The sequence below is a fragment of the Asticcacaulis sp. P2_B1 genome (genome assembly GCF_056404915.1).
The window spans coordinates 142,245-199,387 of the sequence record NZ_JBFUDD010000007.1 but is presented as its reverse complement, the minus strand read 5'-3'; the positions used below and the strand labels follow the sequence as shown (position 1 = coordinate 199,387).

The following is a 57,143-nucleotide window of genomic DNA, read 5'->3' as shown; positions in this document are numbered from 1 at the left end:
TTACATCGTCACCGTCACCTCCATCCGCCACAGCGAAGGTATTGGAGTTGGTATAGAGGGTGTCGTTGCCCGCACCGCCATCCACGCGTTGCAGATACTGGGAGTTGCGTCCATCGACGACGTCGTTGCCATCACCGCCGTATAGATTGCCTGTGTAGTAGCCGGCCACCAGATGGTCGTTGCCGCCCATGCCGAATATCGGGCTGCCGCCGCCATCGATCAGGGTGTCGTCGAATTCACTGCCTTCGATCCAGCCTGCGACTTCGACATTCTTGATCGTCACCCCGCCAACGGTCTGGCTGGATAGCCGCAGGTCGAAGGTCACGCCGGTCGGCGCGCCCTGGAAGCTGATGAACAAGGTGTCCGTGCCGCTGCCGCCGTCTACGCTGTCACCGTAGCCAGCTGAAATCACATCGTCGCCGTCGCCGCCGGCCAGCACGTCGGCCTCGCCGCCACGGTCGAGCTGCGGCGTAATATATGTGTTGTTATAATAGGGTACGCTGTAGCTGCCCAGCGGGCCGTCGGAATAGAGGATATCGCTGCCAGTGCCGCCGCTCAGCGTATCTGCGCCGGCATCCCCTTCCAGAGTGTCGTTGCCGGCATTACCGCTCAGCCTGTCATTACCAACTCCACCCACGGCTGAATTGTTGCCTGAATCGCCCGTATAGGTATCGTCACCAGCCGTGCCAACAAAATCGGTCATTTCATTCCCCTCTTGCAGACCCCACCCGCCAGCACCCCGCCGGCGTGAGATCGATCCTGCGGAGGGAGGAAGTCGCCACAATTTGGGCGGCTGCGGCACTGGCCGCCAAACATTTCCCCGGATACGGTAACCCCCGCCCTCGCCAGAACTTACTTAACAGGATTTGTGGCCCGTGCAAGGCAGGATTTCAACCGTGAAATAAGCATGTGCCGCGAATTCCGGAGATTCGAACACGAATTACGGTGACAGGTTAAGAAATGCAAAAATTCGCCACCCCTAAACAGCGCCCTTAAACGCAAAAGGGAGACGATGTCCTCACGACACCGCCCGCCTCTCCCCTAACAAATCAGATCGTCCAGATTAGCCGGACGGACGAAGGGTCGCCCCTTTCGCTTCGCCTCCACCACGACCACCTTGCCGTATTTCCGCGGCGCCAGCCGGCCCGCCATCTTGAACCGCGTATCGATCTCCAGCTTGGCGCGGGCGACATTGGTCGGGTTGCTGATAAACGCCCAGGCGCCATCCTTGGCCGCCCGCGGCACCATATCCTTGTCGCGGTCATCGGCAATCTCGACGCAGTCATCCAGCAACATCTCGGCCTGRCGCTCGCGCGCCGCGTCATAGGCGTCGCTAAAGTCGGGATAGAGCYTGCGCCACTGATGGATGGTGCCTTCGCGCGGCAGCGTGCCGTCGGCCTCGGTCATCTTTTTCAGCCCAAGCCGGCTTGTGGCGATGGCCTCGCACACGCGGTCCGAGGCCGCCTGGGAATAGCCGGTCGGGCGCCGGCGTGTCATAACGATATTGGACATGGGAACCTCCATAGAAAAAGCCCCGCCGGCTGGAACCTTGGTGCTGTCATTGATGTCGTCCGTTCGCATCTCGCGATGCTGTCGCAACCATGCCCGGCTTGCCCGGCATTGTCAACAAAATTTACGATAAATAATAATTAAATTGATATTTCGTAATTACTAAACGGTATCATGATGCCCAACCCACCCACGCATTCGTTCGGGATAAAACTCAATCTTTTCAACGAAACACCGGTGCGAATATGTGCCCGGTCTACGCATTCGCTGCACTGCGACATCACCCTGACGCCCACGCCATGGACGGCCTCGGCAAGTATTGCGGAAACCTGCCATCCTCCACACGCGGCTTATCGTCTTCCGGCGTTTCGCCAGTTCGGCGCGAGGGCGATCATCGCCTGAGCGATCGTATGGCCACCGGCGTCGAGGGGCGCATTGACGGTGAGCTCCCGGACCCTTTGGGCGGCCTCGGGGGTTCAGTCATGCTCCAGAAGCAGACTTTTCGCCAACGCGCCTGCGAAACAGCGCCGGTCGAGACGCAAGGCGGTATCGGTTCGGCGGCGAGCGCTTTCGATATTACCGTCGAGAATATCGAGGACGGCAAGCGCGCCGTGCGTTTCGGAAAAGGTGTCGTCCAGAGCTAGCGCATGTTCGAAAATGGTCCGGGCTCTCGGACGATCGTCCGTCGCAAAATGCGCCCAGCCCGCAGCAATCCACGTGCCCAGGTGGCTTTTGAAAAGCGTGGCGCTTTGGTCGATGAAGTTCGCAGCGCCATGCACATCTCCGGCGGCCATAAGAGCCAGCCCCTTACCCAGCAGGTTTCGCGCGCTGTCCGGACGGATGAGGAGACCACGCTCGAAATAGGCCAAGGCGTCATCGATGTGGTAGTCTTGTAAGGTCAATACGCCCAAGGTCGACAGACCCTCAGACGTGTTCTGCGACTTGGAAGCCCATGCGAGGGCCAATTCGGGCATTTGTGAGTCGATAGCGACGAGGGACAGGCCCCCCATCAGTTCCGTGTCATTGGGGCGGCTTTCTGCCAGGGTCACACCGTATTGCAACGCGGCTTCGAGATCGCCGAGACGGTGCAGGGCCTGAACCTTGAGAGTCGCCGCGCCCGGGATCGCCGCGACGGTCGGTTCGTCCAGCAGCTGCGCAACCCGGGCATCATCGCCGGTCATGGTTACCGCCCAAGCGAGATTAAACCTGAGGCTGACGTCGTCCGGCTTTTCCGCCAATAGAGGCTCGAAAATGCCCACCGCGTCGTCAAATCTGTCCTGCTGCAAGGCTACCAGCCCCTTGACGTTCAGCAAGGCCGGCGGTAACGGCGCGATCGCCTCGAAGCGGTCCAGCCATTCCAGAGCTTTATCTGGGCGCCCCGCGTCTACCGCTACCGCACAGGCGTCGCCGATAAGATTGAGATTATCCGGATCATGGTCAAGATAGCCAAGCAGCCGGGTCAATCTATGCCGAGCATCGTTGAGACTTGGTAATTCGCCCATTGTGCATCCGTCACATTAAACGCCCCGGCTTGGGCGAGCGGTGAGTGTTGCTTGACAGCCTAACGAGCCGGGACACCGGCGGCAAGCGGGCAAAATCGTACGATTGAAAATCTGCTTTGCGTTTGTTTTCCCGGCGCAAGGCCAAGGCCGCAACCGAATAGGTCGAGGTGTCGGACAGCGACTCGGCCGCCACCGAACCGCTCTCGGGCGTCGAAACCCGCGACCCGGCATTCGGCCTCCCGGCGACCTGGATAGAGTCCGAATTGCGCGATCAGGCGGAGCGTACGGGCTATATGCTGGTGGATCCCATTACGGTTCTGATGACCCATCTGGGCGAGGTGTTGCGCAACGAGGCCGCACAGCTTTTGTCGCGTGCCGACGTCATGAAGATGCTGGAAGAGGTGCGCGGCCGTCAGCCCGGCATGATCGAAGAGCTGATCCCCTCAATTATGAGCGTCACGGACGTGCAGCGCATCCTGCAAAACCTCCTGGCGGAAGACGTTTCCATCCGCAATATCGACCTCATTGTCGACGCCCTCGTCGATGTCGGCCGTCAAACCAAAGACCATGCCGATTTGACCGAACTTGTGCGTCAGAAACTCAGCCATGGTATCTGCCATAACCTGCGCGCCGGAAGTGACCAATTGGCTGTCCTTAGCCTCAACCCGCGTTTGGAAGCCCAGATCGCCGACAATATCCGTCGCAGCGATGGCAAAAATGGTTTCGTCATCGAGCCCAGGCTTGCCGAACAGCTGATCCGGAACCTCATGCCCATGGTGGACAAGATGATGCAACAAGGCCTGTCCCCTGTTCTCCTGTGCGGTTCGGAAATCCGCCGGCATCTCAAGACCTTTACGCGCAGAACCATTCCGCGTCTGGCTGTCGTATCGGTCAACGAGATTCCGTCGTCGATAGACCTGAGATCCTTCGACATAGTCACGGTCGAATAGTCGCTCCCGTGTCCCCGCTACCGACGACCTTGGCCGACAAGCCCGAGACGCTGTTCAGGGACTGTACGAATTGCATTTCCATAACCGCCAGTTCTTGACACGCGGGCATCGCGACACCCTGACCAGCCACAGATCGAAAACCCGCGGTTCGCGCAGACAGGCCAGGTAGCCGATCACATGGACCACCACGGCTACGACCAACGCCCAGAAGCTGCGCGTCACCAGGAAAGTCTCGGTCGTCACCAGGGCATTGATGATGAAATAGCTATAGGTGACCCCAGCCAGCATCTGGGGTTGGGTCAGTGCCTTGTGGATCGTCGATTTGACAAGTTCCGCCATGACTATCGCACCACTATCGTCGTTCTGCGCCAGCGACTCACAGACGCACGAACTTGACGCTGCTGGCGCGCTGACAGCCATTGACCACAGTATTGCTGACCGAGCCGCTGGAGCCCGTTCCGAAGTTATAGGCGCCGAGATCGACCCAGCCGGAGGTACCGGTGGCGAAATTGACGGTCTTGGTGGTCGTCGACCCGCCGGCCGTGATATCGACCTTGGCCGCAATATCGGCATTGGCGTTGACCGTCTTCCATATCCACACCTCATAGGTGCCCGCCTGGTTGAAGCCCGGCGCATAGGTCGACTTGGCCCCCGCCGTGCAGCTATAGCGCGCCGGGATCAGACCAAACCCGGCCAGGGTGCTGTCGGCCCAGCCGGTGCCGCTTTCGGAATAGCCGTAATAACCGTTGATGACGTACTGGTCGCGCTTGTAGAAGCGGACATTGTCGAACAGCTGCGGCGTACCGCCCACCGTAATCGGCGTCTGATAGGCGATCGCGGTCAGCAGGATGTTGATCGGATCCTGGCGGTTGGTCGCCGGTGAATAGGCGATATGGCAGTATTTGACGTTGTCGACATAGAAGTCGATGCCGGCCTCGGACCAATCGGCGCCATAGGAGTGGAAATCGGTCGAGGTGTTGAACGACGGATTGGGATTGGGGCAGCGCGGCCCACCCAGGTGCGTCGTGCCGTTCCACGTGTTTATCCCGGAGCTGATGGAGAACGGGGACGTGGTATTGATCTCGAAACTGTCGATTTCGAGGTAGCGGTGATCGCCGGAGGTCAGACTGCCTTCGGCCCGCATCATCCAGAAGGAATTGTGCCAGCCATTATTGCTGCTCGTCTTGGCTTGGACTTCGAAATAGCCGTAGCCGAACACCTGCTTGGTCAGGATACCGCCGCCGGTATAGTTTTTGCCGTTGACGGTTTCCTGTTTCATCAGGATGCTGAATTGCCCATTGTCGATGACATCATTGGCCGGCACCTGAGTACTGTATAGCTTGGAGTCGGTGCGGTAATCCCACCTGCTGGTATCGACCGCGGTGCCGCTGAACGTGTCCTCGAAAGCCAGGCCGTATTGCGCGGTGGGTGGCGATGCGTTCACCGCCGTCGTGCAGGCGAGCGAGATCACAGTGGCGGCGGCTAATCGCGGAAGCCTTACTGGAACACGAGTTACTGACATGAATTCCTCCTGTCGTATGTTTTGAAAATACCCCCAAGGTTTGGCTTGCCGAAAAGTGGCCGCCGGTCTCGGATAAGACCAGCGGCCGAGGTTCCGGGAAGGAAGGCTTAGAATTTGCCGCGCAGGGCGATGCTGAAGGTCCGGCCGTTCAGGGCGTAAGAGGATGTCGCCACCTCTTCCGTGCCGTACTTGCGGATCGGGCTGTCGAGCACATTGGAGATCTGGGCATCGAGGCTGTAGTGCGGCGTGATCTGGACGCGGCCGGAGATAGCGAGGTCGTCGCCGGCATCGAAATAGATCGGCTCGCCGCCGGCGCCCAATTGGTCGAGGAACTTGTCGCGGCGGTTATAGGCGACGCGGACGCCGTAACCGGCTTTCTCGTAATAGAGAACGAGGTTGAAATTGTTCTTCGACAGACCAGGAACCGGGATTTTTTCGCCGGTGCGCACCGACTTGGTGCCCGTGTCGCTGTTGATGATGCTGATATTGGCGACCATACCCAGGCCATCGAACGGCGCCGGCAGGAAATCGAAATTGTCCTGATAAACGAATTCCGCCCCATCGATCGTGGCGTCGGCGCCGTTATAGGGACGCGTCACCAGGTAATCGATGCCGTTATAGGTTTCAGTCGTCGCCTTCTTGATGATGAAGCTTTGCAGGTCCTTCTTGAACAGACCCAGCGACACGATCGACGATGGTTTGAAGTAATATTCCGCCGACAGGTCGTACTGCGTCGCCTCAAACGGATTGAGTTCAGCATTGCCGGCCGAGGCGGTAAACGGCGCGGCGGTGGACAGGTTCAGGCCGGGGTTTTGATCGGCCGAGTTGGGACGGGCAATGACCTTGGCGGCCCCGAAACGGATCAGCAGATTGTCGGTCACGGAGGCTTTCAGGGCCAGGCTGGGCAAGGTCTTGGAATAGTCCTTATGCACGGTCAGCGGCTGGACCGGGTTCGAACCGACCTTGTAGCTGCCGATGGCGGTGAACTTGGTTTCGACCTGGCGGACACCGACATTGCCGCTGAGCGGAATGCCGAAGAGCGTGGTGTCGATATCGGTCTGGACGTAATAGGCCGTGTTCTTTTCGCTGGTATCGAAGGAGGCCAAGGGCACGTAGATGTAAGGTGTGAAGGTGCCCGGGGCATAGCCGTGGACATCGTAAGCGTATTTTTTGCCCCCGCCGAAAATGACCGGATAGAGCGCGCTTTGCGGTGAATAGCCGCTGGCCCCGTCCAAGATATCGAGGGTGCGGATTTCATAGGAATCCGACACGGTGTCGGCCGAAATCGGGCCGGTCAACTGGCTTTGATACTTGACGATCGTAACATCCAGTTGCGAGGTGCGCGCGCCGAACTTCAGGTGCGAGAACGGTCCGTCCAAACGATAGTCGGCATCCACGCGGACGGCCGACAGTTTCGAATCCGCCGTGTCGCGGTTGTCGAAATAGTTGGTGAAGTTGAACTGGCTCGGGTCGGTCAGGTTGACRCTGCCCGGCACGGTGAATTGCGGCACGTCGACACCGCGGAAGTCGAACGCGATCACGCTCGGCGTCTTGGTCGTCATACGCAGGAATTGTTGATAGCCGTCCTGCTGGGAACGCGAATAGCTGGCGTCGCCGGTGATCTTGAGGCGCTCGCCCTTCCAGGTGCCGGTCAGTCCGGTCGCCAGGGTATCACCGGAATTGACGTAGGTTTCGGTATTGGTCTGCAAGGACGCCGACAGGCTGCCGGCCAGCAAGGTATTGGCCGGAGAAAAGACCGGATTGGTGTAGGCGGCATAGTTCGATGACAGCGGCAGGGCGAACCACCAACGCTTGCGGTCGATATCCTGCTTCGAATAGAGCAGATCATAGAGGACTTCGATATTGTCCGTCGGCCTCCACTGCAAGGTGGCGTTCAGGCCGGTGCGCTTGCGGTTGTCGTTGATCTGGGTGTCGCGGATGTCGGCCAGGTAATAGGCGCCCGTCGGGGCGCCGGCGCCGGTGAGCGGGACGTAGCCGGAGAAGGAGAAGATCGATTCATCGCGGATATTGCGGTCGGACTGCGACAGGTTGATCAGGCCGGCCAGCTTGTCCGAGAAGTGGTGGGTGAACAGGATCGACGTCCGGTCGCCCCCCTTGCCGGCGCGGTTGTTGTAAAGGCCTTCCGCCGAGAAGGCGATCGTATCGCTCTTCGAGTCGAGCGGCTTGGCGGTGACGATATTGACCGTGCCCGACAGCGCGCCTTCGATATCCGATGCCGCCGCCAGTTTGGTGACATCGAGGCGCTGGATGATTTCCGACGGCAGTTGCGCCAGCAGACCGTAGGAGCCGGTGCCCAAGCTGTCGACACCCGACCCGCCGCGGCCGGCTGAGTCGACGACGTCGCGGCCGTTGACCAGGGTGATATTCTGCGTCAGGCCGCGGATCGACACCTGGGTGCCCTCCCCCAACGAACGCTTGATCTGGACGCCCGACACGCGTTGCAGCGATTCCGCAACATTGACGTCAGGCAGCTTGCCGATGTCCTCGGCGATGACCGAGTCGACGAACTGATCGGAATTGCGCTTGACGGCGACCGCCTTGCGCAAGCCGGCACGCGTGCCGACGATGACCACCTCGGTCGTGTCGGCCGTTGCTGCAGCGGGCGCATCCTGAGCCGCCGGTGCGTCCTGGGCGGTCACGCCGGTGGCCTGAGCGAGACCGACGACACCCAGTGTCAGGGCCAGGAGGCTGGTGTGGAGGCGCAGGCTGGCAGTTGGGAATTTTTTGGTCATTGGTTCGTCCCTGTTGTTTGTTTTTTGGCATCTATCCCGACAGGCGGCAAGCCGACCGTCGTTTTCATAATGTCGCTTTATTAGCAATACATCACGCAGGCGTCGGGCTTTGTCAAGCGGCATAATCACGGTCTGCAAGGACGCGGTTCAGCTGTTGAATAATTGCCACAAGCGCAGGCCTCAGCCGGGAAACAACGCGGCGGACATGGCGAAGCGGGTGCACGAAAGTCCACCGCATAACGTAAAATTATAAAATATTTTCAATTGATTATGAAATCTTCAGCACGGCGCGCATCGCGCTTGAAAGTCTGGCAAGCGCCACGGCAAAACCAGAATCGACCGCTGCTTCCAAAGTCGCCCGAAGACGGCAATGGCGATACGATCGCCTGCTGCGACGCGGCTCGACTGTGGTAAAACTGCTATATGAATAGCAACAATTTGCTGTGATCCAGCCTAATCTTTGAGCTGTTCTGCCGCCGATTTGAGCGCTTCGTACACCGACTGCGCATTGGTTTCGGGAATCCAGCCCGACAAACCGATGGCGGCATAGACCGGCACGCCGACCGTAACCGCCAGGGTATGCTGCTCGATATCGGGCTTGACGCGCAAACGGGCATAACCCTTTTCACGCACTTCCTCGATCGCCTTCAGCAGGCCATCGATGCCGTCCGGGAAACCCTGAACCGGCTTGTCGTGATAGATCTCGCGGATGTAGTCGTTGTCGTGCTCGGCCAGCAAGGCCAGGCCCAGGCCCGAGGTCGAGGCCGGATAGAGGCCTATACGCCCAAGGCTTTCCGTCGCCGACATACCCGGGGGCGAATGGTAGAGAAAGCTGACATTGTCCTTCCACAGGACCCCCATGGCGACAGTCATCCCGAAACGCGCCAGGCCTTCGAGGACCGGCAAGGCGCGGCGGATGAAGCCGGACGCATACAGACTTTGCGCCGTCAGGACGTGCATGCCCGGTCCGCCGATATATTTGCGGTTGGTGGTTTGCCGAACGATACCGAGATAGGCCAGGGTCTTCAAAAGGCGATTGACGCGCGACGGCTCGAAGCCCAATTGACGCGCCAGTTCGCGGCATCCCACCGGCTCCGATGAAATCGCCACAGCCTGCAGCGTAGCGATGCCGTCGATCAGGCTTTGATTGGGTTGGGCATTCAGTTTGGCGCGCATACGGCTCTGGAATTCTTTTTAAGACTCAACTACATATTGCCAGAGAGCGTCATCCGGCTCAACCCCTAATCCATGGCCTTCCGGCACGGTGAATTGTCCCGCCCGGCAAGTCATGTTACCGCGCAGCAACTGGCTGTTCCTGTCGAAGATCGACGGCTGGTATTCGTGATAGGGCAGGTTCAGCAAGGTCGCGGCGGCGTGCAGGGATGCCGCCATGAAGATACCCGTGCCGATCGTGGCGTGCGGCATGATCTTGCCGTGATAGGCCTCGCCCAGCCGCGCCATGCGCATGAATTGCGTCACGCCGGTATGGCCCATTTCGGGCTGCAGGATCGACACCGCGCCCAGTTCGAGACGGGCGCGCGCATCGAAGACCGTGCGCCACTCTTCACCGGCCGCGATGGGGATTTTCGCGGCGCGCGCGATCTGCGCCAGGCCCTGAATGTCCTCGGGCTTGCACGGCGCCTCGACGAGGGTCAGGCGGTACGGCTCCAGGCGCTGGATAAGGGCAATGGCCTCGGCCGGCGTGAACATCCAGTGCAGGTCGACCATGAGTTCGACCCCGGACCCGAGTTCGGCGCGCAAGGCGGCAAAGTCCTCGACGATCGAGTCGTGCGACATGACGGCGTGGATCTTGAAGGCGTTGAAGCCCTTGGCCATCCACTCGCGCGCCAGGGCGATGCGTTCGGCCAGGGTCGGTTTCGGCAGGCCGGAGACATAGGCGGGAATGGTATCCCGTCGGGAGCCGCCCAGCAATTTGTGCAAGGGTTGGCCAGCCAGTTTGCCGCACAGATCCCACAGGGCGATATCGATACCGGCGATGGCGTCGAGATAGAAGCCGGAGTGATAGCCCCTCACCCGCATCAGGTCGTAAAGGTCTTCCCAGATCACCTGGACGTCGAACGGATCGCGCCCTTCGACCACCGGCGCCAACAATTCCTCGATCAACACGCAAACGACGCGCGGTGCGCAGATGCCGTAGGTTTCGCCCCAGCCGATCCGGCCTTCGTGCGTCGTCACCTTGACGATCACCGACTTGTCGGAGGTCGGATAAAGCGTGCGGTTCTCCTTGCGCACCAAGTAGCCACGCGCATTGGGCGCCTCGCCCGGTTTGGCCGCGCCGAGATAGGGCGTGTCGCGCGGGATATCGATGATAAAGGTCTCGATCGATTTGACGCTATCGCGCACATGAACCTCCAAAACGGGAACCTATCCGCTCTTATTGCACAGAAAGCGGGCCGACGAGATCTTTCAGCCGCGCCAACATCAGGCCAAGTTCGACCTGATCCTGGGCATCGAGTTCGGCGCCCGGCGCGCGGGTAAAAGCCGACTTGATCAAGCCGCGGCGACGCATGACTTCCTTGGTCAACCGCCAGCGGAAGACCGCTTGCATGGCCAGGATCGGCAACATGCGCTCATAGAGCTCCCAGACCAGCTGACGGTCACCCGCGGCATGGGCCTTCATCAACTTGACATGGCCCTCAACCAGTTCGATGGCCGGCATGGTGCCGATGGCGCCACGATTGAGCTCGTCGACAATATAGCGGCCGCCAGCGCCGCCAAAGACTCCGGCCAGGTTCGCCGGCGCTCCCTTGCACAGCGTGGTGATGCGCTGACCGCACGGCATGTTTTCTTCCTTGACGTAGTGGATGGCCGGCACGCGGCGGACGACCTCGAGCACCTCGGCGGGCGACAAGGCGATGCCCATCGGCTTCGGGGCATTTTGCAGCATCAGGGGGAGATCGGCGCCCTCGCCCGCATCGCGGTAAAAGGCCGCCAAGCCGTCGATATCGCCGGCATAGACCGACGGCGTGACGATCATCGCCGCTGCCGCCCCCGCCTTTGCGCCGGCCTCTATCAGCACCGGCGTCTCGCCCGGCGTGTGGCCGCTGGCGCCGACGACGAAATCGACCTCGCCCTTGGTGAGTGACCCCAAAAGCGCGATCAGGTGCAGGCGCTCGTCGAGGGAGAGTTGGTCATATTCGCTGGCCAGGCCGGGAAAGACCAGGCAATCGACGCCCTGCTGTATGGCGAAATTGACGATATCGCGAAAGCCGTCCTCGTCAATCTGGCCCGTATCGTCGAAAGGCGTCGGCAACACGGGAGCCGTACCGGCTATGCCCTTGGTCATAAATGAAACTCCGAAATCCTGAACCTTGATAACGCAAGATATATTTATAATAGCAACATGGTCAAGCGCTGAAATGGTTTATCTTCGTGTTATGCCGGCGCCGCCGTCGAGCGCGTAGTGGGCCCCGGTAATCCAGCTCGCATCGTCGGATACAAGAAACAGGGCCAATTTGGCGGCATCTTCCGGCGTTCCCCAGCGACCGAGCGGGTGACGGGCGATATTGGCCGTTATGGCCGGCGCCGGATCGTCGAGCTTTGCGTAGCCGCTGCGCAGCAAGGGTGTGTCAATCGATGCCGGCTGGATGGTATTGACCCTGATACCGTCCGGCGCCAGTTCAAACGCCAGCGTCTTGCAAACGCTGTCGAGCGCCGCCTTGGACGCGGAATAGGCCCCGAGATTGGGCGTGGCGTATTTGGCATTGATGGAGGATACGAACAGGAAAACGCCGCCTCCGCGCGCTTGCATCGCCGGCGTGAAAGCTCTGGCCAGACGGACGGCGCCGAAGACATTGACGTTCATGATGCGGGCATAGTCGGCCGTCGCCGTGTCGATGATGGCGCCGTTGACCGAGATGGCGGCGCAATGGATGACGATGTCCACAGCGCCCAGTTCGGTAGCAACCTGCGCAGCCGCAGCCGCCACCGCTTCGTCGTCGCCGAGATCGCACAGGATCGACAGGCCGGTTTGCGCCGGTTTGAGGTCGAGTGACGCTACGGTGGCGCCGGCGGCTTGCAGCCCTTGCGCAATAGCCTGGCCTATGCCGCTGGCGGCGCCGGTGACGACGGCAAACTTTCCCGAAAAATCCATGCCCTAGTCTCCTGTTGTCGCGGCGGCTTTAACCGGGCGGACAGCTGTCAACCACAGCACCAAACCGATGGCTATGGGATAAGCGAACGCCATAATCACGAACATCGGCTTGTACGACACCGTCGCCACCAGTTGCCCGATCAACCAGGTCGTGCCGATGCCGCCCAATCCGCTGCAGATACCGGCAAAAGCGAAGACCTTGCTGATGCTGCGTGCCGTGAACAGGTCCGTCGGCAAGGCCGTCATATTGGTCTGCCAGTACATATGGAAGAAGGCGACGGCCGCAGCCAGGCCGAGGCTGACCGCAATCGGTGGCGCGAAAGCGTTGAACAGACCGACCGGCGCCAGTACGCAGGTCACCCCCATGACCCACAGCTTGGCGGCCTTCGATGTCATGCCCCGCTTCGTCAGCCAACCGGAAAGACTGCCACCGATCAGGCACCCCAGGCCCGCCGCAGCATATACGATCCAGGCGACGCGGCCCATTTCGAGGGTCGAGAGGCCGCGTTCGTCGGTCAGGTATTTCGGAAACCAGTTGAGATAGAAGTACCAGACCGGCCAAGTCAGCATGAAACCGAGCACGATGCCCCAAACCTGAGGCGTCGTCACCGCGCGCCACCAAGTCGGAATATCGATATCGCCTTCGACGATCGGTGCGCTGACCTCGACGGCCTTGCCGGTCCCGCCGATCCGCCCCATGTACCACATCCAGGCAAAGGACCAGACGATACCGATGGCACCCATGATAACGAAGGACAGCCGCCAGCCGGAAACCTCATTGATCCAGGTAATCAGCGGTGGCGAAACCGCGGCGCCGAACATGGCCGTCGCCGTATAGATGCCGATGCCCAGCGCCCGTTGCCTGGGCGGGAAAAAGGCGTTGACCAGGGCCGGCGCCGCGATGAAGTTGCCGACCTCCGCCAGGCCCAGGGCAAAACGCGTCATCGCCATCTGATGCGGATCGTGGACCAGGCCCGACAATCCGCTGGCGATCGACCACCAGGCGACAAACAGGGGCATGGCCAGGCGCGCGCCGAGGCGATCGATGACCCAGCCGGATACGATATTGCCGCCCATATAGGCGAACATGAAGACGGTGACGATGAAGGCATAGCCCTTGTCGTCCATGTTCAGAGCCGCCTGGATAGGCCGGGACAGCAGGGCCAGGGTTTGGCGGTCGACATAGTTGAGGAAGGTCGACACCGATAACAGAGCGATAATAATCCACTTCACGGTGTCGATGCTGTTGCCGGGCGCGGCATTGGCCTTCATGATACGCAGTCCTGTCCTGTATTTTTTGTCGCCCGACGCAGCATAGCATGCGCCGGCATCACGCAGGATAGGCATAATACATTTATAATAGCAACATAACTTTCGTCAAAATGCTGATTGGCCGTTTACACCCATAAATTAGACTATTATAGCAACATATCGAATAAGAGGTCGGAGGGTGCGATGCCAGGTACATATGACGCCATTGTCAGGGTCGAGGCGATTTATCTGCGTATCCCACGCGCGCCGACGCCTCATATGGGCCGGATGCCGCCTGTCAACGATCGCGGCTATATTATCGACCCCGACAACGGAACCGTCTATCCGGCCGACGACCGCACGGTCATCGTCAAGATCACCCTCGAAAGCGGCAAGGTCGGCTGGGGCGAGACCTATGGCATCACCGCGGGCACAGTCATCGGCGAATTGGTCCGCGATCTCATCGAACCGCTTCTCCGCGGCCGGGATCCCCTTGATGTCCAGGTGATCTGGCAGGATCTGTATAATTTGATGCGCGTGCGCGGCTATATCGGCGGCTTCTGGCTGGATGCGCTGGCGGCGGTCGATATCGCCCTTTGGGATCTGTGCGGCAAAATATTGGGCCAGCCGGTCCACAAGCTGCTAGGTGGTCAGAGGCGCAAGATGATTCCGGCCTATATCACCAACATCGGCGGCACTACGAACGACGCCCGCCTTCATAACGTCCAGGCCTCTTACGACAAGGGCTTTCGCGCCTTCAAGGTCCACGCGGCCAGTTCTTACGACTACATCGCCTTGCTGCGCGATCTTCGCGGCGCCTTTCCCGATACCGCCTTGATGCTCGATCTGCACTGGGTCCACACCTCGGCCGAGGCCCTGGCGATCGTGCGCAAGGTCGAGGCGTTCGACCTGACCTTTGTCGAAGCGCCGTGCCGTTACGAAGACATCGACGGTTTGGCGCGGGTGGCCGCGGGTTCGTCCATTGCCGTCGCCGGAGGCGAGGAATGGCGAACGGTTTACGACGCCCATGCCCGGCTGAAGGTCGAAGCGCTCACGATTATTCAGCCCGAAATGGGCCGGTCGGGCATCACGCAGTTCATGCGCATGGCCAATCTGTCCGAAGTTTACCACGCGCGCGTCATGCCTCACGCCACGATCGGTTTCGGCATCTTCATGGCCGCCAGCCTGCAGGCCTCGGCGGCGATCGAGGACCTGCCCTGGCACGAATACCAGAACAATGTGTTGCCTCGTCACCTGCCCCTGTTCGAGACGCAGATGGCATGCGAGGCCGGCTTTTATACCGTGCCGGACGCGCCCGGTCTCGGCATCGAGCCCAGAGACGCCCTGTGGGAGCATGTCGTTGCCTGAGGCCATCGATGTCCTGTGCGATGTCGGCGAAGGACCGTATTGGGATGTCACCGCGCGCCAGTGGTCGTGGGTCGACAATGCCAGGAGTTTGATATTTCTGAAAAACGGCAAGGATATCCACACCATCGATCCTGACGTGAAGGTGGTCGCGGCGGTGCCGAAAGCTTCAGGCGGCTGGTTGTTGGCCGCCTATGACGGCCTTTACGATTTCGATGAAATCGCGCGACCGTGGGTGGGCTCAGGCTTAAGCGGCACACGTTATAACGACGGCAAGTGCGACGCCATGGGGCGGTTCTGGGTGGGCACGATGAGCCTGACCGGCGAAGCCGGACAAGGCGCGCTTTATCGTGTCGATGACGGCATAAGCCTGATAGCGTTTGGGTTCGACGTCTGCAACGGGCTGGGCTTCAGCCCCGACAGCAACTGGTTCTATCTGACCGACACCGGCCAGCGCGTGATCTATCGCTACCGCTTCGACCTGAAGGCCGGCACGATCAGCGACCGCGAAATATTCTCTCGCTTCCCGCCCGAGATGGGCAAGCCCGATGGTCTGGCGGTCGACGATCAAGGCGGCATTTGGTGCGCCATGTGGGACGGCGCGCAGCTGGTTCGGCTCACACCCAGCGGCATCGTGGCCGAGACCGTAGCGCTGCCGGTGCCTCGGCCGACCAGCCTGGCCTTCGGCGACGGCGAGCTCCTGGTGACCACGGCGCGCGCGGGCCTGACGACGGCGCAAATCGAGGCAGCGCCCCTGTCGGGACGGCCCTTGCTTTATTCGACCGACATCAAGGGGGCTCCCGCTCATCCCTTCGCGGGATAGATAGAAACACCGGCCTTGATCGTGGTCGAACGGGTCTCGCCAGGCGCCAGCTTCAAGGCCGTGCCGCGTCCGGCGGCGGCGCTCAGGGAGAGAAAATCGACGGCCGGTTCGACCGCGACAATGCGGCGCCCGCGGTAGTTGGGATAGCCGTCCCCGGCGTCCCACACCCGCCATAAACCCATGACCGGAAACAGCTCCTTCTCCCAATCCAGGTTGAATTCCAGGCCGAGCCTTGGATTGCGCACCCTGACCCGGCCTTCGGCAAAGCCTGTGATTTGCGTGAAATCGTCGACCGGCCCGGCCACGGTGATCTCGCCGCCGTCCGGCAGGACAATGACGCAGCCGTCTTCGAGAAAGGGCTCACCCAGGCACGGATGGTGCCCCCACAGCACATCGACAGCCTCGCCGCCGGTATTCCGAAGGGTTTCGTGGATAATCAGGGCATGGCCACCGGATTCGAGCGATACCCGCCGTTCGACCGTCACGGGCAATCGCCGCAACCGGACATCGAACGCGACCTCGATCCACTCGGGTCGGTCATCCGTCACCACCGCCCGCCAGGCCAGTTGCGACGCTTCGCCATGATGCCCGAAACTGGCGCCGTGGTGTTCGCAGGGCTCCGGTCCGTTCGGCAGCATCAAAAACCAGCCGCCGGCGAAGCGGTCGCGAAACGGTCCGCCCGTCGCCGCCATGTGCCGGTCATGGGGCGACCCCAATCCCCATGGCGATTGATACAGCAGTTCGATATCGCTCGGTTTGTGGATCAGTTCGACGATGTCGCATCCCTTGTCGGCACAGATCACGACACGCAGGAACTCATTTTCCAGCGACAGGCAGCGAAAGCCCTGCCAGACAAAGTCGCGTATCCGGCAACCGTGGTTGCGATGGGCGGCAGGGGGAAGGCTGGTGAGTTGCATATTCTTCCTTCGCGCTTGACGTTTCATTGCTAATATAGCTACGTATGCATTGCTTTTATAGATACAAAATGCGGAGCGTCATGACCACGGACATGTTTATTACCGGCGAATGGGGATCGGTCGCCATGCGCCTTCATCTGTGTGCCCGTACGGGTGACAGGATCGCCACCATCGATACGGTGCGGGGTGGCGGCGTGCGCGATTGTACGGATTTCGAAGCTGCCTTTTTCGCTGCTGCTGGACCGTGGTTTCAGACCCATGGCCCCTTGCCTGTCATTTTGGCCGGCATGATCGGATCGAATATCGGCTGGCGCGATTCCGGCTACGCCCCCTGCCCGGCCGGCACCGCCGAACTGACGGGCCAGCTCACCAGCTTTACCGTACGCGGCGTCACCATCAACCTGTCCCCCGGCCTGAAATGCAGGAATATGTTCGGTCTGCCCGATGTGGTGCGCGGCGAGGAGATGCAGGTGTTCGGCTGGTTGAATGCCTCGCCGTGCGAGGACGACGAAAGGCGCCTGGTTTGCCTGCCCGGCCGCCACGTCAAGTGGATGGTGACCCGAGGCCAGCAGATCGTCTCCTTCTTCACCGGCATGAACGGTGAGATGGAAGACATTCTGTTGGCGCACAGCCTGTTGGGACGTGGCGTCGTGCGCGAAGGCTTCAGTCAGCCGGACTTCGACGTCGGGCTGACGGCAGTGCGCGACGACACCACCTTGTCGCTCGGCCATGCCCTGTTCGCCACGCGCAGCCGGCTGGTGCTGGGTGATCACGATGCAGGCGGTGCGGCGTCCTTCCTGTCCGGACTACTGGTCGGCGCAGATATCCGCGACGCGCTGAACGCCTGCCGGTCGCGTGGTCTCCTGGAAAGCCCCGTCGTCGTCATGGGAGCGGGACAGGCAGCAACGCTTTATGCCGATGGCCTCGCCGCCTTTGGCCAGACGATGACCGCCATCAGCGACGATGCCCTGGCTATTCATGGCCTGGCAGCTCTGCTGGAACGCCAGACGGCTTTTCACGGCATGTAAAAGACCGACCTCAGGTCACCCGCGACGGGGGACTTGTCGGCGTTCGTCTCCATCAGAGGCGCCATATAGGCCCACCATCGCTGCACGACCGGATCAAATGGCAGGTCCTCCATACCGTGGTCATCTGTCCGCGTCAGAACGGCGAACAGGACCGACGTGTCCGGATCGAGAAAGATTGTGTAGTTGGATACGCCGGCGCGATGCAGCACGTCGACGAGTTCCGGCCAAATATCGTCGTGGCGCTGCTTATACGCCTCTTCCGCCCCCGGTTTCAGCTTCATTCGGAAGGCTATGGTTTCCATGGCGGCCGCCTAAGGAGATTGAGGGGCACAACGCCACCAAATGTCGCTTATAAAGCGATAATTTGCGAACAGGAGGTCGCAGGCTAAACCGCCCCCGCCTCCCATTCGCGACCCGGGCATCCTATTGCTGCGCGAACGACACCTTGTCGACTTCCAGCCACTGGCCCGCACTGGCCTGGGACGTAAAGGCGACCGTGGCGCTGCCGTTCGTGACATTGATATTGGCGATCGAAATTTGCATCCACGCCGATGTCGCGGGAATATTATAGATTCGTTCTGTGCCGCCATAGTTGAGGACACGCGCGGCCGCCTGGCTCTGGCCGCCCGAGCTTTTCACCCATGCGGTCAGCATATAAAGACCGTTCGGCAGGTAGGTCAGGTTCTGTTTTGTCGTGACAATATAGGCAACCGTGCCTGAGGGTTTCAAAGCATCCGTGCCGTCGTAAACATCGGTGGTTTCCAGGGCGCTTGAGCCCTTGTCATAGAACTCGATCCAGCCGCCCGGGACTGCCGCGGTCCGGTTGGGATTGTGGGCATCGAAGCTGGCATTGCCCAGCCTGTTCACGCCCGGGAGGGATTTGCGATAGTAGCGGAAATAGTCGAAGACGCTATAGCCGGGCAGAGACCCAGGTGACGCATTCGGCTTATAGGGCAGCGCCGAGAACCACAGGTTCATCGGGTTGAAGATATAGGCATTGGTGGTGTTGTTGATGGTGAACACCAGGGTACCGTTGATATAGTAGCGTGTCGCATCGGGTTCATAGTCATAGCCGTAAGTGTTGAAGGCCCCATAGTTGATGCCGCGCTGTGCGCCGCTCTTCGCGCCCTGCCGCACAGTGGTGGCGTTCGAGGATTGCGCCACCGTGCCCAAATCCATGCTGTCGGGCGAATCGTGTTCGAAGCCGTCGATTTCGTAGAGCTGGTTCACCTCCGGGAAAACACCGGCATTGATGTCCTGGGCGATCAGCGGGTCCGAACCGATCCCGGCATTGCCGGCGCGGATTCCCATGCTCCAAAAGGAGGTGTGCAAGCCAGGCGTGGCATTGAACAATTGCGCCGACGTCTCGTAATAGCCGTAACCGAAAAGGTGACGCGAGATCACGCCCCCGCCGGTGAAGTCCGACACACCGTCGCCCGTCACGTCTTCATATCCGTAGCGAATACGCAGGAAACCGCCGGATTGGGTGACGTTCTGCGAGCGGTTATAGCCCTGGGTATAGAGGCCGGTAATCCGGTAGTACCAATCATTCTGGTTGACCGCGGCCGCGGTAAATTCGTCGGAAAAGGCCAACTGATAACTGGCGTCGGGCGGCGCGGCACAGGCCGGCGCCGCGATGGCCAAGGCCAGGGCGGTAACAAGGTATTTCGCAATCCACTGAGACGTCATCATGGCAGATCCTCGCTGGGCTATGTGGGGAAATGCTGCCTGAAGGGACATGACAAGACGTCCGGGGACACGCACGGCGGTCGCCGTAGCCCCCTATCCTTCCAAACGGCATAGCGTTTCGGCTACCTGTATCGATTATTTGCAGACAATTTGTCGCTTTATTAGCAATAAATTGCCTCGACGATGTGACATTGTCAAGAGCCTTGTTATGTGTCGCTCCGACGCTTCGACAGACGGCGTCGCCTCAGGGCCGCACTTCAGGAAAAATTCCGGAACCGGATATTCAGCCCGGCCCTGCTACCGCGGCACCTGTCCGTAACCCAGCCTTTTCCACATCAACCTTACCCGTCGCATGGGCCTGTGGCCGACACAGGCATTTCGTCTTTGCTCAGAAACACTCTTGGGATAGGATAGCGCCCGTAAAGGGTGAAAAAATCGCCTCTTGAGGGCATTCACCGCCACCCCAAGCCGGGAGAGCCCAATGGCCAGCCATTTTATCTGGTACGAACTGATAACCTCCGATCTCGACGCGGCGATCGAATTTTACGGCGATGTCCTGGGCTGGACGGTCGAGCCCAGCCGCACGCCGGGGATGGACTACCGCAGGATCATCGCCGGTGCTCAGAACGTTGGTGGGATGATGGCCCTGCCGGATGGGGCCAAGGCCGGCGGCATGCCTCCCGCCTGGCTCGGCTATGTCGATGTTGCCGATGTCGATACCGAGATCAGCGCCTTCGAAGCGGCGGGCGGCCATGTGGCATGGCCGGCCAATGATATCGAAGGCGTCGGGCGCATGGCAATGGTCAGCGACCCGCAAGGCGCGCTTATCTATGTTATGACCCCCTCTGCAGGTGACGCCAGCACGGCGTTTCTGCCCGGCTCGCAAGGCCATTGCGGCTGGAACGAATATTACGCCAAGGACGCCGTGGCGGCCTTTGACTTCTATGCCGGTCGGCTAGGCTGGGAAAAATGCCGGTCGATGGATATGGGCCCCATGGGCGTCTATCAGACGTTCCAGGCGGACGGCGTTGAAACCGGCGGCATGATGGACAACCCGTTGCCGCAGCAGGCGTGGCTCTTCTACTTTATCACCGGCGACATCGATGCAGCGGTTGAGCGCCTCACCCAGGGCGGTGGCGCCGTTCAGATGGGGCCGATGGAGGTGCCGGGCGGGCAATGGGCCGTGGTCGCACGCGACCCTCAGGGCGCGATGTTTGGCCTGTTGGGAAACCGAGGCTAACCTGCGCGCAAGGCCCCCGTCACCCATTATGACCGGCAATTGTGTATACGACGGGCAAGGTACATCAGACTTAGCTGAATCGAGTCCGCATGACCTGAGAAACGATTTTAGGTATCGATACCAAAATATTTGCGTATTCAACGGCAATCATATTCGATCCATCATATTGATTTACAAGTATTTTAGAAAAATACGACAGATATTGCCTGGGAGAAAAACCGGCCATCTCGACAGGACCCGGCTTGCAGGAGGCGCGAATTTCATATATTCAGGGCGAAAATATATACTCAGACAATTAAAAGGGCCAGGAAACATGAAATCATTCTTGAAATATCGCAACCTCCTTGCGCTTCCATTGGCCTTTCCTTTAGCCTTTGCATGCGGCGGATCGGCCGTCGGCGCCAAGGCGCTGGATTCGGTCATTGTCTCGAGGCCGCAGGGCCCATGCGACATCTATGCCGCCGCCGGCGATCCGTGCGTTGCCGCCCACAGCACCACCCGCGCTCTCTATGCCGGATACAATGGCCCACTTTATCAGGTGCTGCGTCAGTCCGACGGCAAAACTCTGGATATCGGGGTCGTGACACCCAAGCAGGCTGGCGAGTCCGGCGGCTATGCCGATGCCGCGGCCCAGGACACGTTTTGCGCCGACACGGTCTGCTGGATTTCGACCGTTTACGACCAATCCGGCAAGGGCAACCATCTTATACAGGCGCCAAGGGGCAGCTTCAGCGGGGCGGCCATGGGCGGCTACAACAACCTGCCTCTCGCCGGTCAGGCGCCCATCTCGATCATGGGACACAAGGCCTATGGCGTGTTCATAACGCCCGGCAGCGGCCTGCGCCGCAACGATGCCAAGGGCACTGCCGTCGACGACCAGGCGGAAGGCCAATACTGGGTCATAGACGGCCAGCATTTCAATTCCGGCTGCTGTTTCGATTATGGCAATGCCGAGATCGACAGCCGCGACGACGGCAACGGCACCATGGAAACGACCTTCTTCGGCAATACGCCTTGGTGGTATCATGGCAATGCGCCCGGCCCGTGGATCATGACGGACCAGGAAAACAATCTTGTCGGCTGCGTCAATGCGGACAAGTCGAAGCTATGCGATACCCTGCCTATCATCACCTCGCGTTTTGTCACGGCCATGGCCAAGGGGGAACCTCACCATTGGACGACGCTGGGCGGCGACGCCCGGGCGGGAAAACTGTCCGTCATGTTCGATGGCCCACGCATCGACGCCACCTATGATCCCATGCGGAAGCAGGGCGCCATTCTCCTCGGCAATGGGGGCGACAACTCCAACGGCTCGCAAGGCACCTTTTACGAAGGCGTCATGACCACGGCGGGCACCTTCCCGTCCGACGCAACCGATCAGCTGGTCCAGGCCAATATCGTCGCGGCCAGATATGATGTGCCGCGGGTTGTCATCGCGCCGGCCTCGGCGACCGCCACCCCACCGGGCCTGCAGACCTTTACGCCGGGCACGACCCAAACCGTCGCCGTGGTCTTCACCAACACCTCGGCTAAGCCGGCGCGCTCGGTAACCCTCTCAGTGGCGGCGCCGAAAGGCTGGACCGCCATCGCCAGTGGATCGAAAACGGCCGCCAAAACTTTTGCCGCCCCCGTTCAGCCCGGTCAAAGCGTGACGGCTATGTTCGAGGTCACTGCAGCTATGACCGCCGACAATAGCGATATGATCGGCAAGGCCACCTGGCGTACAGGCGCACATGACCAACCTCGCTCCGAGACGGCAACACAAAAAATACGCAATGTCCCGCCGGTCAGGATCAATGAGTTCCGCGTCAGTGACGGCTACGGCGCGAACGCGACCAATACCTTCATCGAACTCTATAATGACAGCGCCACTCCTATGGACATATCGAACTGGACGCTGACTCTTCGCCCGACGCGGACAGCCGTATTTTCCGCGATACAGGTGCCGCCCAGGACAAGCCTGGCGCCGCACGCCTTCTATGTCTTCGGACTGTCGAACTCCGGCCTGGCCGTCTCCGCAAACCCCGGCGACGGTAAGGTCTATGTCCGCAGCGTCGACGGCATGAAGCCGGGCGACGATATCGTCGTCGGAACGGGACAGGACGCCGAAACGCGCAAAATCGCAGCCGTCGGCACCGCAGCCGGACCGGCGACGACCCTTTGGCAGCCCGTTATCGAACATCCTGTCATCACGGTTGCGGCCGGCGCCGACAATCTGCCGGTAACGAGCACGGATGGCATTTCAGCCGGCGACAAAATCGCTCTTGGCTTCGGCGCCACCTATCCTGTCGTCGGCCGCGGCACGGAAGACTACGAAATCGCCACCGTCAAATCGGTGGGTAAGGCCGCGACCGGAGCCTATCTGGCGACCGATGCCGTCGCCGGCGGTACCAATATCAAGGTCACATCCCTGTCCGGCACGGTCGGCGATACCTTCCGTCTCGATATCGACAGCGCCGGCCACGGCATCGAGACAGTAACCGTCAAAGCCATCGGTTCGGCGGCGAAAAAGACATGGGTGCGGGCAGACGTCAATCCCGGCGACAGCGCCGTCACAGTCAGCTCCCTTGTAGGTTGGCCGACGCAGGAACATCTTGCCTTTGCCGCCGGCGACACGCTCTACATCGGTACGCCCGCCAATCTTGAAACCGTGACCGTCACCGCCGTAGATAACAGCAGTGACAACACCGCGATTCTGCATGTCTCACCCGCCTTGAGCCGTGCTCATATTGCCGGTGAAGATCTTGTCGAACCCGGCACCGGTCTCGAACTTGAAGCGCCGCTCAAATTCAACCACGCGGCCAACCTCCCCTTCATCGTACGCGGAACCGGCATCACATTGGCGGCCGCCACAACCCACGCCCATTCCAGCAACGAACCCGTCATGCCGCTCGGCACGGGCATCACGCTCGATAAACCGCTCGGCCAAGCCCATGCGGTCAACTCCGTCGTCCAGGACCAAGCGGTGAAATCCGCCGGCTATGACGGCAGGCCGGACCAATGGTTCGGCGGCCCCGCCCTGCCCTTACTGGCCGCCAGCATGGTCCTGCGCGACGCCAAGGGGCTCATCGCCGACAGCCTCAACTTCGGCAGCCTTGTCGATCCCTGGGCGGCCGAAGGCTACCAGACCGTCTCCGGATTCGAAAAAGCCGGCTGCTTTACCCCGACGCCCGGTCTGCCCTTTAGCTGGGACCCGGCCAGCGCCGTGATGACCAATACCAGCACCGGCCGTTATCCCGACGGCCACGATACCGACAGCAATTGCCACGATTTCCTGACCCCGGCCGCTACACTTCTCGCCTCGAATGCCCCGGTGCAAGCCACCAACCTGAAAGTCGACAGCGTCGCCGGCTTCCGCGCCGGCCAAACCCTCTATGTCGATGCCGGCAACAAGCAGGAGACGGTCACCATCGCCCAGGTCGGCACCCCCGGCGCGACAGCCCTAACAACCCCATCTGAAAACGGCGCAACATCGCTCCAGGTCGCGAATGCAAAGCCTTTCTTACCGGGCGAGACCGTAACGATCCGCGACGCCAATGGAAGCGAGGAGATCACCATTACCTCCGTCGGCAACTGGAACAACCGCCTGACCCTGTCGGCGCCGCTCAAGCACGCCTATGCGACCGGCGCCGAGGTTTTTGGTTCCGGACTTACCCTGGCGACGCCGCTTGCGGCGTCGCATGCCACCGGGAGTCAAATTGCCACCGACCTGCCTACCCCAGGTGCGCCCAATGCTTATTCTGCATCCGGCGCAAACTAGCTACGTTCACGAAAAGCACCCCGGACAAGATTCGGGGGTCATCGCAAAAAAGTCACGCCGGGAGAACCGGCGTGACTGAGTTGGGGATCGGAACGCATGCGCGGAAGAGCGCTAACCGGGAAGAAGCTTAGAAGGCCGTGTTGAAACGAACGCCGTAGGTACGCGGTGCATCGAGGGTCGTATAACGGGCGTCGGCAGCATTGGTCGCCGGACAACGATCGTCTCACGGTCAATCTCCAAGCAAGATAAAAAAGCGGGGGCGGAGCCATAAAGCCCGCCCCCGCCTAAGACGTCGGCTAGACTGGTTACCAGTCGTAGCGCAGTTCGATGCCGTACATGCGTGGCGGTGCGGCCAGAGATGACGCGAAGCCGACACTGTACTGCAGGGCATAGTTGAACTGCAGGTACTTCTTATCGCCGAGATTATTGACGAAAATAGCCAGGTTGAGCGGCTTGCCGGCGATATCATTCAACTCGAACCGGGCATTCATGATGTCGTAGCCGGGGGTCAGGCCCAGGGTCAGCGCCGAGAACCATGGAGGCACAAAAACCGTCGGGGGTCAGGCCGGCATTATAGAGGCCGAGAAAGGTCGCATCGACGTCGTCGCCGGTCAGGCGTGCATCGGCCAGGGCGGCCCTGGCTGCTGCGTTGATGAGATCCTCCAACGACTGGCCTTCCAGCCGCCCAAACGGCGTGTGGCCCCAACCGACGATAACCGGCTTCACGAATGCACCTGTGTCGCCAGATAGGTCAGGGTGTTCAGCGGATTGGACATGTTCGCCTCCTTTAGCCAGGCTGAGATCGTCGCGTCATCTTGCCTGTGTTCGGGCCTAGTAACATGCAATAGCGCCGCGGCGTCACCCCCGCCGCCATGTCGCGATCATGTCATCGCATTTACGATATCGCAGATGCGAGATAGCTACCCTTCGCCCGCACGGATCGCGAAGCGCCTCTCATCCGCGCGAGGCACCGGCCTCCGTCTTCTGTTGTGTCCAGTCCGCGACGCCAAGCTGGGCGGGGATGGCGTAAAGCGCCTTGTTCAGAGCTTCGTTACGCGGCGATATACAGCCGAGGTCGTGACTGAGGACCGTCCGCGTACCGTCCGGCTTGGTCCAGATGATGCCGTAACTCGAATGATCGGTGCGCTGTTGCTCGCATTGGGTTTGCGCCGTTGTGCCGTCGGCCGGGCGATATTCCGCCAGAGCCGATGCCACGGCCCTATATGCCGCGGGCCCGGCTTCACGTTCCATCTTTCCCACGACTGCCGTGTGGCGTTCACCGACAAAGGTGACATGGCCCGACGGAGTCACTTCCAATGAATAGACCGGGCAAAAGCCGAAACACGGGCCGACGGAATAGGCGATGGTCTCCTTGGCCGGGGACGGTGCCGTACTATCGTCAAGGGTCGAGCAGCTCGCCAGGAGCATGGCGCCTGCCATAAGGGCCCCAACTCGGTTGAGGATATGCGTCATTTTCATCTTCGTCTCCATTCCAGTCGTCAATGATCATGACTTGGGTAGTATGAACCTGGCGTGAAGTTGAACGGTGACAAATCAATTCTGTAATTCATAAGGCGCCTGTTCGACCGGCATCCCGATGACGGGTTGAGTTCCGAGAAGGTTATAATCCAAGACGCCTTGACTTTAACAAATTACACGTTACCGATACGCAAATCATAAGTGAATATAAAATTTACATGTGAATAATTGGGGCACTAAGAAACGCGGCCGACTCCCGCAAAGAGTAAGGCAAGCGCGGCACGTCTATCGCTGAGTTTTCCCGAATGCACCCAGATATTTCATGCCTTGCGAAGGAACGCGTACCTGTGTTGAAGAAAATCCTGATGGCTACGATCGCCGTGACGGCCGTTGCCGCAACCAGCCATGCGGTGGCGCGCGACGAAGCTCAGGACACAACTGTTGTTGTGCGGGGGGTAAAGCGCGCCAAGCCGACGGACGCGCCGCCGCCGCTCGAACTTTATGCCAAGCCTCCGGTTATGGAGCAGATCGCCTTGTCGCCGGACGGGTCGCGCATCGCTTTCATGACCCGCGTCGACGACATGCGTATCCTGGCCGGCTATCGTTTCTCCGACCACCAGCGCGTCTATTACAAGGTCGTCGGCGGCAATGTCAGCGCCATCAGTTGGGCGGACGAAGAGCATGTCCTGATTTCGGATTCCCGGCTGGCGGCCCGCGGAACGTGTGAAGGCGGCGTCGGCACTGTCGGTCACCAGAAGCCGAACGCGCGGAATCTGGCGAGCCCAACGCCCGAAAAGCCCGGTGCAACCGAGGACACGGCTTTCCAGGCCCAGTCGTTGATGAACGCAATCCAGCCGCCTCGCTGCGCCTATTTCGGTGTCCGCGGCGAGAACGCGCTCACTTCGGTCAACATGGTGACCGGAAAAGGCGCCCCCGTCGGCGCGCATATCGGTGACGCGCCGAGCCAGGCCCTGGGCTTTCCTTCGCGCATCATGGCCGGCGGCACGCCGGGACTGGTCGGGCCGTTCCTCGAAATGCGCGATGCGCCGTCTGGAAACCAGCCGGCGCAACGCGTGTTTTTGTGGAAGGTCGATGCGGAAACCGGACATGGCAAGCTCATCGAGGACGGTGGCGGCGATATTGAACGTGAAAGCCGCTATGTCGACGATTGGCTGTTCGACCGCGACGGAACGATCATCGCGCGCGCTCTTTACGACTTCCGCGCCGAAACCTACCGTATCGAAATGCAGGTCAACGGCAAGTGGAAACCGGTCCTGAGCCGCGAGATCGTCCGTCCGGACAACACCTTTGCGCCGTCCCTCATCGGGCTGGCCGGCGACGGCAAGTCGATCGTGGTCCTGGATAGTGACACGCACGGCAAGGATGCCAAGGACGCCCTGCGCCATTTCCATTATTATGGCCTGGGTAGCGATGGCGTCTTCTCCGGTCCGCTCGAAAAGGGCGATGCGGGGCAGGCCCGCCCGATCTTCGATCCGGCTTCCGGTCGGCTGGCCGGGTTCGCCACCCAGGCGGAAGGCGCAAGCTACGATATTCAAGCACCAGGCCTTCGCGAGCTCTATGACAGGGCGCTCGCCGCCGCGCCCGGGAAAACCGCCGAGGTTTTGTCGGTCACCGAAGATGCCAAGAAGGTCCTGATCCACGTCAACGGCGATGAGGATACCGGCTCCTATTACCTGCTCGATTTTGCGACCGGTCAAAGCACGATCGTCGGCGAGGATTTCCCGCAGATACCGACGGACTGGATCGCCGCACAAGACATTTTCACCTATTCGGCAAAAGACGGAACAAGCCTCAACAGCCTTCTCACCTTGCCACCGCAGCCGACGAACAAGAACCTGCCGCTGGTTGTCTTGCCGCATGACGGCCCCGAAGGCCAGGACAGTCTGGGCTTCAACTGGCTGGCTCAAGCCCTGGCCTCGCGCGGCTATCTAGTGCTGCAGCCGAATTATCGCGGTTCGGACGGACGTGGCGCCGACTTCGTCGCCGCGGGCTATGGCCAATGGGATGGCAAGATCCGGTCCGATATCGCGGACGGCGTTAATGCCCTGGTGCAGCAAGGCCTGGCCGATCCGAAGCGCGTTTGCATGGTCGGGATCGGCTTTGGCGGGTACGCCGCATTAAAAGCGGCGGAGACCGGTGAAGTTCGCTGTGCTGTGTCGCTGGACGGGATTGCCGATGCCGGACGCTATCTCGCCTGGCGAAAGACGTTCGCGTCGATGCCAGATCCCGACGCGTTCGCCAGCCTGTCGCCTTCGCCCATTTGGCCCAGGACCTTCCGTAACGATCCGACAAGTTTGCGCAGCCTGTCCCAGTTCATCGGCGCCAGCTCGCCGGCTGTTTCCGCTTCGGCGATGGCTGCGCCGGTTCTGCTGATCCATCAGGACGCGGACRGCCTAGTGCCGGTTTCGCAAAGCCGCGATTTACGCGATCAGTTGCTAAAGGCCGGGAAACATGTCGAGTATCTGGAGCTGAAGGGCCATGATCATACGCCCGATACCGAGGCGGCGCGGCTGCAGATATTGCAAGCCGTGACGGCGTTTCTTGCTGTCAACAATCCGGCGACGAATTAGAGCTGACCGCTGGTGTTAAGCCACCACCGGCCGCAGCCGGGCCGATGTGGCGGCGATCGTGAGCCGGGCGGGAACGAGACTGGGACCGTCGCCATCCCGGACCGCTTCGACGACGATGTCGCCGGACTGTTTGCCGGCCTGGACAATGACCTGGGCCAAACCATTGAACAAGGAGCGGCGGGGCGCCTTGTCGCTTTCCAGGCAGTTGGGATCGCCATTGCCGACACCAATCAATACGCCGGCGCCGGACACCTTGAAGGCCAGTTTGGTGTTCGCCGTCGGCACGGGCCGGCCCTTGGCGTCAAGCACCTCGGCCGTCAGCATGACGACGTCTTCGCCGTCAGCATGGATGGCTTTGCGGTCGGCGGTTAGCCGGATGGCCGCGGGCGCACCCGTGGTTTCATGCCGCTCGGTCAGGACGCGTTTACCGTTCTTGAAACCGCGCGCCTCGATGGCGCCCGGAGCATAGACGGCCTTCCATTCCAGGTGACCCAGGTGCGGAACCTTTTGGCGACCGAGGCTCTTGCCGTTGACCAGAAGCTCGACCTCGTCGAGATTGGAATAGACCCAGACCGGGATTTCCTTTGCTTCCTTACCAGCCCAATTCCAGTGCGGAAAGAGGTGAAGCGATGGCTGCTGCGTCCACCACGCCTTGTAATAGAAATAGTAGTCTTTCGGAAAACCGCACATGTCGACAATGCCGAAATTCGAGTTGATGGACGGCCAGCCAAATGGCGATGGCTCCCCACGATAATCGAAGCCGGTCCAGGCATAACCACCCGCCGCCCATTCGCGGTTGGCGTAGAATGTCCACCAGTTTTCCGGTGATTTCTTCCAAGGCACGTCGCCGTCATAACTGCTGACCACATTACGGCCCCAGTCAGTGCTATATTCACCGCGGGTGGATACGTCGCTGGCGTCCTCTGATGCCAGAACTGGACGCGAAGGGTGCCGCTTTCGGAAATCGTCGGGAAATTCCCGGTGATAATTGAATCCAACGACATCAACCGCCTCGGAGACACCTTTTTCGTTGTCCGCATTAACAGCGGCCGTGACCGGCCGTGTCGGATCTAATTCATGACATAGCGCCACCATGGTGCGGGCGATCTTGGCCCCCTGTTCGGCCATCTCCCCTTGCAAGGCATTTTCTTCATTGCCAATCGACCAGATGATCACCGAAGGCGAATTGCGGTAGCGTTTAATCATTGTCTCCATCTGCGCCAGTCCCTCAGGGCTGGAACTCAGTTGACGTGTCTCGCACATCATCGTCACGCCCATACGGTCGCAGGCGGCGACCAACTCCGGCGTCGGCATGTTATGGCTGGAGCGTATGGCGTTGCAGCCCATGCCGCGCATGACGTCGACGCGGAACACCTGAAGCCGGTCCGGCATGGCGGCTCCGACGCCGGCATGGTCCTGGTGGTTGCAAACACCCTGGATTTCCAGGTGCCGGCCATTCAGGAAAAAGCCCTTGTCGGGCTCGAAGACGGCGCTGCGCACGCCGAAATCGACGCGCTCGCCATCGCATACCTGGCCGTCACATTCGACGGTTACGGTCGCCGTATAGAGGTTAGGCGTGTCGACCGACCAGAGCTTCGGTCCGGTCAGCCGTGCGGTGGCGCCGAACGCTGCCGAGCCGCCGGCAGCCATATCCTGTGGGCTTGCTTCCGCCGTTGCCACGACGACGCCCGCGGTATCGGTAATGGTCCATCCTACCCGTACAGCTCGCGCAGCGGTATCCAGGTTGTGCACGATGGTGGACAGATCGAGCGACGCGGTATCGCCGTCCAGGGTGGAGCGTACCACACTGTCCCAACGGCCGAGATGGACCGCGTCGGTCTTCAGTAGCCAGAGATGGCGGTAGATCCCGGCCCCCTCATAGAACCAGCCGTCGCCGAAACTGGCGTCGACGCGCACGGTGATGCAATTCTTGCCACCATAGACCAGGAAGTCGGTAAGATCGAAGCGGAAGGGCGTGTAGCCACTGTCGCTGCGCCCGATAAAACAGCCGTTGACGAAGACCAGCACGTCGCGCATGGCGCCGTCGAATTCCACCCAGATACGGCGGCCTTGATCGCTTTCGGGAAGGTCGAATTCGCGGCGATACCAGCCGACGCTGGTTTCCGGATAGCGGCGGCCGAGAGGTTTGTAGCCGTGCGAGCGCAACTGGCTGTCGCCCTTGCCGGCGTCGTCATGTACGAACGGCAGTTCCACGGCCCAGTCATGCGGCAAGTCGAGCGAACGCCAATGGGAGTCGTCATAGCCGGGCTTGGCGAACTCCAGTATGCCCTGTTTGGAGAAATCGGCCTGCCCGAAACCGAAGTTCAGATCCTTGGCCGGATCCGTGCCGTGGCCGAGGGTAAACTTCCAGCCGAAATCGAACAAAAGTTGCTCCCGCGGGGCGACGGCGGTTTGGCCGGCGGCCAGACCGAACGCCTCGCTTTCCGGAGCCATTGCCCGCGTCCAGGCGGCGCCAGCCAAAGCCGCACTTCCCATGAGAGCAAGCCCCGCGGCGAGGACGTCTCTGCGCGCAAGACCTGGAGGGATCGGAGTCATGGCTATCTCTCTAAATGAACTTCGATAGAAGGCGGATATAGGCCACTTGATATCCGTTGGACACTTCCGAGATAGGCCATGAATTCAACGGCCAGCCATCATTGAAATCCTTGTAGGACTTCTGTCCCGGCTGGGCATAGGGCGGCGACGGGCGTGTTGCTCCACACTGCGAGCTGATGCTGGGGCAGCGCGAATCCCAGTCCCATTGGCCCTGGTTGGGGCCGCCAGGTATGAAACCGGGAGGCGGGCCATAGGTCGAGGTCGCCACGCTGTCCCACTTGGCCGAGCCGTCGGAGAACCAGGTATGAAAGATCTGATTGACCGAATTTTCGGCGCCAAGGCTCGCCATATTGGTCAGATAGCATTTCGCCAGCGGATTCACGCCGTGCAGGTAATGGATGTAATGCGACGCGGCATTGAGACTGTCATCCATGCTGTGATCGGAGCCGAGGTTGTAGGTATTCATGGCCGCGAACAGCAGTCCGAAATTGCTTTTTACGGAATTGCTGCCCCAGATATAATCATAAATGAAGGCCAAGTACGGGTCGGCCTTGCCGGTGACCTTGCCCCAAACATACTGCGAATTCGTGCCGTTGATATAGTTGGTACGGATGGAGTCGGCAACGGATGACGTCGCCCCGGGAAGGCTGGCATAATAGAGCAAGGCATCCTGCGTCCCGCTTTCATAGGCCGAAACGTAGTTGCCATAGCGGATCAGGTTGGCCTGGCCATAGTTGGCATCGACGAAATCGCGATAGGTTGTGTTCCCCGTCAGGTCGAAGAGGAAAATCGCCGCAATCAGCTTGCTGATCAGGCGGCCGCGGTCGTCCGTTTCCTGCTGTCCGGCGCCAAGCCCCTGGGAGCCGTTCGCGGCGTCATTGTTCTGGAATATGACGCTGGGATTGGCGTCGGCCCAGGCCCAGGCTCGCTCGGCCCGCGTGCGGAGACCGGCGGCATAGGTCGCAAGCGCCGGAATACTGCCCAGGACCTTGGCGCCGAAGGCGAAGGCACCGGCGGTGCTCAGCGTGGCCGAGGTGTTGGCCGGGCCGTAATAGCTCGGCCCCGTGGCGGCCGACGGAGGGCTGGCGCCGGAAAGACCTACGATGGACAGCACCGAGCCGTTTGCCTCCTGCATCCTGGACAACCAATCAAGCCCCCACTTGGCCTCGTCGACGATGTCGGGGATGCCGTTGCCGGATTCGGGAATATTATAATCGTCGCCCCATATGGTCGGCCGTTCGGCATAACAGAACAATAGGGACGTGACATAGCCTGCTGCCCAACTGGTATATTTGTTCATGTCACCTGCGTCATACCAGCCGCCGGAGACGTCGCGTTCGGTCGTCGCGTCGGTCGGCGCGCTGTAAAGGCGGGCATTCCTGTCCTGACCCGGACCGACGTTTGAGGCTCCGTCTGCCCAACCGGCGCCGGCATTGGCGGCGGTCTTTTCCTGGCCGGCGCGCTGATAATAGAAGAAGCGCACCGCCGCACGTAAGACAGGGGCGTAAACATCGGCGGCAATGCGGAAAGTGTAGGACTTCACATTGCGCTGGGTATCGCGGATGAAATAGTCGCCTGCCGCCGTGACGCTGCTGAAGTCGAAATGCCAGGCTTGTCGCCGGAGGAGGCGTCGGTTGCGCCGGCGTTCCAGGCGACCGGTGCGGCCGAATAGACCACGGCATTGGTTGTCGCGTTGACGACATCGTAGGTGATGCCGGGTGTGAAGGAATCGGCCGCATCGAAGCTGACAATCGGGGTACCATCCGGCGCCGAACCCAGGTTATCGCCCTGAGGGTCGCGAATGACGGCGATCTTGGTCCGGTTCGGCAGGTAGCCGAACTGATCGACGACGATCGGAATACCCAGGGTCATGGTCGACGGCATGGTCGAAGCGGAAGACGAAGACGAGGAAGACGAGGAGGATCCACCGCCCCCGCCACCATTACTGCTACCGCCACCCCCGCCGCCGCAGCCGAGAAGGCTCAAAGGCATCAGGCTTATTCCGCCGGCCAGGAGCAGTTTGCGACGATTGCTGTCGAAGGTTACGCTTTTCATATGGTCTTCCCTGTGTGGCCGCATGGCGTTCTCCGCGGGCTTACGAAGGAAGCATACTGCTTCCTGTCGTGTGCCCGTGTCGGGTCGCATTTGGCATTTGCGTCATATTATCGCATAATTTAATTTTGCATATAAATTTTTATTTTGCATGCGAAAATGAATGCGGGATCTAAAGCTATCACCAAAAACAGGAACAAATCTCTCATACGAGTCTAGCCTGTCCCTAAGTCGTTTGCATTTTATAAAATTTGATTTTACATATAAATTACACATCCAAACCGTTCTCCCCGCTGGTCGCCGGCTATCAATTGAAATCAATCATTCGGATTTGAAATGCGGCCCCTGTCATCAATTCTATCCGGCCGCATGTCCGATGTTCTGGCCAAACATCTCATCGTCGAAATTCTCAATAGCGTTTACGAGCCCGGGGACAGGCTACCGCGCGAAGCCGATGCAGCGGCGCAATATTCCATTTCCCGTTCGGTATACCGGGAAGCGTTGCGCGTCGTCGCCGCCAAGGGCCTGATTGAGAGCCATCCCAAGACGGGAACGCGCGTCAATGACCGCAGCCAATGGCACGTGCTCGACCCAGACCTGTTGCACTGTATGTCCGACAGCATGGCCTCGCCCGCTTTTTTGCGAGACCTCATCGAATTTCGCATGGCGGTCGCGCCGGCGGCTGCCAGTCTTGCGGCTCAGCGGCGCACGGACGACGACGCAAAAGCCATGCGCGCAGCCCTCGACATTCTCTCGGAAAAGACGCGGGCCACGGAAGCCGGTCGCCGGGCCGAAGCCAGCTTCCATGGCACCCTCTTTCTGGCGACAAGAAACGAGCTCCTGGCCACCCTTTCCGGTTCAATCGAAATCTCGGTCCGATTGCAGGCGAAATTTGGTGCATTATATGGCGGTCGACAGACGGACACACCCGTGATCCTCCATCAAATCCTGGAAGCGATCGTCATCCGGGATCCAAACAAAGCCCGTTGGTACATGGAGTTTGAACTGCGCGAGACACATGACCGCATGCTGCATTGGCTTCAGGCAGAAGCGCCTGCCGGCCGCAAATTCGCGAGATACGGTGGGTAATCGAGGGGCATCGGCGCCGCATAGAGCCTGACGCTAACCCAACGGCCTTGACGCTGAGCCGGCGAGGATAACAGTGGTAAATCTATTTTATATTTGATATTTAATTTTACATATACGGGCTAGATGCCCAACAAACAGCTCAGCGGTTCTGCTCGAGCGAACAGGTTGAGATACAGATATGAAAAAAGTCATGTGGAAATACATTCTTTCTGCCGCGTTCGCGGCGACAGTCGCCCTTCCATGTTTTGCGGAAGCGACGGGAAAGCGTGATTTCAACTGGACGTCCAGCCCGCCGTTGGTGATTCCACCGCAGGCCGGACCGCAAAAATATTATGGCGTCAAAGACCCGTCGATCGTCTATGCTGGCGGGAAGTACCATGTTTTCATGACGACAGCCGGCGAGAATGGCTGGGGGCTGGCCTATACGAGCTTCAGCGACTGGTCCGAAGCCCCTTCCGCGTCCGTGGTTCCACTCGATAAGTCACCGATGGGGCCTGGTTATCGCGCGGCGCCCCAGGTGTTCTATTTTGCCCCGCAGAAGCTTTGGTATCTCATCTACCAGGGGGGAGATCCGATGTACTCGACCAGCACGAACATCGCCGATCCCCAGTCCTGGACGGCCCCGAAACCTTTTTTCAACGTCGTTCCGGATGTGGTCAAGCAGCCTAACGGAGACCCGGCCTGGCTGGATTTTTGGGTCATCTGCAATGACAAGACCTGCTATCTCTTCTTTACCAATGACGGCGGGAAATTTTTCCGCGCAGAGACGGCCATAGACCAGTTCCCGGCAGGATTTCATGACACGACGGTCGCCATGCAAGGCGCGACCCGGGACGATCTGTTCGAAGCCAGCAATACCTATAAGGTGGCCAGCACGGATAGCTTCATCACCCTGGTCGAGGCGATCGGCCCGAAGGGGAGATATTTCCGCGTCTGGAAGAGCGATCGCCTGGACGGTGAATGGACCGCGTTGGGCCACGGCCGGATGAATGTCTTCGCCGGATCGGACAATGTCCGCTTCGAGGGAAAGCCGTGGTCGGAAGGCGTATCGCACGGTGAAATGGTCCGCGCCGGCATCGACCAGACCCTGACCATCGATCCCTGCAAGCCACTCCAGTTCCTGTATCAAGGCCTCGATCCTGATGGGAAGGTCGACGACTATATCAAGCTGCCTTACCGGCTGGGCGTCATCACAGCGACAGGCGCAAATCCGGTCAGCGATATGTGTGCCAAATAGACGTCCCGAAATAGAAACAATAAAGGGAGACCGGGCTATGAAACTCTGGACCATGTCCGCACTCTTATGGAGCCTGCTGGCTGCACCCGCCCTCGCCTTTCAGGCCGTCCCGTCCCCGGTAGCCGTGACCGCCGGCGCCGGGCAGGTCACGGTCGAACATATCAAGGTTCATAGCGTCGCTTTGGAAGGCAACCTCGAAAAGGAGTCTCCCGACCGGGACGTCGTGGTCTACCTGCCGCCGGATTACGCCGCCAATACGAACAAACAATATCCCGTCGTCTATATCCTGCATGGATATGGCCTGACCGCCCAATCCTTCGAAGGCTTGCTCGGGTCGCCGCGCACCGTTGACGCAGCCTTCGCCAACGGCGTTCCGGGCATGATCATCGTTCTGCCCGACACCCAGACCCTGCATAACGGCTCGATGTATTCCAGTTCGGTGACGACCGGCGACTGGGAAGGTTTCCTCACTCGCGATCTGGTCGCCTATATTGACTCTCACTATCGTACCCTGTCCGATCGCCGCAGCCGCGGCCTGGCCGGACACTCGATGGGTGGATACGGAACAGCGCGCCTCGGCATGAAATATCCGGATGTCTATGGCGCCATCTATATCATGAGCCCATGTTGCCTATCGGCCCGCGACGCCCCGCCTCCGGCCGCGATGACCGCTTTAGCCACCGTCAAGACCCCCGAGGAAGCGACAAAACTCGACTTCCTCGGCCGGGCCACCTTCGCCGTCGCGACTGCCTGGTCGCCCAACCCGGAAAAGCCGCCGTTTTATGCCGACCTGCCGACTGGAAACGCGGCCGATGACAAGTCGGTGGTTGCGCGGTGGGCGGCCAATGCGCCGCTGGCCATGGTGGACCAATATGTCTTCAATCTGAAACGGTACAAGGCCATTGCCATGGACGTCGGCGACCAGGATGGGTTACGGCTCGATGCCGACGAATTGCATCGACGCATGACCGCCTTTGGTATTCAAAACAGTTTCGAGATTTACCACGGCGATCATGGCAATGCCGTGGCCGACCGGATCGAGAACCATGTCTTGCCGTTCTTCGGCCGGGTCTTGTCATTCGAACCCTAAAATGGGGTTACGCTACGACCCGTGGCGCAAGCGCGGCGAACTGAAATTGGAGATACAGATGCGTGAATTTTTTCGTTTAGTACTCTTACCCATATTTCTCTCTGCCTTATCCGTCGCCGTCCCCGCATCGGCATCCGCCGAAGGCGTAGACTGTCCGGCCGCCACCCGCCCCTATTCGGTCGATACGGTTTTGTTCGACATTTATCTGAACCCCGAAACCCGGGCACTCGTTGAACAGGAATCGCCGGATTTCTTTCGCAAGCTGCCGCCCTGGTTTGCCCGCACCGAGCCTCCCACCTTCATGGCGATCAGTACGCTGCGTCAGGCCAATGGTGGCGTCGCGCGGGACGTCGCTATTTCCCCGGAGGGTCTGGCGCGACTCGAGCCCAAGCTCGCCGCAGTCGTTGTGACCAAAGAGGCCAGCCTCGCCCGATGTGCGCGATACGACGAAACGCCGCCGGCCCTGCCCACAGACGTCAAGCAGCCCGCGATTCTCGTCTTCAGCAAGATCACCGGATTTCGCGACGGGCCGTCGGTTGACGCGGCGACGGCGGCCTTGACGGCCATGGCCAAGCGCGAGGGCTGGACCATCGTCTTTTCCGAAAACGGCGCCATCTTCAACGCAGCGGATCTGAAGCTTTTCAAGGCGGTGGTGTGGAACAATGTCAGCGGCGACGTGCTGACGAACACGCAGCGTGGCGCTCTCAAAGACTATGTTGAAAATGGCGGCGGGTTCGCCGCCTTTCATGGTTCCGGCGGCGACCCTCACTATGATTGGGATTGGTATGTTGACACGCTTATCGGCGCGCGCTTCATCGGACATACAGGTAACCCGCAGTTTCAACAGGCAAAAGTCGTCATCGACGATCCGCAAAGCGCGATCGTCAAGGGGCTGGTCGACTGGAACATGACGGAGGAATGGTATTCGTTCAAGGCCAGTCCCCGGCTGACGGGCGCCCATGTCCTGGCTAGGCTGGATGAAAGCACATACAATCTCGTTGAAGGGGAGCGGAACATCAGCATGGGCGACCACCCCATCGCGTGGACAAAGTGCGTCGGCTCGGGCCGTTCCTTTTATTCGGCTATCGGGCACAGGCCGGAAAATTATTCGGAGCCCAGCAGCATTCGGTTGCTGGAACAAGGTATTGTGTGGGCCGCCGGCATGGGCGAAACTCAATGCGTGGATGGTCACGAAGTCGGGAAGTGATTGCGACCGGCTTGGCCGCTCCCACCTAAAAAACGATATCAGCCCCTCACCGGTGATGAGGGGCTGAAAGCTTTCAGAATGTAGCCGATATTCGCCTTACGGCTTGGCCGACAGTTTGACCAGTACGATATCATTGCTGTGCATGGGCAGGTTGATGGCTGCCGTGCCGTTGGCGCCGACCGAGACCGTGCGTTCGGTTTCGGGCCGGTCGGTCGTCAGGTTTTGCAATTGGGTCAGCTGCGCGGGGGTAAGGTCCTTGGGCGCGCCCATGGCGATATAGGCGCTATAGGCATCATTGACCTTGTAACCCGTGCGGAAGACGGAAACCGTGTAACTGCCGGATTTCAAGCCGGTGATCTTGACCTTGGCGGGCGCGGACGGCTTGTTGGGAACCTGCTTGCTGAAGAAGGTCCCGTTGCTGGTGCCTTTCTGGTCCGGCAACTGGAAGTCCCAGACCACAGCCGACACCGATGAACCGTCATAGGCCGCCCATACCTGTTGATCGCCCGCCGGGATCTCATTCCCTTTCAGCGCGTTGAGATACTTGTAGGCAAACCACGACGACTTGCGAATGCCGTCTTTGGTCATCAGACCGAAACCGCCTTCGAAAGCCTTCCCTGGAGGACCGGGTTCCTCGAACAGGTCGGAATAGACCCAGTAGCTCATGCCCTGGGCGATGCCCTGCGTACCCTTGAGCTTGCTGAGGATGTAGGGCGCGGCGATGTAGGAGTCGTGGCTTAGGTCGCGAGGATTGTAGCTGGTGCTCCATTCGCTGAAGATCAGCGGAATGCCGGGCAGATGCGACGCCTCGATTTCGCCGCGGACTTTTTTGACGTCGCCGATAATGGCATCCGGGCTTTTCGACAGTTGCAAGTCCATCTTGCCTTCTTCGTCGAGATAGCCGTAGTCGACGCCGTAGGTATGGGTCGTAATGAAGTCGACGGGCGTATTGGTCGCCTTGGCGTTGGCCAGGAACTCCGGCACCCAGGCGGCGCCGGCGGTGGAAGGGCCACCGACCCGCAGTTGCGGGTCGACCGCCTTCAGCGTACGCGCGGTCACGCCGTACAAGGCGAAATAGGCCTCCTTGTCGCCATATTGAAAGAAGCCGCTGAGATTGGGCTCGTTCCATACCTCGAAATACCACGACCTCACCTCATCGATACCGTAACGGTCAATTAGGTGGCGGGAAAAGGCGTCGATGACTTCCTTCCACAAGCCGAGACGCGGCTGGGACGTGTTGCCCTTCCAATAGAAGATCGTCTGATCGGAGGTCTTGATTGCGTCCGGGGTGAAGCCCAGTTCGACGAAAGGCTTGATGCCCGATTTCAGCATGTGATCATAGAGATAGTCGATCTTGGTCCAGTCATAGACCAGCTTGTCATCGACCATTTTCACCGTGCCGAAATCGTCGGCGAAAATGTCGTGAAAGCGCATATAGCGGAAGCCGAGTTCATCGGCCGTCGTTTTCATCTGCGCCAGATTGGCGTCGCGGATGGTCGTGCCCGGGAAGTCCGCGCCGACCGACAGATCGAAAAATCGGTCGACAGGTTTATCGGCCTTGCGGACGTCAAGATCGATCTGACGGGCCGGCGTGTTCTCGGCGAAGACGGAGGGCGCCGACAAGGCCAGGCCCAGGGCAATGAGGGATACGACTTTGCGTCGGTCAATCTGGGTTTTCATATCATTCCTTATAGTTCGGATCGTACTGTTTAGGTCGGCGCGTTCGTTGCGCCCTGGACTGGATGAGGCTCTCGTATTTATCCACTCAACCCCTTTCCCAGCCCATTCAGGATTGCTGCGCGCTGCTCCGGTCTTAGTTCGCCCAGCAAACCACGCGTGGCTTCGGGCAGGTGGTCGGCCACCGGATCAGACTGATGGAAGATAAAATGGTCGAACATCGCCTTCCATGCCAGATTCTGCGCGGGTGGCAGGTCGCGCACGGTCAGAATCGCGGTCATCAGAGCCAGCATGGGTGGCGGGTTCTGCGGGTTTTGTAAAGCCGCCGGGTTCCACCAATAATTGACCTGCATGTTAAAGGTCGCATCCGACATGACCTGATGCCACCACATATAGGGCACGAACAAGACATCGCCGGGCCTCAGTTCTGCGATCTGACCCGCCGCCAACGCCTCGCGTAGCCGCGGGAAGCGTTCAAAATCCGGCTTGTCAATATCGGCCATCGAGGCCGGCACGCCCGATACCGTACGCTCCAGTGGCCCGATATAAAGGTTCTTGGTCTGCTCTGGTGGGAACAAGATAAAGCGTTTGCTTCCGGCCACCATGCAGACCAGATTGTCTTCGAGATCGAAATGCGTTTGGGTGATCGACTGGTTGCCGATCCAGACGCGTGGCTCGGCCGCAATGCCCTTCAGGCTGTTGGCTGCGGTTAACCCCGGAAAATGCAGTTTCAGCGGTGCCGACTGTATATAGACCCGCTCATCGGCCTCTCCTTTCGCCAATACACGAAGCCGCTCGAGCGCATCCTTCATTGGCACGCCGCCACGCTGGAAATTGAAGCCATGACCGCTTTCGTCATAAAAGAAACGCCCATCGCCGCCAGCGGATTGATGGAAGACCTCCGCCGGCTTGCCCGCGTCGCAACCTTTAAGGTAGTCGATCAGGGCGTCGACGGACGGTTGGCCAACCAACATCCAGTCGGCCACCGCACCTCTGAAAATCACGGGCGTGTCTCGTCCGGCCACAATCGCGGCGATGTCTTCACTGCCCACATCTTTACGGTCTTCAACCGCTGCGAATGCGATCATGGATAAACTGTCCTTCCATCCTCCCTAAAACGGGGCCCCTGCCGATTGAATCGAAACATCACGAACCATTGTTCAGAACGAAATCTTGAAGGCGCTGGCGTGTCGTGTCGGCAAGCTCGCCGGCAAGTCGATGGTCAAGGCGTCGTCGGTTTGCCGGAAACTCAATGCCTCGCGCACGCCCAACAGCTGCACGCGGCGCACCGACTTTTTCGAATGGCCTGCGCGACGGCCAAGCGACTTGATCACAACGCTCTGCCGCGGTTCCCCCAGCGTGATGGCGTAAAGCGTGTCGCCACGCGTCGTGAAGCGGATGTCGCTGGATGTATAGGTCGCGTTTTCCCTGAAGGCGCCATCAGCGGCTTCGGTGGGACCTTCCCCGAAAACCGTCCACGGTCGCGTGCCGTGAATAGCTTCGCCATTAACGGGCATCCAGACGGCCAGCTCGTCGACCAAGGTCTGCGATTCCGGCGGCAGGCTACCGTCGGGATAGAGTACGACGTTCAGGAGCAGATTGCCGTTCTTGCTGACAATATCGGATAGCATGTAGATGACTTCAGCCGTGGTCTTGTAGGTATAGCCGTCGCTGTAGAACCAGTCGCCATTCGAGGTGTCGGTTTGCCACGGACGCGGATTTATACCCTTCAGCACGCCGCGTTCGACATCCTGGACACACATGGCCGGATCAAACTCACCGGACCCGAAGGCCTTGCAGTTATAGACCGCTTCGGTCTTGCCCTTCTTATCCAACCGGTTGTTGTACAGGCGCGCCACCAATGAACGCCCAACAACGCCGAACGGCAGGCCACCGTCGGAATAAAGGAGGTCGGGTTGATAGCTGTCGACAAGGTCGCGAATACGGTTGAACCAGACCTGATGGTATTTCGGGTCGTGCGTGTACCAGGTGTCGGCATTTCCGCGGAACGGCTCGTCGTGCTTCGGATGATAGAGATCCGCCAGGGCCGGATGTGCGCCATCGTAGGGGACCCCGTTTTCGGGCCAGAACTGGTCATAGCCGTGACTCGGATGCCACCAGTTATGACTGGCGCCCAAATGCTCCGACACGCCGAAGCGCAGGCCGCGTTTCTGCGCAGCAGCTTTCCAGGTACCGACGACATCGCGCTTTGGCCCCATGGTAGCGGCATTCCAGCGATGATGCTTCGAATTCCACAGGTCGAAATTGTCGTGGTGGACGCCCATGCTGACGAAATACTTCGCGCCGGCTGCGGCGTATTTGTCCATCAGCGCCTCGGGATCCCATTTTTCCGCGGTCCACAGGGGGATGACGTCCTTGTAACCGAACTTTGAAGGATGACCGTATTTCTTCAGATGCTGGTCATAGTGCGGGTGGCCAGGGACATACATGTAACGAGCATACCAGTCGCCGAGGCGCGGCACGGCCTGGGGGCCCCAATGCGCCCAAATGCCGAACTTGGCGTCGCGGAACCAGTCGGGCGCCTGGTAGGATTTGAGCGACTCCAAATCGGGCTGGAAGGGACCGGTCGCGGCCGGTAAGTCGTAGGCCGGCGGCGCTTCGGGGACGCACCCTGCGTCGGCGCCGCCCTGCCCAGTTTCCTGCGCCAGGAGACTTGCCGGCATCGAAAGTCCGAGAGCGGCGGCGAGCGGTGCGCCAAGCAGATTGCGTTTGCTGATCGTAACCATGGTGTTTCTTTCCTGTCTTATTGCAACAGATCGACGCCGTCGGCGTCGAGATGCAAGGTCCCTGTAACGCTCGCGCCGGTCAGGACGCTTGTCTTCTTGCCGTCGATGGCGACATCCTTCGGTCCATAGGATGCATTGACATAAAGGGTGCGTCCGTTAACGACGCGGGCATAGACGCCATCCGGCGTCTTCGGACCGGGTTGGATGCCAAGACCGGCGTACAGGCTGCGATACAAGGGCTGCATAACCGATGGCTGAGCCGGCGTGGCGACATAGATCGCCTGGCCCTTACCGAAATGGTTGAGCGTCGCGATCGGCGGTGTTCCGTCGACATTGCTGAAGCGGCCCAAAACCTGCGCCGTGGACGGCTCCAACACTTCATAGAAGTTGATCGTGGTGCTGATCGTTGCGCCGCCCAATGTGGCGGAAAGCGCGTTGCCGCTGCGATAGAATTCGTTGGTCCGGATGCCGAAGACGTCGGACAATCGTCCCGGCAGGGGCGTATTGAACCACTGGTTATGCTCGTCCACCTTTGCCGAGAAGGCGGTCATGATGACCGTGCCGCCGTTCTTCACATAGTTGCGGATATTGTCGGCCGACGCTTGGTCCATGAGGTAGTCGCCTGGCACGACGACCAGCTTGTAGCGGCTCAGGTCCTCGTGGCCGATATTGATGACGGCGACATCGATATTGTCGTTGTAGATGGGAGAGAAAGCATTGTGTTCCTGCTCCATATACGGCGTCGTAATATATTGCTTGACGGTATTCGAAGGTCCGTGCGGGTCTGACGCGACCTTGCTTTCGAACGAATAGGCGATTGCGGCCTGCGGATCGAGCGCCCGCGGGAAGCCCAGGGTCTGCATCTTTTTAAATTCGGAGGCGATCTTGCCCCATTCGTCGAGCTTCCAAGACGGTCGGTCGTCGTGGTCGACAAGGCCGAACAAAGCCTGTTCCTCACCGCCCAGATGGCTGTTGAAGGTCCAGGCCAGCATGCCCTGACCGCCGTTAATCAGCCCGAAATACGCCCACATGCGCGAGCGCCCCTTCGAGCCATAGTAGCCCCCGCCACCGGCCTGGAATTCGTTGAACCAACTGGGCGTCGTCAGGGCGCCCTTCATCATCATGGTCTCGAAACCACCGCCGATCGCATCGCCATTGTAAAAGCCGTACGAGCCGTAACTGACGTACTGCTTGTAGGTCGACAGGTAGTCGAAGCCCTTGCGGTCGGCGCTGTCCCACAGGTTCGAGATGGCCGGCTTGTTCGGCACATTCTTCTCGCGAATAGCTTCCAGGTCCTTGATCACATCGACGGTGATATCCGACCAGAAACGGTGCAGGTCGAGATAGCGTTCGAACGGCCCCGGGCCGTCGGCATAGGGCAACCGCACTTCGTCCCAGTCATCGATACGGCGCGACCAGCGCTGCGTCGCCCAGGCCTTGTTGAGCGTTGGCAGATCGCCATAGCGGTTCTTGAGCCAGACGATAAAGCGCTGCCGGTCGGCTTCGGACCAGGACATGAAGCCATTGCCGATCTCATTGTCGAAGCCGATGGCGAACAAGGCCGGATGCTTGGCGTAATGTTTCGTCAGCGCTTCGGCGAAATCGCGCACCACCCTGCGGTAGTCCGGGTCGCTGATGTCGTCCATGTAGCGCTCGGCGGGATAGAGCGTGGTGCCGTTCTGCGCCACAAGATTGGCGCCGGGATATTTATGATGCAGCCACTGCGGAGCCGGCAGACCGCTGATGTCGAGGATGGCCTTGATGCCGGCCTTGTCCATCTCGTCCATGATGGCGTCAAAAGCCTTGAAATCATAAACGCCTTCGGCCGGTTCGAAAGAATCCCAGGAAAGATCTCCCATCCGAACCACGGTAAATCCGGCCTTTTTCATCAACGCAATGTCCTGATGGATCTGCGCCGGACTGCGGTCGACCGGCTGATAGCAGGTACCGACGAAAAGCTGGCCTGCCCCAGGCCAGTCCGGATGATCGGTCGCGCTTTGAGCTTGAGCGAGGCCCGAGGCAGCAGCCAGCAGGAGTGCAGAGCTGAGAAGAAGGGTCTTGAGTTTCATAACGAAGGTTTCCTGGGACTCGTTTTTTCTTTTGGGGCCTACGATCTGGAATCGCGCCCATGAGTGCGTTATATTTATATACAAAATTAAATCTCATATACAAAACGTATTTGAGCATGGTGACGGCGAAATCTTTCGGCCCTATCGCTGCCATGTCCGGCGCCGGCTTCCCTTTCGCCTCCCTCACCCCGAACCTTCTTATTATCGTATGGTCGTGCTTAACCTCCGCGGAGAGCGGCCATCACATCAGGACATAGTAACTCAATTGAGAGCGCATACTAATACGCTGTATTAATTGTGATTTTTATCGCTTTCCGTCCGCAGTTTGGCCAAATCGTCCGAATTGTCCGAATCTGGACATATGAAAATGCAAGGACGCCCGGCTAACCTGCTTCCTGATCCCAAATCCCCTGGAAAGCCAGAACCGCGGCGCCGACCGCCGCCGCATCACACATAACAGAGGCGGGGCGAACAGCGCTTCCAGGCCAGTGGACGCCGACATGCATCGAAAGACGTTTGTTGATCTGGTAACACAGGCGCTCATTGACGCTCCGAGGCAACCGCCCTCCGATCAAAACGGCATCGGGATCGAGGGTGCATATAACGGTCAACAGCGGGAGGTAGAGATAGTCCGCGACTGCCTCGATCCAGCGTTCGACAACAGCCTCCCCCTCTCCGGTCAGTTGGTCCAGGTCTTCAAGCGAAACCGTTTCATATCCATTGTCTCGCAGGGCTTGCAGCAGATCCGAGACAAGCACGGCGTCACCCAGAACATTCTGCAAATTGGTACGGCTGGATCGCAGCGGACTTATTTGGGGCAGAAAGCCGATTTCCCCGCTGCGGCCGTGGGCGCCGCGGACATATTGCTTATTGATGACAAGGCCGCCGCCAAGGCCGGCGCTGATGAAGACGTAGAAAAAGATCCGAGCTCCAGCCCCGCCCCGAACTGCATTTCTCCGATGGCCGCCGCACCCGCGTCATTTTCCCGAACGACCGGAGCATCGACAATATCGTCAAGCAAATCCTCGAGACAAATCCCGTTCCAGTCCTGATAACGCGGAGGCTGGCCTGGCAAAACCGTGGAGCCCAGGTCGTCGGGAATGGCAACGCCAAGGCCGGCGATCCGCGCGACCAGAGGGGCATTATGACATTCCAGGTGATTGACGCTATCGATGACGAAATCACGGACCTCCTGCGGCCCGGCAAAACGGGCATCGCGATGAAACCGCTTTTGCACCGCGCCTGCGAAGTTGACAACAACGAGCGTGAGATGGTCGCGGTCGATATTGAGGCCGAGTGCGAAGGCGGCATCGGGATTGAGTTGGAGGGCGTGACTTGGCTGCCCCCTCGCCTTTTCGGAGTTGCGCGAACGGGTAACCCATCCTTCATCCACAAGCCCCCTGGCAATTTTAAACACCGCCGGCGGCGTCAGGCCAGTCAGCTCCGCCAGGTTGCCACATGTCATGTCGCCTTGGGCTCGAATGGCATTGAGAATAATCTTCCTGTTGTGCCGGCCGGCCGAGGAGATATTGGCGCCGCGCATCGACGCCATATCCTGTGACACCTTTCGCCAGAAATTTCCCGATTGCCGGAATTGTACGCGATTCAACATTTCCATCTTTTACGATTTCACCAGACTACTAAACACCGACACCATTCCCGACGATCCTGGTCATTCCCTACTCCGTCCCGGGTATGCCGACGACGACCCCGCGCCCGGCGATGTAGACAAGGCCGAAAACGTTGGGATCACCGATCAGGATGCTGCCGCTGCCGTATTGGTGGGCGTCATCATTGATCCGAACCCAGGACTTGCCCTCGTCCGTCGAACGGAAAATACCAAGCTTGCCCTTGTACTGCCCCCACACAAAAACCGTGGGATAATCAGTGCCCTCCGCCGCCTTACCGAAACCGACGCCGGTAACATTGGTCAATCCGTCAATCTGCTTGAACGGGGATTTAGGGTCGGGTCCATGGAAAAGGCCCCAGGGGCCGGGCAGCCAGATGTCACGGAGGCGTCCGGGCACGGCGCGAGGCTGCACATCCTGGTTCCAGCCGTCGAGTTTGGGCAACCCTTTAGCAAAGATCTGGAAACTCGCACCATTATCGGCACTGGCCACCATCTCGCCGGTTTCGCGGTTATAGGCATAATAGACGCCGTCCACCGATCGATCCGAAAAGGGCTGCAGGAAATGGCCCGTGAGGTGGGGATAGCCCGCCGAAGGCTTCCAGGTCTTGCCACGGTCAATAGAATAATAGAGGTCGCCGTTGCCGGCCGACCATAGCATGGATGTGCCCTTGGCCGACACCGCGATCCGGCCCGGGGCGTACCAGCCCTTGTCGTCATGCAGAACCAGCGGCGGCTTCGATGGCATGTCCTGCCAGGTCTTGCCATTGTCGAGAGAGTAGAAGGCATTGTTCTTGGCAGCATCACCATCGGCCGTTCGCACGACAAAGCCGGGGTTAAGCTCGGCAAAATCGACCGTGCGGTTGCTGCCGGCGGCCGGCTGATAATAGCCTCCGTCCAGGCCCGGCGAGGCGTCGAAATCGGCATAGCGAAACCCGCCGACATCGCCGACCGACACGATCAGGTGGGCGCCGGCGGACGGGCTGACCATATCGAGAACCGCCATTTCCTCGAAATTCTCGACGTCGAAAGACCAGTCGACCGTCTGTTTGCGGTCGGCATTGGTCAGGTTGTGGGTCATCCACAGGCCGGCCCCGGTGCCGTAGATGGCTTCATTCGGATCGAAGGGATTGATGGCAACATCCCAGATCCAGCTTCCCATCCGCTCCTCGCCCTTATTATCGGCCGTGATCCAGGGGAAACTTTCCGCGGTGTGCTTGGAGAGCGAGGCCAGATCGGCCCAAGTCTTGCCACCGTCGGTGCTGCGGAAAATGGCGTCGCCGCCGCCCCACCAGCGATCGGTCGCCGACACGATGACCGTTCCCGGTGCGCTGGCGGCCGCGCTCACCCCTGCGTAACAGAAGGTCGGCCCGCCATTGCCCGGCTTCTGCGGTGTGATGTCGCTCCAGGTCTTGTCCGTCACTTGGTACTTATAGACCGCGCCGTCCTTACAATCGTTCGGACCCGGGTGATCGGCAAAGGTGACGTAGAGCGCGGTCCCGGCGCCATCAAACGCCGCGTGCGGGGCCAAAAAGCCCTTGGGCGTCCCCACCATAATCTCCCAGGATGCGCCGCCGTCGTGGCTGACATAGAGGTTCTTGTCCTTATTGCCCGTGCCGGCATAGAGGGTCTGGGTGGCTGAACCTTTTGCAGCCGATTTCGCATCGAACAGGACAAAGGTTACCGCAGATTCCGGGAAGGACGATACCTTCGACCATGTCTTGGCTCCGTCTGTGCTTTTGAGCAGTCCGTCCTTGGTCGTGCCTAGGAAGAGTATGTTACCCATATTCGGGTCGACCTGCAGGCGTTCGCCGGCGCCGCGGCCATCTTCATTGCCGCCCAGCTTGACGGAGAGCTCGGAGGATTGCCATGTCAGCCCGCGATCATCGGACCGCCAGATGGTGCCGTTGCCGGCCCACTGGTTTGTATAAAGGCCAGTGGCCAGGTAGACCTTGTTGGGGTCCTGGGCATCGAGCGCCAGGCTGAAGACGCCGAAGTCGTCGCCACGCACCATGCCGTCCTGAAGCGGTATCCATGACCGTGTCGCAGGATCCCAGCGATAAGCCCCGCCGACATCGGTACGGGCGTACATCAGTCCCTTTTCGGTCGGATGATAGATGAAGCCATCGACGAAGCCACCAGCCCCCATGGGCGCCGTCGCCCAAACGTAGGGCTCAGTCTTGACCTTCGGCTCTTCGGCGCCGGCGGATGCGGCCAAGAACAGGGCTGAAAAGGCCACCCCGGCCAAATAGGCTGCAACAGTCTTCATATCCTCACCTTCACGGGTTTCTTGTTATTTTGCGTTGCGATGATGCCGTATGGCGCTGATCCGGCCAGGCAAAAGAGCCCGGAGGAGCGCACCACTGTCCGCGATACCGCTTCGCTTTTTTCATTATAGGCAATTGCTTTACCGACGCCTATCTGCTGATTTTATTGACATTTTAGCCTCTAACGGACGGGGCGGGCATGTTGGTGTCCGAGCTGTCCGCTTTCGGACAAGGCCGGCAAGCCTTCGGCGGCGACGCCTGCCCGCCTGAGCATAAAAAGCCGATACCAACGATCATTCTCATGACCATTGGGTTATTGCGCACGTATAAAAATGTTACATGTCAGGCGACCTAACGCCGGATCAGGGCTGAAGGCAAATCCCTCCGGTATGTAGCCTGAATGCAGCAACGACCCGCGATAAACGAGGAGGCGATTATATATCCCCTCGAATCGGGCGATCCGCTCGAAATCCTGGTCGGAGTCATTGAAGTAGGCGACCGGCGGGGCCCCATTGGCTTTCATTTCCGCCTTACGCGCCGTGGCGTAAATCGGCTCCCGATCGGGGGAAACGCGCTCAAAACCGGTCCTGCGGTGGCGAAAGAAGTTCGTACCGCCCTGCGGCGTCGGACTGAGGAAATGCAGCAGGGCAAAATGTCCCGGGTCGGTTTGATCAATGTGCGGCAAGCGTTGCCAGGAGTCGAGTTCGTCAGGCCGCTGGGTGACGAGGCAAAAGCCGGCTCTGAGAAGGTTGAAGGCGCGTACGCCGAAAACCTGCCCCATCAGGGGCGCCAAGGTTTGCAGACTCTGGCGCAGATGAACGCCTGCATCGCCATCCTCAAGGCCGATAGCCCGGCGTAGACCGGGGTAGTAACCGCCCTCCTCAGGTTTGAAGGGCGCCATGGCCGTCGCTTGGGAGATCATGGTTTGCGGTTCGTCCAGGAAGTCGTCGACGACCAGTACCCTGTTCCGTTCCCGTCCGATCTCCTCGACGAAGGCCATCATAACCGCCTCCTCCCCAATGTGTCGGCTGGCGGCGAAATGACATTACGCAAAGCCGCCAGGCGTTTCCGTCCGCGCGTCATCGGTCCACGACACCTTTCATAAAGGCCTTCAAACGCCGCACCACTTCATAGGTTATGGGGCCGGAAAGGCCTTTGCCTTCGGTCGGTAAATGCGCCGCCATCGCGTTGTGATCACCAAAAACGTATAGATCCATCAGCCGCTTCCACAGGACTTTCTCATCGTCCGGAAGATCACGCCAGGTGGCGATGGCCAGGAAAAGCGGCGAAAAAAGCGCGGGTCGCGCCATTTTCGCTTCGCTCCACCAGTAATTTACCAGGAGATTGAAAGGCGCCCGGGACTGCACATGGTGCCACCAACTATAAGGAATATAAAGGGCATCCCCGGGTTCGAGATCCGCGAATTGGGCGTGACGCAAAGCTTCCGCCAGCAAGGGATATTTTTCGAAATCCGGGGCCTCGATCTGGGCCATGGAGACGGGAACTCCACCTGGACCTCGATCAATGGGGCCGGGATAAAGGTTGCAAATCTGTTCTGGCGGAAAGAGGGTAAAGCGCCGCTTGCCAGCGACAAGGCAGGCCAGATTATGAGACGGGTCGAAATGGGTCGGCGTTCTGACCCGATTGCCGATCCAAAGTCTTGGCGGTGCGTCCGGGGGAACCAGGTCGAGAGGATGCAGACGCATGAAGTCGGGCATGAAGTCGTGAAGGATCAACGACTGAGAATAGATCGTTGGGACGGCCGGCTGGGTTCTATGGGCAAGCAGCCAATCCAGCAAGATCGGAATTGGCCGAACATCCGTTGTAAAGTTGAATCCCGTCATATCGGGTGTGAAGAAAAACAACCCGTCTTGATCAGGTGGAGAGATCGAAACGCTGGCCGGGCGGCCGGCGTCCAGGCGCTTCAGGTAGGCAACCACCCGTTCATCGGACTCCAGGCTCGCCTCCACCACGGGCCAAGATTTCACCAAGCCCTTGATGAGAACGGGCTGTCCGCCGGGTAATACCTCTCCCCTGAATGTGTCGGCATTCAGTTCATGACAAATCCGAACCGGTCGTCCGATCGGTGGCGCCTCGGCGAAAGGAGGTATGGACGGACGGACGGACACGCGGGTCATGACGCCGCACCTCGCTCCCTCAGAAAGTCGTCATGCCCCTGCAAGGTGTTTACCCGGTTCTTGATAACGCTCCTCATGCTTCGAAGGGCGTTTCGGGCGTCGGTTTCCGGAATTAAATCGGCTTGCGGATCGTAGCCTTGCGGCCACAGGCCCTGACCAAGCATCACGGCGCTCCAGCTCTTTTCCCTGAAAAGTTCGCCGGGGCTCAAAATCAGGCGCCCCAGATTGGCGAAGACGGCCATGCGCTCGGCAAGGCTTTCCGGGACACTCATGTCGCGGACTTGACGCCAAAACGGCGTGTCGTCCCTGTGAGTTTGTTTGTAATGCAAGATTACAAAGTCTCTGACATCCTCATATTCTGCGGTCATCAATCTGTTATAGAGATCGACTTCCGCCTGGACGATCCCGCTCGCGGGGAAAAGCGCCATCAGGATTGCAACGCCACGCTGTATCAGGTGAATGCTTGTGGATTCCAAAGGCTCGACGAAACCCGAGGCCAATCCCAGGGCGATGACGTTCTTGTTCCAGGTCAACCGGCGGCGCCCCGTGGTAAAGCGCAGGCGTCTTGGTGCTGCGAGGGCCGGGCCGTCGAGATTGTCGAGCAGGCCGGCCTCGGCTTCGTCGTCGTTCATAAACTGGCTGCAATAGACGTGGCCATTGCCGATGCGATGCTGCAGAGGAATACGCCACTGCCAGCCGGCCGCACCGGCCGTGGCGCGTGTGTAGGGCATGGTGGGGCCTGCCAAGGCACTCGGTACGGCGATGGCGCGGTCCATGGGCAGCCAGTGGGACCAGTCGACATAGCCGGTCTTCAGGGCGTCTTCGATCAGAAGTCCCCTGAAGCCGGAACAATCAATATACAGGTCCGCCTGCAGTGTTTCGCCATCCGACAATTTCAAGGCGTCGACAAAGCCCGTCTCACCATCAAGAGTCACGCCGGCGATACGGGCGTCGACATGCATCACCCCGTTTTTGAGCGCGACCTCGCGCAGAAGGTCGGCATACATCGCCGCGTCGAAATGGAAGGCATAGGATAATTTCGACAGGGGGTCACGCGGATCGTCCGTCGGTCGGGCGAACCGTCCGGCATAGGCCGCCATGGTGGCTATCGAATAGTCCGCCAGCGCTCCCTCACGCATTCTCATCCAGTGCTGGTGGAACTGAATCCCGGACATGTCATGCCCATGATTGCCGAAGGGATGGAAATAGCGGTCGCCCAGCGCGCCCCAATTTACAAATTCGATACCCAGCTTGAAGGTGGCGTTCGTCCGGCGCATCACCTCGTCTTCATCCAGACCCAGCATGAAATTAAGCTGACGGATAGGCGGGATCGTGGCCTCGCCGACACCGACGGTGCCGATTTCCGAGGAGTCCACCACGGTAATGGAAACACTATGCCGTTCGAGACTTGCCGACAAGACCGCCGCGGCTATCCAACCGGCGGTACCGCCTCCGACAATAATGACTTTTTTTATGGGCTGCATCTGTGTCCTGTTCCCCGGTACTCTTCTCGCCTGTAGTTCAACATGTTTTGGATCCATCGCCAGCAAGGACTGCGGATCGTGTTTGTGGGTGATGCGAGGCCAGGACTTGCCTCATCCGTCGAGCGGAAAGCCTGGATGGTCGCGCCGGGATCCACGATGCCACCTCGCTTTTCATTATTATAGGCAATTGCCATCTAAGCAGCTACCTGTTGATTTTCCTTGTCTTTTCACCCACGGCAGACCGCTTGACCGCCAATGTGTCCGAATCGTCCACTTTCGGACAACATGCCCGCTGTTCTCAAAGAGCATAGGCAAGAATGGAACGCGGCGGCGGCGGGCGGAGAGTTTCCGCGGCGACGCCGTCCCCGGTTATGACGCCGGATTGCCGATGATAACGCCGCGCCCGCCCGCGCCGATATATATGCGGCCAAACACCCGCGGATCGCCGGAAATGACATCGCCGTTCGTAAACTGGTGTTTGTCGTCATTGATCCGTTCCCAGGAATTTCCGCCATCGATCGACCGGTAATAGCCATCTTGTGGATTTCCTTCCCGTTTTATTGCCCGAGTTTTCGTTGAAACTGCGGTTACCAGATCAGCGTCGCATGCCGGTTCGCGTACGACGCCAGCCCCTGGGCGGGCTTCGTTTTTTTTAAGCACTTTTCTTGTACTGAAACCCTTGCCGGCGAACCTGCTCGATCAGATCCCGGTGCGTGGGCAGGACCGACAACGCCTGGTCGCCCTGCCGCCTTATGGCGGCAAATTGCGCCCTGGCGTCGTCGAAATACCTGTAGACGCCGGCCTGCGCCCGGATGTCTGTCTTGTACCCCATGCCATAAAGGACATATTGCCAGCTGGCCTCGGTGAAGATGTCGTGGTTAGGATCCATATCCAGGAAGGACGGCGGACGATAGCGCCACCGTTCCAGGCGCGCCTTCAGGCTGTCGGGAATCGTTTCCGGCCGGACATTATCGCACCAGAAATCCGTGTCCGAGCGCTGGGTCAGACAGTAGTGCATCTTAATAAAATCAACGACATGCGCATAGCGGCGCGTCATGATGCCGTTGAATTGCTCGGCGCAGACCTCGTAATTGTTTTCCCATGGGAACAGGTTGGACAGGATCAAGGCCGCGATCTCGGCGAAACCTATCCCCGTGGCCTCGAGGGGCTCGATAAAGCCGCTGGCCAAGCCGATGGCGACGCAATTCTTCTTCCATTGGGTTCGGCGATAGCCGGCTTCGAAATTCAAAAACCGGACATCGCAAGCGCGCGAAGCCGGTCCCAGATAGTCACGCAAAACGTGCTCGGCGCGCTCGTCGGTGGTATGGTCGCTGGAATAGACGTAGCCGACACCGCGGCGCGTGCTCAAACCGATATCCCAGGTCCAGCCACATGCCTGGGCTGTCGAGATGGTTTGCGATTCAATAGGGGCGCCCACCTGGTCGTAGGGCACCTGCACGGCCACAGCCCGATTGGCAAAAAGCTGCGAACGGCAGGATTCGAAGGGAACCCCCATGGCCTGACCGATCAATTGCGCCTTGAATCCGGTACAATCGATATAAAGATCCGCCGTGAGGTCGCCATGCCGCCGCGTCGTCAGACGCTCGATAAAACCGGTCTCGCCGACGACGACCCGGTCGACCGTGTCCTCCACGTGCGTTACGCCGAGGGAGACAGCTTTCTTGCGCAGGAGCCTGGCCAGTTCCACGGCGTCAAAGTGGTAGGCATAGCCCAGCGGCCCGCCATGGCCGGCATGATCGATAAGTTTCGGCGCCCGCTTGTCGTTGACGACACGCTGCTGGATGGTGCTTACGCTTTCCCAACTGGCATCGCCCGCGACACCGAGAAGCCAGTAGGGTAAAAGATCGAAGTCGGAATGTTGGGCCGGAATTTGGAAAGGATGAAAGTAATGGTCATCGCCATTCTTGTCGGCGACGCCGCGCCAGTTGGCAAAGCGAATGCCCTGCTTGAATGTCGCGCTGGCTTCGCGAACCAGGCTGTCTTCGTCGAGCTCGATCCGGCTGAACGTCTTCCGGATGCTGGGGAAAGTCCCCTCACCCACGCCGATAATACCGATATCCGGTGACTCGACCAGGGTAATATCCAATCCTTCGGGGAGACCGTAGGATAGGATCTTCGCCAGATAGGCCGCGGTAATCCATCCGGCGGTCCCGCCCCCAACAATGACAACCTTCTTTAGCAAAAGAGACTCCGCGGATTATCTCATCGCACCCAGGACGACATGACAAGAGATGACATCGTCATGTCGCCAACGTCGTGTTTAGCCCGCAACTGAAGCAAAAATGGAGGTCATTTACCGGCTCGCGCCGCAGCTTGGCTTCAAATTGCAAAACAAAACGGGAGCCTTAATTCCTTAAGGCTCCCGTCCTAGCTTAGCTATTAATAGCGTACGCGCAGATACGCACTGGCTCTACGGTCGCTCTGGTACGTGTCAAGCCGCTCGTAGACGCCCGGGAGCGGCTCTTGCAGTGTCTTGGACACGGTGTTTGTCAGATTGGCAGCCGAAACACCGAAAGTTATGCGATCGGTAATCTTGTAGTCAAAACCAAAATCGAGATAACCCGCATCATCACTCCACAACGGCACCATCTCATAGATTCTTCCTTGATTTTCGTCCAAGCAGGCCGTGCAGGTGTAAGGATTACCACCAGTGGCGTTAAACGAGAGCGGATTGGCATTGGTGCTCAGAAGTTGCTTGGAATGCCAGTTGTAAGCCAGGCGCGCGTTAATCGGACCCTGGCTATAGTACAACTCGATATTGTACGACCATTTCGACAGGCCATAGTAAGGCAGCTTTTTGAAATCGGTGTTCGGATTACCGGCGCCAACGCCCCCCGCACCACCGGTACTGCCACCCTGGAATACGAAATCAGGTACATAGGGGCCGACAACGGAGTTGGCCAATTGCGACGGATTTCTACTGGTCACATAGGTGACGCTGCCGCTGACACCGAAGCCCTTGAAAATTCCCGGCAAGTTATCGAAGAACTTGCGGCCACCCATTTCAAAACCTGCTATCTCGGCCGGCTTATGAATCGATTTGTTTTGCTGATAGAACCAGGGCAAGTCGACGGTCACAGGCGTCTTTTCCGCCCCTTTCAACAGGGGGGTTGGTTGGATCTGATAGTAGTAGGTATACAGATCCTGGTCCTTCAGCTCCTTGCCGAACAGGTCCATATAGGCAAATACGCCGTCCTTGGGATACCATTCCAACGAAATGTCGCCGCTGCCGATCATGACAGGCTTCATTTCCGATCCGGATGCGCTGACTATGTTTTTCAGATAATTGACGGTCAACTGGTTATGCGTGACAGGATCAGCCCCGGTGAAGCTCTGGGTCGCGGCAGTGACCTGTCCCCCAGCCCGGATATCGCCAAGATTCGGCGGGCTGATACCTTCGGACGCGGCCAATCTCAGGATGAGCTTGGATGAAATGTCGAACTTGACGTTGATGGACGGCAAGGCACGGGTAAAGGAGATTTCCTTGCTTCGTGGCGCGGAATTCTGAACAACTTCGTAGATATCGCCCTGCGGCGTCGGTTGACCGCCATTGGCCATGGCCGCAATCGCGCTTGCCTGATTAAGATAGAAGCTGTTCGACGCGTTGATCACGAAATTACCATCGCCGGCCAGGATCTGCCGCACGACACGGACGCCGACATTACCGGAGAAGGGCGGAATAATCCCGAACCCGTTGCCGCCAAACTTGCCCTCGACATAGAGGGCCGCGTTCCTGAGCGTGGTGTTCGTGATTCCCAAACGCTTGTCGATACTATTGTCATAATAGGTTTGGGGCGTCCATTTGCCCGGCGTCGGATCACAAGGATGGTTGTTGGTGTCCCACGTCGCGTCGGGGAAGGCGGCGCAAATTCCCTTATTCACCGCATCCGTCCGCGCATCGGCGCTCAAGCCGGCCAAATGCGCCCAGTCATAGTTTTGCATCAAGGCTTCGCCCGGCACCAAGATCGCCCCCGGCGACTGAACCTTGCCGCCAAAGAAGTCGGGGAAGTCGAAAATCTCATAATCCGAAGGCTTAACGGTATCATACGGATTGACCGTAACCTGCCGCTTTGTCGCCACGCCGCCGACGGTTTCCGTAACTTCTATCGTGTACGGGCCCGTGACAGCCCTGGGTCCACCCAGATAGGCCTTGTAGCCATCGACCGAACCATCGGGGTAGGTATTGCTGACCCAACCTTCCGAAACCGGCGCCCAATAGGTGCCGATGAAGTCGTCGCGTTCGCTACGATCCGCAATCCGGCCGCCGAACGACACCGATTTGAAGAAGTGATCATCGCCCAGGAAATAGTCGCCGTCGATATTGGCGGCCACCGAGGTGCCTTTGTTGCGATTGCCATTATAAGCGAACTGGCTGAAATAGGCCGTGGACGTATTCACCAGGGCATCGGCATCAAAACCGCCCAGAACCGGAATATTTTTCGTCGCGTCGAAGCTGGCAGACGACAGTAATGGGTCCGATTGGGTAATGCCGGCATACATGCTCAGCCCGTCCGTGCGGGACGCAACAATTTGCAGGGCGCCGCGGAGACGAAGCCTGTCGTTCGGCGTCCACACAAAGCTTTGGCTGAAGTCCATCGTGGACGACGTATTGTGGCTTACGGATGTCGATCCGCCCAGGTTCAGGGTGATGGTGCCATTGGCATTATTGGACGGCTGGCAATAGAACATGCCATCCTCGGGATGTTCCGGCGTACCCGCCCTGTCCCAATTGCCCCAATTGATAGTCGGATTTGACGATTCCAGGCTGCCATATTGCGTACGGCAATCGGCGTTCAGCAGCTGCGGCAACGGCGTGCTCAGGGAACCGATATAGCTGTAGTTGGGATCCGTCGGATCGTAATATTGGGCCAGCCAGTTATTGCCACCCCAACCGAAAATCGGCGTCGAAGCACCGGTACCGCCAATGTGCAGGGAGCCACTGGTCATGGCGCCATCCTGATCAAAGGTGGCATCGGTCGGAATATTTTCATTGGTGGAGTTTGGATTGTTACCCCAGCTACCGGAATGCCCGGCGGACTTGGTCTTGTATTGCGAATAGAAAAACGTTGAACTCAGCGTCAAGTTGTCACTCGGCTTCCACTGGAAGGCCGCATAGAAACCGTCGCGATCACGCTTGTTCGTGTTCTGGCTCCAGCCGTAACCCGTCGGCACGAGCGAGCGTCCTGACGGCACGTTCGGATTGTTCTCCATCAGGTAGGGCCCCATTTGGGCGTCGCTATCCTGCGAATAATACTGGCTGCGCGCTACGTCGACCAGGAAGCCCATCTCGCCGTGATTCGTATCGAAGCGGCGCGTATAGAGCATGGACATGTCCGGCGAGATCTTCTTGACTTGGTCGCCGTAACTGGCGCCCAGGGACACGTCGAAC

The 57,143-nt window shown here is 59.5% G+C and carries 44 protein-coding genes (1 of these 44 only partly in view); 11 read left to right on the top strand and 33 right to left on the bottom strand.

Annotated features, from left to right (window positions below):
- The 3 genes from AC1DX3_RS16390 to AC1DX3_RS16380 all read right to left on the bottom strand — a co-directional run.
- Window positions 1-703, bottom strand: a 703-nt coding sequence (locus AC1DX3_RS16390) for a calcium-binding protein (RefSeq protein ID WP_476990389.1), incomplete at its 3' end; no start/stop codon positions are given.
- A gap of 338 nt (window positions 704-1,041) precedes the next feature.
- Window positions 1,042-1,512: a terminase small subunit-like protein gene (locus tag AC1DX3_RS16385; protein WP_476990388.1), complete on the bottom strand. Its 471-nt coding sequence runs from the start codon at window positions 1,510-1,512 to the stop codon at window positions 1,042-1,044.
- 473 nt (window positions 1,513-1,985) lie between these two features.
- Window positions 1,986-3,011, bottom strand: a complete 1,026-nt coding sequence (locus tag AC1DX3_RS16380; protein WP_476990387.1) for a tetratricopeptide repeat protein — start codon at window positions 3,009-3,011, stop codon at window positions 1,986-1,988.
- 167 nt (window positions 3,012-3,178) lie between these two features.
- Here AC1DX3_RS16380 and AC1DX3_RS16375 point away from each other — a divergent pair, with 167 nt between their 5' ends.
- Window positions 3,179-3,961, top strand: a complete 783-nt coding sequence (locus tag AC1DX3_RS16375; protein WP_476990386.1) for an FHIPEP family type III secretion protein — start codon at window positions 3,179-3,181, stop codon at window positions 3,959-3,961.
- 54 nt (window positions 3,962-4,015) lie between these two features.
- Here AC1DX3_RS16375 and AC1DX3_RS16370 read toward each other — a convergent pair whose 3' ends face one another.
- The 8 genes from AC1DX3_RS16370 to AC1DX3_RS16335 form a co-directional block, all read right to left on the bottom strand.
- Window positions 4,016-4,300: a VirB3 family type IV secretion system protein gene (locus AC1DX3_RS16370; RefSeq protein ID WP_476990385.1), complete on the bottom strand. Its 285-nt coding sequence runs from the start codon at window positions 4,298-4,300 to the stop codon at window positions 4,016-4,018.
- A gap of 37 nt (window positions 4,301-4,337) precedes the next feature.
- Window positions 4,338-5,483: a family 16 glycosylhydrolase gene (locus AC1DX3_RS16365; RefSeq protein ID WP_476990384.1), complete on the bottom strand. Its 1,146-nt coding sequence runs from the start codon at window positions 5,481-5,483 to the stop codon at window positions 4,338-4,340.
- A gap of 107 nt (window positions 5,484-5,590) precedes the next feature.
- On the bottom strand, window positions 5,591-8,236 hold the full coding sequence (locus AC1DX3_RS16360) for a TonB-dependent receptor (RefSeq protein WP_476990383.1): 2,646 nt from the start codon (window positions 8,234-8,236) through the stop codon (window positions 5,591-5,593).
- A gap of 453 nt (window positions 8,237-8,689) precedes the next feature.
- Entirely contained in the window at window positions 8,690-9,412 is a 723-nt protein-coding gene (locus tag AC1DX3_RS16355; protein ID WP_476990382.1) for an IclR family transcriptional regulator, read from the bottom strand.
- Window positions 9,413-9,430: 18 nt separating this feature from the next.
- Window positions 9,431-10,600 (bottom strand): mandelate racemase/muconate lactonizing enzyme family protein, encoded by a 1,170-nt coding sequence (locus AC1DX3_RS16350; RefSeq protein WP_476990381.1) that lies wholly within the window; start codon window positions 10,598-10,600, stop codon window positions 9,431-9,433.
- A gap of 31 nt (window positions 10,601-10,631) precedes the next feature.
- Entirely contained in the window at window positions 10,632-11,543 is a 912-nt protein-coding gene (locus AC1DX3_RS16345; protein ID WP_476990380.1) for a dihydrodipicolinate synthase family protein, read from the bottom strand.
- 78 nt (window positions 11,544-11,621) lie between these two features.
- Window positions 11,622-12,350: an SDR family NAD(P)-dependent oxidoreductase gene (locus tag AC1DX3_RS16340; RefSeq protein WP_476990379.1), complete on the bottom strand. Its 729-nt coding sequence runs from the start codon at window positions 12,348-12,350 to the stop codon at window positions 11,622-11,624.
- A gap of 3 nt (window positions 12,351-12,353) precedes the next feature.
- On the bottom strand, window positions 12,354-13,697 hold the full coding sequence (locus AC1DX3_RS16335; protein ID WP_476990378.1) for an MFS transporter: 1,344 nt from the start codon (window positions 13,695-13,697) through the stop codon (window positions 12,354-12,356).
- 108 nt (window positions 13,698-13,805) lie between these two features.
- Here AC1DX3_RS16335 and AC1DX3_RS16330 point away from each other — a divergent pair, with 108 nt between their 5' ends.
- Complete coding sequence (locus AC1DX3_RS16330; protein WP_476990377.1) at window positions 13,806-14,969, top strand: mandelate racemase/muconate lactonizing enzyme family protein; 1,164 nt, start codon at window positions 13,806-13,808, stop codon at window positions 14,967-14,969.
- Window positions 14,956-15,789 (top strand): SMP-30/gluconolactonase/LRE family protein, encoded by an 834-nt coding sequence (locus AC1DX3_RS16325; RefSeq protein ID WP_476990376.1) that lies wholly within the window; start codon window positions 14,956-14,958, stop codon window positions 15,787-15,789. Before AC1DX3_RS16330 ends, AC1DX3_RS16325 begins: the two co-directional genes overlap by 14 nt.
- Here AC1DX3_RS16325 and AC1DX3_RS16320 read toward each other — a convergent pair.
- Complete coding sequence (locus tag AC1DX3_RS16320; RefSeq protein ID WP_476990375.1) at window positions 15,771-16,706, bottom strand: DUF4432 family protein; 936 nt, start codon at window positions 16,704-16,706, stop codon at window positions 15,771-15,773. The genes AC1DX3_RS16325 and AC1DX3_RS16320 overlap by 19 nt on opposite strands.
- An 80-nt stretch (window positions 16,707-16,786) precedes the next feature.
- Between AC1DX3_RS16320 and AC1DX3_RS16315 the strand changes: the two genes are divergently transcribed.
- Window positions 16,787-17,734 carry a 2-dehydro-3-deoxygalactonokinase gene (locus AC1DX3_RS16315; protein WP_476990374.1) on the top strand — a complete coding sequence of 316 codons (948 nt, stop codon included), beginning with the start codon at window positions 16,787-16,789 and terminating at the stop codon, window positions 17,732-17,734.
- On the opposite strand, the gene rhaM is transcribed toward AC1DX3_RS16315, so the two are convergent.
- Window positions 17,722-18,036 carry an L-rhamnose mutarotase gene (rhaM, locus tag AC1DX3_RS16310; RefSeq protein WP_476990373.1) on the bottom strand — a complete coding sequence of 105 codons (315 nt, stop codon included), beginning with the start codon at window positions 18,034-18,036 and terminating at the stop codon, window positions 17,722-17,724. The two genes, AC1DX3_RS16315 and rhaM, sit on opposite strands and share 13 nt — an antisense overlap.
- A 121-nt stretch (window positions 18,037-18,157) precedes the next feature.
- The gene (locus tag AC1DX3_RS16305) at window positions 18,158-19,426 is read right to left on the bottom strand and encodes a glycoside hydrolase family 16 protein (RefSeq protein WP_476990372.1); all 1,269 of its coding nucleotides are present in this window, start codon (window positions 19,424-19,426) and stop codon (window positions 18,158-18,160) included.
- A gap of 478 nt (window positions 19,427-19,904) precedes the next feature.
- Between AC1DX3_RS16305 and AC1DX3_RS16300 the strand changes: the two genes are divergently transcribed.
- Window positions 19,905-20,663: a VOC family protein gene (locus AC1DX3_RS16300; protein WP_476990371.1), complete on the top strand. Its 759-nt coding sequence runs from the start codon at window positions 19,905-19,907 to the stop codon at window positions 20,661-20,663.
- A gap of 313 nt (window positions 20,664-20,976) precedes the next feature.
- Window positions 20,977-24,423: an arabinofuranosidase catalytic domain-containing protein gene (locus AC1DX3_RS16295; RefSeq protein ID WP_476990370.1), complete on the top strand. Its 3,447-nt coding sequence runs from the start codon at window positions 20,977-20,979 to the stop codon at window positions 24,421-24,423.
- 305 nt (window positions 24,424-24,728) lie between these two features.
- Here AC1DX3_RS16295 and AC1DX3_RS16290 read toward each other — a convergent pair whose 3' ends face one another.
- The 3 genes from AC1DX3_RS16290 to AC1DX3_RS16280 form a co-directional block, all read right to left on the bottom strand.
- Window positions 24,729-24,914: a hypothetical protein gene (locus AC1DX3_RS16290; protein WP_476990369.1), complete on the bottom strand. Its 186-nt coding sequence runs from the start codon at window positions 24,912-24,914 to the stop codon at window positions 24,729-24,731.
- On the bottom strand, window positions 24,889-25,149 hold the full coding sequence (locus AC1DX3_RS16285; protein ID WP_476990368.1) for a hypothetical protein: 261 nt from the start codon (window positions 25,147-25,149) through the stop codon (window positions 24,889-24,891). Before AC1DX3_RS16285 ends, AC1DX3_RS16290 begins: the two co-directional genes overlap by 26 nt.
- A gap of 228 nt (window positions 25,150-25,377) precedes the next feature.
- Entirely contained in the window at window positions 25,378-25,902 is a 525-nt protein-coding gene (locus AC1DX3_RS16280) for a DUF6438 domain-containing protein (protein WP_476990367.1), read from the bottom strand.
- 365 nt (window positions 25,903-26,267) lie between these two features.
- Here AC1DX3_RS16280 and AC1DX3_RS16275 point away from each other — a divergent pair, with 365 nt between their 5' ends.
- Window positions 26,268-28,493, top strand: a complete 2,226-nt coding sequence (locus AC1DX3_RS16275; RefSeq protein WP_476990366.1) for an alpha/beta hydrolase family protein — start codon at window positions 26,268-26,270, stop codon at window positions 28,491-28,493.
- 15 nt (window positions 28,494-28,508) lie between these two features.
- On the opposite strand, the gene galA is transcribed toward AC1DX3_RS16275, so the two are convergent.
- From galA to AC1DX3_RS16260, 3 genes are read right to left on the bottom strand one after another with little or no spacing between them, the layout of a single operon-like run.
- Complete coding sequence (galA, locus tag AC1DX3_RS16270; RefSeq protein ID WP_476990365.1) at window positions 28,509-31,049, bottom strand: beta-galactosidase GalA; 2,541 nt, start codon at window positions 31,047-31,049, stop codon at window positions 28,509-28,511.
- Between the two features lie 10 nt (window positions 31,050-31,059).
- Window positions 31,060-32,592, bottom strand: a complete 1,533-nt coding sequence (locus tag AC1DX3_RS16265; protein WP_476990364.1) for a glycoside hydrolase family 9 protein — start codon at window positions 32,590-32,592, stop codon at window positions 31,060-31,062.
- A complete protein-coding gene (locus AC1DX3_RS16260; RefSeq protein ID WP_476990363.1) occupies window positions 32,589-33,104 on the bottom strand; it encodes a cellulase N-terminal Ig-like domain-containing protein in 516 nt (171 codons plus the stop codon). Before AC1DX3_RS16260 ends, AC1DX3_RS16265 begins: the two co-directional genes overlap by 4 nt.
- 366 nt (window positions 33,105-33,470) lie before the next feature.
- Here AC1DX3_RS16260 and AC1DX3_RS16255 point away from each other — a divergent pair, with 366 nt between their 5' ends.
- The 4 genes from AC1DX3_RS16255 (at window position 33,471) to AC1DX3_RS16240 (ending at window position 37,724) form a co-directional block, all read left to right on the top strand.
- Window positions 33,471-34,190, top strand: a complete 720-nt coding sequence (locus AC1DX3_RS16255) for a FadR/GntR family transcriptional regulator (RefSeq protein WP_476990362.1) — start codon at window positions 33,471-33,473, stop codon at window positions 34,188-34,190.
- Window positions 34,191-34,380: 190 nt separating this feature from the next.
- Window positions 34,381-35,427 (top strand): glycoside hydrolase family 62 protein, encoded by a 1,047-nt coding sequence (locus AC1DX3_RS16250; protein ID WP_476990361.1) that lies wholly within the window; start codon window positions 34,381-34,383, stop codon window positions 35,425-35,427.
- 37 nt (window positions 35,428-35,464) lie between these two features.
- The gene (locus tag AC1DX3_RS16245) at window positions 35,465-36,517 is read left to right on the top strand and encodes an alpha/beta hydrolase (protein WP_476990360.1); all 1,053 of its coding nucleotides are present in this window, start codon (window positions 35,465-35,467) and stop codon (window positions 36,515-36,517) included.
- Between the two features lies 1 nt (window position 36,518).
- On the top strand, window positions 36,519-37,724 hold the full coding sequence (locus AC1DX3_RS16240; RefSeq protein WP_476990359.1) for a ThuA domain-containing protein: 1,206 nt from the start codon (window positions 36,519-36,521) through the stop codon (window positions 37,722-37,724).
- Window positions 37,725-37,820: 96 nt separating this feature from the next.
- Here the strand turns inward: AC1DX3_RS16240 and AC1DX3_RS16235 are convergent, their stop codons facing one another.
- The 13 genes from AC1DX3_RS16235 to AC1DX3_RS16175 form a co-directional block, all read right to left on the bottom strand.
- Window positions 37,821-39,404 (bottom strand): GH39 family glycosyl hydrolase, encoded by a 1,584-nt coding sequence (locus AC1DX3_RS16235; protein ID WP_476990358.1) that lies wholly within the window; start codon window positions 39,402-39,404, stop codon window positions 37,821-37,823.
- Window positions 39,405-39,481: 77 nt separating this feature from the next.
- Entirely contained in the window at window positions 39,482-40,489 is a 1,008-nt protein-coding gene (locus AC1DX3_RS16230; protein WP_476990357.1) for a cupin-like domain-containing protein, read from the bottom strand.
- A 72-nt stretch (window positions 40,490-40,561) separates the two neighbouring features.
- Window positions 40,562-42,148 carry an alpha-L-fucosidase gene (locus AC1DX3_RS16225; RefSeq protein WP_476990356.1) on the bottom strand — a complete coding sequence of 529 codons (1,587 nt, stop codon included), beginning with the start codon at window positions 42,146-42,148 and terminating at the stop codon, window positions 40,562-40,564.
- Window positions 42,149-42,165: 17 nt separating this feature from the next.
- A complete protein-coding gene (locus tag AC1DX3_RS16220) occupies window positions 42,166-44,217 on the bottom strand; it encodes a beta-galactosidase (protein ID WP_476990355.1) in 2,052 nt (683 codons plus the stop codon).
- Window positions 44,218-44,600: 383 nt separating this feature from the next.
- Window positions 44,601-45,092 carry an ROK family protein gene (locus AC1DX3_RS16215; protein ID WP_476990393.1) on the bottom strand — a complete coding sequence of 164 codons (492 nt, stop codon included), beginning with the start codon at window positions 45,090-45,092 and terminating at the stop codon, window positions 44,601-44,603.
- Window positions 45,026-45,829 carry an ROK family transcriptional regulator gene (locus AC1DX3_RS16210; protein WP_476990354.1) on the bottom strand — a complete coding sequence of 268 codons (804 nt, stop codon included), beginning with the start codon at window positions 45,827-45,829 and terminating at the stop codon, window positions 45,026-45,028. The genes AC1DX3_RS16215 and AC1DX3_RS16210 overlap by 67 nt, the downstream gene beginning before the upstream one ends.
- 67 nt (window positions 45,830-45,896) lie before the next feature.
- Complete coding sequence (locus tag AC1DX3_RS16205) at window positions 45,897-48,113, bottom strand: exo-alpha-sialidase (protein WP_476990353.1); 2,217 nt, start codon at window positions 48,111-48,113, stop codon at window positions 45,897-45,899.
- Between the two features lie 311 nt (window positions 48,114-48,424).
- Complete coding sequence (locus AC1DX3_RS16200) at window positions 48,425-49,114, bottom strand: DUF6445 family protein (protein ID WP_476990352.1); 690 nt, start codon at window positions 49,112-49,114, stop codon at window positions 48,425-48,427.
- Window positions 49,115-49,190: 76 nt separating this feature from the next.
- On the bottom strand, window positions 49,191-50,249 hold the full coding sequence (locus AC1DX3_RS16195) for a cupin-like domain-containing protein (protein ID WP_476990351.1): 1,059 nt from the start codon (window positions 50,247-50,249) through the stop codon (window positions 49,191-49,193).
- Window positions 50,246-51,790 carry a tryptophan halogenase family protein gene (locus AC1DX3_RS16190; RefSeq protein WP_476990392.1) on the bottom strand — a complete coding sequence of 515 codons (1,545 nt, stop codon included), beginning with the start codon at window positions 51,788-51,790 and terminating at the stop codon, window positions 50,246-50,248. The genes AC1DX3_RS16195 and AC1DX3_RS16190 overlap by 4 nt, the downstream gene beginning before the upstream one ends.
- A gap of 312 nt (window positions 51,791-52,102) precedes the next feature.
- On the bottom strand, window positions 52,103-52,393 hold the full coding sequence (locus AC1DX3_RS16185) for a hypothetical protein (RefSeq protein ID WP_476990350.1): 291 nt from the start codon (window positions 52,391-52,393) through the stop codon (window positions 52,103-52,105).
- A complete protein-coding gene (locus AC1DX3_RS16180) occupies window positions 52,386-53,936 on the bottom strand; it encodes a tryptophan halogenase family protein (protein WP_476990349.1) in 1,551 nt (516 codons plus the stop codon). The genes AC1DX3_RS16185 and AC1DX3_RS16180 overlap by 8 nt, the downstream gene beginning before the upstream one ends.
- 197 nt (window positions 53,937-54,133) lie before the next feature.
- Window positions 54,134-57,143 carry the 3' portion of a TonB-dependent receptor plug domain-containing protein gene (locus AC1DX3_RS16175; protein WP_476990348.1) on the bottom strand. Its footprint extends 575 nt past the window's final position, so 3,010 of the gene's 3,585 nt are visible here — the last part of the coding sequence; its start codon lies beyond the right edge, outside the window; the stop codon is at window positions 54,134-54,136.

Excerpts from the sequence above, each read along its gene's own strand:
- AC1DX3_RS16220 (WP_476990355.1), bottom strand. The coding sequence starts at position 44,217 with ATGAAACTCAAGACCCTTCTTCTCAGCTCTGCACTCCTGCTGGCTGCT.
- AC1DX3_RS16320 (WP_476990375.1), bottom strand. The coding sequence starts at position 16,706 with ATGCAACTCACCAGCCTTCCCCCTGCCGCCCATCGCAACCACGGTTGC.
- AC1DX3_RS16365 (WP_476990384.1), bottom strand. The coding sequence starts at position 5,483 with ATGTCAGTAACTCGTGTTCCAGTAAGGCTTCCGCGATTAGCCGCCGCC.
- AC1DX3_RS16315 (WP_476990374.1), top strand. The coding sequence starts at position 16,787 with ATGACCACGGACATGTTTATTACCGGCGAATGGGGATCGGTCGCCATG.
- AC1DX3_RS16355 (WP_476990382.1), bottom strand. The coding sequence starts at position 9,412 with ATGCGCGCCAAACTGAATGCCCAACCCAATCAAAGCCTGATCGACGGC.
- AC1DX3_RS16345 (WP_476990380.1), bottom strand. The coding sequence starts at position 11,543 with ATGACCAAGGGCATAGCCGGTACGGCTCCCGTGTTGCCGACGCCTTTC.
- AC1DX3_RS16210 (WP_476990354.1), bottom strand. The coding sequence starts at position 45,829 with ATGTTGAATCGCGTACAATTCCGGCAATCGGGAAATTTCTGGCGAAAG.
- AC1DX3_RS16255 (WP_476990362.1), top strand. The coding sequence starts at position 33,471 with ATGTCCGATGTTCTGGCCAAACATCTCATCGTCGAAATTCTCAATAGC.
- galA (WP_476990365.1), bottom strand. The coding sequence starts at position 31,049 with ATGACTCCGATCCCTCCAGGTCTTGCGCGCAGAGACGTCCTCGCCGCG.
- AC1DX3_RS16230 (WP_476990357.1), bottom strand. The coding sequence starts at position 40,489 with ATGATCGCATTCGCAGCGGTTGAAGACCGTAAAGATGTGGGCAGTGAA.
- AC1DX3_RS16260 (WP_476990363.1), bottom strand. The coding sequence starts at position 33,104 with ATGAAAAGCGTAACCTTCGACAGCAATCGTCGCAAACTGCTCCTGGCC.
- AC1DX3_RS16190 (WP_476990392.1), bottom strand. The coding sequence starts at position 51,790 with ATGGATCCAAAACATGTTGAACTACAGGCGAGAAGAGTACCGGGGAAC.
- AC1DX3_RS16295 (WP_476990370.1), top strand. The coding sequence starts at position 20,977 with ATGAAATCATTCTTGAAATATCGCAACCTCCTTGCGCTTCCATTGGCC.
- AC1DX3_RS16325 (WP_476990376.1), top strand. The coding sequence starts at position 14,956 with ATGTCGTTGCCTGAGGCCATCGATGTCCTGTGCGATGTCGGCGAAGGA.
- AC1DX3_RS16195 (WP_476990351.1), bottom strand. The coding sequence starts at position 50,249 with ATGACCCGCGTGTCCGTCCGTCCGTCCATACCTCCTTTCGCCGAGGCG.
- AC1DX3_RS16225 (WP_476990356.1), bottom strand. The coding sequence starts at position 42,148 with ATGGTTACGATCAGCAAACGCAATCTGCTTGGCGCACCGCTCGCCGCC.
- AC1DX3_RS16280 (WP_476990367.1), bottom strand. The coding sequence starts at position 25,902 with ATGAAAATGACGCATATCCTCAACCGAGTTGGGGCCCTTATGGCAGGC.
- rhaM (WP_476990373.1), bottom strand. The coding sequence starts at position 18,036 with ATGGAAACCATAGCCTTCCGAATGAAGCTGAAACCGGGGGCGGAAGAG.
- AC1DX3_RS16330 (WP_476990377.1), top strand. The coding sequence starts at position 13,806 with ATGCCAGGTACATATGACGCCATTGTCAGGGTCGAGGCGATTTATCTG.
- AC1DX3_RS16200 (WP_476990352.1), bottom strand. The coding sequence starts at position 49,114 with ATGATGGCCTTCGTCGAGGAGATCGGACGGGAACGGAACAGGGTACTG.
- AC1DX3_RS16340 (WP_476990379.1), bottom strand. The coding sequence starts at position 12,350 with ATGGATTTTTCGGGAAAGTTTGCCGTCGTCACCGGCGCCGCCAGCGGC.
- AC1DX3_RS16335 (WP_476990378.1), bottom strand. The coding sequence starts at position 13,697 with ATGCCTATCCTGCGTGATGCCGGCGCATGCTATGCTGCGTCGGGCGAC.
- AC1DX3_RS16235 (WP_476990358.1), bottom strand. The coding sequence starts at position 39,404 with ATGAAAACCCAGATTGACCGACGCAAAGTCGTATCCCTCATTGCCCTG.
- AC1DX3_RS16240 (WP_476990359.1), top strand. The coding sequence starts at position 36,519 with ATGGGGTTACGCTACGACCCGTGGCGCAAGCGCGGCGAACTGAAATTG.
- AC1DX3_RS16380 (WP_476990387.1), bottom strand. The coding sequence starts at position 3,011 with ATGGGCGAATTACCAAGTCTCAACGATGCTCGGCATAGATTGACCCGG.
- AC1DX3_RS16250 (WP_476990361.1), top strand. The coding sequence starts at position 34,381 with ATGTGGAAATACATTCTTTCTGCCGCGTTCGCGGCGACAGTCGCCCTT.
- AC1DX3_RS16205 (WP_476990353.1), bottom strand. The coding sequence starts at position 48,113 with ATGAAGACTGTTGCAGCCTATTTGGCCGGGGTGGCCTTTTCAGCCCTG.
- AC1DX3_RS16290 (WP_476990369.1), bottom strand. The coding sequence starts at position 24,914 with ATGAATGCCCGGTTCGAGTTGAATGATATCGCCGGCAAGCCGCTCAAC.
- AC1DX3_RS16305 (WP_476990372.1), bottom strand. The coding sequence starts at position 19,426 with ATGATGACGTCTCAGTGGATTGCGAAATACCTTGTTACCGCCCTGGCC.
- AC1DX3_RS16300 (WP_476990371.1), top strand. The coding sequence starts at position 19,905 with ATGGCCAGCCATTTTATCTGGTACGAACTGATAACCTCCGATCTCGAC.
- AC1DX3_RS16370 (WP_476990385.1), bottom strand. The coding sequence starts at position 4,300 with ATGGCGGAACTTGTCAAATCGACGATCCACAAGGCACTGACCCAACCC.
- AC1DX3_RS16245 (WP_476990360.1), top strand. The coding sequence starts at position 35,465 with ATGAAACTCTGGACCATGTCCGCACTCTTATGGAGCCTGCTGGCTGCA.